Source organism: uncultured Clostridium sp. (assembly GCF_947039605.1).
GTDB lineage: Bacteria > Bacillota > Clostridia > Clostridiales > Clostridiaceae > Sarcina.
In genome coordinates, this window is the sequence record NZ_CAMQZG010000001.1 from 57,672 (window position 1) to 115,342 (window position 57,671).

The 57,671-nt window shown below is 29.3% G+C and carries 54 protein-coding genes, 1 riboswitch and 1 other annotated feature (1 of these 56 only partly in view); of the genes, 17 read left to right on the top strand and 37 right to left on the bottom strand.

The window, feature by feature from the left end; genetic code table 11:
• The 14 genes from ruvB to hflX form a co-directional block, all read right to left on the bottom strand.
• Positions 1-256, bottom strand: the 5' end (the start) of a protein-coding gene (gene ruvB / locus Q0V24_RS00270) for a Holliday junction branch migration DNA helicase RuvB (RefSeq protein WP_297517372.1). 782 nt of this gene lie to the left of the window's left edge; 256 of the gene's 1,038 nt are visible here — the first part of the coding sequence; it begins with the start codon at positions 254-256; its stop codon lies off the left edge, out of view.
• Positions 257-269: 13 nt separating this feature from the next.
• Positions 270-884 (bottom strand): Holliday junction branch migration protein RuvA, encoded by a 615-nt coding sequence (gene ruvA / locus Q0V24_RS00275; RefSeq protein WP_297517374.1) that lies wholly within the window; start codon positions 882-884, stop codon positions 270-272.
• Positions 885-1,010: 126 nt separating this feature from the next.
• Positions 1,011-1,610, bottom strand: coding sequence for a hypothetical protein (locus tag Q0V24_RS00280; protein ID WP_297517376.1), 600 nt, complete (start codon positions 1,608-1,610; stop codon positions 1,011-1,013).
• A gap of 66 nt (positions 1,611-1,676) precedes the next feature.
• Positions 1,677-2,264 (bottom strand): hypothetical protein, encoded by a 588-nt coding sequence (locus tag Q0V24_RS00285; RefSeq protein ID WP_297517378.1) that lies wholly within the window; start codon positions 2,262-2,264, stop codon positions 1,677-1,679.
• A 212-nt stretch (positions 2,265-2,476) separates the two neighbouring features.
• The gene (locus Q0V24_RS00290) at positions 2,477-2,929 is read right to left on the bottom strand and encodes a hypothetical protein (protein WP_297517380.1); all 453 of its coding nucleotides are present in this window, start codon (positions 2,927-2,929) and stop codon (positions 2,477-2,479) included.
• 108 nt (positions 2,930-3,037) lie between these two features.
• A complete protein-coding gene (locus tag Q0V24_RS00295; protein ID WP_297517382.1) occupies positions 3,038-6,775 on the bottom strand; it encodes a 5'-nucleotidase C-terminal domain-containing protein in 3,738 nt (1,245 codons plus the stop codon).
• Positions 6,776-7,230: 455 nt separating this feature from the next.
• Entirely contained in the window at positions 7,231-8,703 is a 1,473-nt protein-coding gene (locus tag Q0V24_RS00300; RefSeq protein ID WP_297517384.1) for a DUF4179 domain-containing protein, read from the bottom strand.
• Positions 8,704-8,705: 2 nt separating this feature from the next.
• Positions 8,706-9,230, bottom strand: coding sequence for a sigma-70 family RNA polymerase sigma factor (locus Q0V24_RS00305; RefSeq protein WP_297517386.1), 525 nt, complete (start codon positions 9,228-9,230; stop codon positions 8,706-8,708).
• Between the two features lie 255 nt (positions 9,231-9,485).
• Positions 9,486-10,223: a YebC/PmpR family DNA-binding transcriptional regulator gene (locus Q0V24_RS00310; protein WP_297517388.1), complete on the bottom strand. Its 738-nt coding sequence runs from the start codon at positions 10,221-10,223 to the stop codon at positions 9,486-9,488.
• Positions 10,224-10,374: 151 nt separating this feature from the next.
• The gene (locus tag Q0V24_RS00315; protein ID WP_297517389.1) at positions 10,375-11,034 is read right to left on the bottom strand and encodes a YigZ family protein; all 660 of its coding nucleotides are present in this window, start codon (positions 11,032-11,034) and stop codon (positions 10,375-10,377) included.
• Positions 11,034-12,461, bottom strand: a complete 1,428-nt coding sequence (locus tag Q0V24_RS00320) for a PLP-dependent aminotransferase family protein (RefSeq protein ID WP_297517391.1) — start codon at positions 12,459-12,461, stop codon at positions 11,034-11,036. The genes Q0V24_RS00315 and Q0V24_RS00320 overlap by 1 nt, the downstream gene beginning before the upstream one ends.
• On the bottom strand, positions 12,451-13,347 hold the full coding sequence (locus tag Q0V24_RS00325) for a nucleotidyltransferase domain-containing protein (protein WP_297517393.1): 897 nt from the start codon (positions 13,345-13,347) through the stop codon (positions 12,451-12,453). Before Q0V24_RS00325 ends, Q0V24_RS00320 begins: the two co-directional genes overlap by 11 nt.
• Positions 13,348-13,410: 63 nt before the next feature.
• Positions 13,411-13,854, bottom strand: coding sequence for a hypothetical protein (locus Q0V24_RS00330; RefSeq protein WP_297517395.1), 444 nt, complete (start codon positions 13,852-13,854; stop codon positions 13,411-13,413).
• A gap of 246 nt (positions 13,855-14,100) precedes the next feature.
• Complete coding sequence (gene hflX, locus Q0V24_RS00335) at positions 14,101-15,888, bottom strand: GTPase HflX (protein WP_297517397.1); 1,788 nt, start codon at positions 15,886-15,888, stop codon at positions 14,101-14,103.
• A 169-nt stretch (positions 15,889-16,057) separates the two neighbouring features.
• Here hflX and hpt point away from each other — a divergent pair, with 169 nt between their 5' ends.
• Both hpt and Q0V24_RS00345 read left to right on the top strand, forming a co-directional pair.
• Positions 16,058-16,582, top strand: a complete 525-nt coding sequence (gene hpt / locus Q0V24_RS00340; RefSeq protein WP_297517398.1) for a hypoxanthine phosphoribosyltransferase — start codon at positions 16,058-16,060, stop codon at positions 16,580-16,582.
• A gap of 193 nt (positions 16,583-16,775) precedes the next feature.
• Entirely contained in the window at positions 16,776-17,210 is a 435-nt protein-coding gene (locus Q0V24_RS00345) for a hypothetical protein (protein ID WP_297517400.1), read from the top strand.
• 22 nt (positions 17,211-17,232) lie between these two features.
• Here Q0V24_RS00345 and yunB read toward each other — a convergent pair whose 3' ends face one another.
• A complete protein-coding gene (gene yunB, locus Q0V24_RS00350; protein ID WP_297517402.1) occupies positions 17,233-18,072 on the bottom strand; it encodes a sporulation protein YunB in 840 nt (279 codons plus the stop codon).
• A 163-nt stretch (positions 18,073-18,235) separates the two neighbouring features.
• Here yunB and Q0V24_RS00355 point away from each other — a divergent pair, with 163 nt between their 5' ends.
• Both Q0V24_RS00355 and Q0V24_RS00360 read left to right on the top strand, forming a co-directional pair.
• Entirely contained in the window at positions 18,236-20,770 is a 2,535-nt protein-coding gene (locus Q0V24_RS00355; RefSeq protein WP_297517404.1) for a transglycosylase domain-containing protein, read from the top strand.
• 325 nt (positions 20,771-21,095) lie between these two features.
• Positions 21,096-22,529 (top strand): sodium:alanine symporter family protein, encoded by a 1,434-nt coding sequence (locus Q0V24_RS00360; protein WP_297517406.1) that lies wholly within the window; start codon positions 21,096-21,098, stop codon positions 22,527-22,529.
• A gap of 35 nt (positions 22,530-22,564) precedes the next feature.
• Here the strand turns inward: Q0V24_RS00360 and Q0V24_RS00365 are convergent, their stop codons facing one another.
• Positions 22,565-22,963, bottom strand: coding sequence for a hypothetical protein (locus Q0V24_RS00365; protein WP_297517408.1), 399 nt, complete (start codon positions 22,961-22,963; stop codon positions 22,565-22,567).
• A 265-nt stretch (positions 22,964-23,228) separates the two neighbouring features.
• Between Q0V24_RS00365 and Q0V24_RS00370 the strand changes: the two genes are divergently transcribed.
• Complete coding sequence (locus tag Q0V24_RS00370; protein ID WP_297517410.1) at positions 23,229-23,624, top strand: YtxH domain-containing protein; 396 nt, start codon at positions 23,229-23,231, stop codon at positions 23,622-23,624.
• A gap of 27 nt (positions 23,625-23,651) precedes the next feature.
• Positions 23,652-23,972: a hypothetical protein gene (locus Q0V24_RS00375; RefSeq protein ID WP_297517412.1), complete on the top strand. Its 321-nt coding sequence runs from the start codon at positions 23,652-23,654 to the stop codon at positions 23,970-23,972.
• A gap of 27 nt (positions 23,973-23,999) precedes the next feature.
• On the opposite strand, the gene Q0V24_RS00380 is transcribed toward Q0V24_RS00375, so the two are convergent.
• Both Q0V24_RS00380 and ndk read right to left on the bottom strand, forming a co-directional pair.
• Entirely contained in the window at positions 24,000-25,067 is a 1,068-nt protein-coding gene (locus Q0V24_RS00380) for a GNAT family N-acetyltransferase (RefSeq protein WP_297517414.1), read from the bottom strand.
• 256 nt (positions 25,068-25,323) lie between these two features.
• Complete coding sequence (ndk, locus tag Q0V24_RS00385) at positions 25,324-25,713, bottom strand: nucleoside-diphosphate kinase (protein ID WP_297517415.1); 390 nt, start codon at positions 25,711-25,713, stop codon at positions 25,324-25,326.
• Positions 25,714-25,883: 170 nt separating this feature from the next.
• On the opposite strand from ndk, the gene Q0V24_RS00390 reads away from it, so the two are divergent.
• Entirely contained in the window at positions 25,884-26,153 is a 270-nt protein-coding gene (locus Q0V24_RS00390; protein WP_297517417.1) for an acylphosphatase, read from the top strand.
• Between the two features lie 40 nt (positions 26,154-26,193).
• On the opposite strand, the gene Q0V24_RS00395 is transcribed toward Q0V24_RS00390, so the two are convergent.
• Positions 26,194-26,763: a hypothetical protein gene (locus Q0V24_RS00395; protein ID WP_297517419.1), complete on the bottom strand. Its 570-nt coding sequence runs from the start codon at positions 26,761-26,763 to the stop codon at positions 26,194-26,196.
• Positions 26,764-26,887: 124 nt separating this feature from the next.
• On the bottom strand, positions 26,888-27,238 hold the full coding sequence (locus Q0V24_RS00400; RefSeq protein ID WP_297517421.1) for a hypothetical protein: 351 nt from the start codon (positions 27,236-27,238) through the stop codon (positions 26,888-26,890).
• Between the two features lie 241 nt (positions 27,239-27,479).
• On the opposite strand from Q0V24_RS00400, the gene Q0V24_RS00405 reads away from it, so the two are divergent.
• From Q0V24_RS00405 to Q0V24_RS00425, 5 genes are all read left to right on the top strand, one after another.
• Positions 27,480-28,778 (top strand): D-alanyl-D-alanine carboxypeptidase family protein, encoded by a 1,299-nt coding sequence (locus Q0V24_RS00405; protein WP_297517423.1) that lies wholly within the window; start codon positions 27,480-27,482, stop codon positions 28,776-28,778.
• Between the two features lie 131 nt (positions 28,779-28,909).
• Positions 28,910-29,154: a binding site (T-box leader), on the top strand.
• Between the two features lie 81 nt (positions 29,155-29,235).
• Positions 29,236-30,255: an aspartate--ammonia ligase gene (gene asnA / locus Q0V24_RS00410; RefSeq protein ID WP_297517425.1), complete on the top strand. Its 1,020-nt coding sequence runs from the start codon at positions 29,236-29,238 to the stop codon at positions 30,253-30,255.
• A 334-nt stretch (positions 30,256-30,589) separates the two neighbouring features.
• The gene (locus tag Q0V24_RS00415) at positions 30,590-30,979 is read left to right on the top strand and encodes a CidA/LrgA family protein (protein WP_297517427.1); all 390 of its coding nucleotides are present in this window, start codon (positions 30,590-30,592) and stop codon (positions 30,977-30,979) included.
• Positions 30,972-31,691, top strand: a complete 720-nt coding sequence (locus Q0V24_RS00420) for an LrgB family protein (protein WP_297517429.1) — start codon at positions 30,972-30,974, stop codon at positions 31,689-31,691. The genes Q0V24_RS00415 and Q0V24_RS00420 overlap by 8 nt, the downstream gene beginning before the upstream one ends.
• A gap of 114 nt (positions 31,692-31,805) precedes the next feature.
• Positions 31,806-32,249 (top strand): hypothetical protein, encoded by a 444-nt coding sequence (locus tag Q0V24_RS00425; protein ID WP_297517431.1) that lies wholly within the window; start codon positions 31,806-31,808, stop codon positions 32,247-32,249.
• Positions 32,250-32,282: 33 nt separating this feature from the next.
• Here the strand turns inward: Q0V24_RS00425 and Q0V24_RS00430 are convergent, their stop codons facing one another.
• The 8 genes from Q0V24_RS00430 to glsA form a co-directional block, all read right to left on the bottom strand.
• Positions 32,283-34,523 carry a type IA DNA topoisomerase gene (locus Q0V24_RS00430; protein ID WP_297517433.1) on the bottom strand — a complete coding sequence of 747 codons (2,241 nt, stop codon included), beginning with the start codon at positions 34,521-34,523 and terminating at the stop codon, positions 32,283-32,285.
• A gap of 186 nt (positions 34,524-34,709) precedes the next feature.
• Positions 34,710-35,636: a tetratricopeptide repeat protein gene (locus Q0V24_RS00435; protein WP_297517434.1), complete on the bottom strand. Its 927-nt coding sequence runs from the start codon at positions 35,634-35,636 to the stop codon at positions 34,710-34,712.
• Between the two features lie 32 nt (positions 35,637-35,668).
• The gene (locus Q0V24_RS00440; protein ID WP_297517436.1) at positions 35,669-36,580 is read right to left on the bottom strand and encodes an alpha/beta hydrolase; all 912 of its coding nucleotides are present in this window, start codon (positions 36,578-36,580) and stop codon (positions 35,669-35,671) included.
• A gap of 72 nt (positions 36,581-36,652) precedes the next feature.
• The gene (locus tag Q0V24_RS00445; protein WP_297517438.1) at positions 36,653-37,246 is read right to left on the bottom strand and encodes a hypothetical protein; all 594 of its coding nucleotides are present in this window, start codon (positions 37,244-37,246) and stop codon (positions 36,653-36,655) included.
• A gap of 106 nt (positions 37,247-37,352) precedes the next feature.
• On the bottom strand, positions 37,353-37,916 hold the full coding sequence (locus Q0V24_RS00450) for a lytic transglycosylase domain-containing protein (RefSeq protein WP_297517440.1): 564 nt from the start codon (positions 37,914-37,916) through the stop codon (positions 37,353-37,355).
• 9 nt (positions 37,917-37,925) lie between these two features.
• Complete coding sequence (coaE, locus tag Q0V24_RS00455; protein ID WP_297517442.1) at positions 37,926-38,528, bottom strand: dephospho-CoA kinase; 603 nt, start codon at positions 38,526-38,528, stop codon at positions 37,926-37,928.
• A 15-nt stretch (positions 38,529-38,543) separates the two neighbouring features.
• On the bottom strand, positions 38,544-41,159 hold the full coding sequence (polA, locus tag Q0V24_RS00460) for a DNA polymerase I (protein ID WP_297517444.1): 2,616 nt from the start codon (positions 41,157-41,159) through the stop codon (positions 38,544-38,546).
• A gap of 69 nt (positions 41,160-41,228) precedes the next feature.
• On the bottom strand, positions 41,229-42,146 hold the full coding sequence (gene glsA, locus Q0V24_RS00465) for a glutaminase A (protein WP_297517446.1): 918 nt from the start codon (positions 42,144-42,146) through the stop codon (positions 41,229-41,231).
• Positions 42,147-42,310: 164 nt separating this feature from the next.
• On the opposite strand from glsA, the gene Q0V24_RS00470 reads away from it, so the two are divergent.
• Together Q0V24_RS00470 and Q0V24_RS00475 are read left to right on the top strand one after the other, a co-directional pair.
• Entirely contained in the window at positions 42,311-42,853 is a 543-nt protein-coding gene (locus tag Q0V24_RS00470; protein ID WP_297517448.1) for a hypothetical protein, read from the top strand.
• Between the two features lie 87 nt (positions 42,854-42,940).
• Positions 42,941-44,176: an aminopeptidase gene (locus tag Q0V24_RS00475; protein ID WP_297517882.1), complete on the top strand. Its 1,236-nt coding sequence runs from the start codon at positions 42,941-42,943 to the stop codon at positions 44,174-44,176.
• A gap of 55 nt (positions 44,177-44,231) precedes the next feature.
• Here the strand turns inward: Q0V24_RS00475 and Q0V24_RS00480 are convergent, their stop codons facing one another.
• Positions 44,232-45,440, bottom strand: coding sequence for a hypothetical protein (locus tag Q0V24_RS00480; RefSeq protein ID WP_297517450.1), 1,209 nt, complete (start codon positions 45,438-45,440; stop codon positions 44,232-44,234).
• A gap of 205 nt (positions 45,441-45,645) precedes the next feature.
• Between Q0V24_RS00480 and Q0V24_RS00485 the strand changes: the two genes are divergently transcribed.
• Positions 45,646-45,891, top strand: a complete 246-nt coding sequence (locus Q0V24_RS00485; protein WP_297517452.1) for a hypothetical protein — start codon at positions 45,646-45,648, stop codon at positions 45,889-45,891.
• A 109-nt stretch (positions 45,892-46,000) separates the two neighbouring features.
• Here Q0V24_RS00485 and Q0V24_RS00490 read toward each other — a convergent pair whose 3' ends face one another.
• The 5 genes from Q0V24_RS00490 to Q0V24_RS00510 form a co-directional block, all read right to left on the bottom strand.
• Positions 46,001-47,311: a methyl-accepting chemotaxis protein gene (locus Q0V24_RS00490; RefSeq protein ID WP_297517454.1), complete on the bottom strand. Its 1,311-nt coding sequence runs from the start codon at positions 47,309-47,311 to the stop codon at positions 46,001-46,003.
• 84 nt (positions 47,312-47,395) lie between these two features.
• Positions 47,396-49,390, bottom strand: coding sequence for a methyl-accepting chemotaxis protein (locus tag Q0V24_RS00495; protein WP_297517456.1), 1,995 nt, complete (start codon positions 49,388-49,390; stop codon positions 47,396-47,398).
• A 96-nt stretch (positions 49,391-49,486) separates the two neighbouring features.
• The gene (locus Q0V24_RS00500; protein ID WP_297517458.1) at positions 49,487-50,896 is read right to left on the bottom strand and encodes a sodium:alanine symporter family protein; all 1,410 of its coding nucleotides are present in this window, start codon (positions 50,894-50,896) and stop codon (positions 49,487-49,489) included.
• A 75-nt stretch (positions 50,897-50,971) separates the two neighbouring features.
• A riboswitch (glycine riboswitch) is annotated at positions 50,972-51,079 on the bottom strand.
• Positions 51,080-51,359: 280 nt separating this feature from the next.
• Positions 51,360-52,313 carry a D-2-hydroxyacid dehydrogenase gene (locus Q0V24_RS00505; RefSeq protein ID WP_297517460.1) on the bottom strand — a complete coding sequence of 318 codons (954 nt, stop codon included), beginning with the start codon at positions 52,311-52,313 and terminating at the stop codon, positions 51,360-51,362.
• A gap of 177 nt (positions 52,314-52,490) precedes the next feature.
• Positions 52,491-53,651 (bottom strand): SulP family inorganic anion transporter, encoded by a 1,161-nt coding sequence (locus tag Q0V24_RS00510; protein WP_297517462.1) that lies wholly within the window; start codon positions 53,649-53,651, stop codon positions 52,491-52,493.
• Between the two features lie 258 nt (positions 53,652-53,909).
• Here Q0V24_RS00510 and Q0V24_RS00515 point away from each other — a divergent pair, with 258 nt between their 5' ends.
• A complete protein-coding gene (locus Q0V24_RS00515; protein ID WP_297517463.1) occupies positions 53,910-54,626 on the top strand; it encodes a TrkA C-terminal domain-containing protein in 717 nt (238 codons plus the stop codon).
• A 16-nt stretch (positions 54,627-54,642) separates the two neighbouring features.
• Here the strand turns inward: Q0V24_RS00515 and Q0V24_RS00520 are convergent, their stop codons facing one another.
• The 3 genes from Q0V24_RS00520 to Q0V24_RS00530 form a co-directional block, all read right to left on the bottom strand.
• Complete coding sequence (locus tag Q0V24_RS00520) at positions 54,643-55,362, bottom strand: polymer-forming cytoskeletal protein (RefSeq protein WP_297517465.1); 720 nt, start codon at positions 55,360-55,362, stop codon at positions 54,643-54,645.
• A 73-nt stretch (positions 55,363-55,435) separates the two neighbouring features.
• Positions 55,436-56,305 (bottom strand): methionyl aminopeptidase, encoded by an 870-nt coding sequence (locus tag Q0V24_RS00525; protein ID WP_297517467.1) that lies wholly within the window; start codon positions 56,303-56,305, stop codon positions 55,436-55,438.
• Between the two features lie 105 nt (positions 56,306-56,410).
• Entirely contained in the window at positions 56,411-56,839 is a 429-nt protein-coding gene (locus tag Q0V24_RS00530; protein WP_297517469.1) for an N-acetyltransferase, read from the bottom strand.
• 303 nt (positions 56,840-57,142) lie between these two features.
• On the opposite strand from Q0V24_RS00530, the gene Q0V24_RS00535 reads away from it, so the two are divergent.
• Positions 57,143-57,655, top strand: coding sequence for a ferritin (locus Q0V24_RS00535; protein WP_297517471.1), 513 nt, complete (start codon positions 57,143-57,145; stop codon positions 57,653-57,655).
• Positions 57,656-57,671 lie beyond the last annotated feature (16 nt).

The following is a 57,671-nucleotide window of genomic DNA, read 5'->3' on the forward strand; positions in this document are numbered from 1 at the left end:
CTGATGTAATTTTTAAATTACCACCCATCTCATTTGCAATAATACTAGCAAGCGTAGTTTTTCCAAGACCTGGAGGACCATATAAAATAACATGATCTAGTGCTTCTTCTCTTCTTTTAGCAGCTTCAACAAATATGTTAAGTCTTTCCTTAACCTTATCCTGACCTATATATTCATTTATCTTCTCTGGTCTAAGACTATATTCATTATTAACATCTGCACCCATCTCTCTAGAACTTATTATTCTATCTTCCAATCTTTATCGCCCCTTAACTCATTAAAAGCCTTAAGCTTTCTTTAATAATATTTTCTATAGTCTGCGTAACATCAACTTTTTCTAGAACCTTTTTAGCCTCTTTATCTGTATATCCAAGAGCCATTAAAGCTTCCATTGCCTCTTCTTGTCTTGCTTCATTACCAGCAATAGCTTCAAGCATTGAAATATCCATACCTTCTGTATCTGCTGATATTGTTTTATCTTCTTTTTTAAGTTTATCTGTAAGCTCTAAAATAATTCTTTGAGCTGTCTTTTTTCCAATCCCTGGTGCTCTTGTAATATGTTTTTCATCACCAACAATTATTGCATATTTTAAATTTAAAACTGTACTAATTGATAATAATGATAATGCTGCTTTAGCCCCTACTCCATTTATAGAAAGTAATAAGTTAAACATGCTAAGTTCTTCCTTTGTCATAAACCCATAAAGACCTATGAAATCTTGTCTTACTATTTGCTCTATATAAAGTTTTACTTCATCTGAAACTTTTGGCATATTTGCAATAGTATTACCTGATGTAAAAACCTTATATCCAATTCCACCATTTTCTAAAATAATATAATCTTTATTAAGTCCTTTAAACTCACCTTTTATATATTCATACATTCTAATTCACTCCTAAAATTCAAGGTCTACATAATACTTTAACACGAACAAAGGATATTATCAATAATACAAAAAAAAGAGGTAAGTATAGTCATTTAGACCTTTATACTCACCACTTAAAAGACTTTAACCTTTATATGAATCTAATACTTCTTCACATTCTGCCCTTGTATCAAACACTCTTGCAAAACCTTTAATTCTTTCTACATCTGGTTCTGGAAAGTTATCAGTTTTTACAAAACTAATATCCGCTTCCTTTTCTATAAATGCTTTACCATTTTCATCTGTTTTATATATTGCAATATATCCATCTTTATCTCCAATATAATATTTATTTGGAGTAAGTCCCGAACCTATTGCCTTTGAGAATGAAAGACTATTTTCACCCTTTTTACTTTTCTCATATCCTCTTGAAGTTAATATCTTTATAAGTTCCTCTTCTTCAATAATTTCAACTTTTAAAGCTTTTTTAAGTTCTAATATTGTAATCTTACGATAAACTTCATCCTCGCCTTTTTCATTCTCCCTAGTGAACATTACAAGAATATCATCCTTTAATCCGGCAGCTTCTTCTTTTATAACTTCAACTTCTTTACTTGCACTCTCAACTTTATTTAAGTTATAGTAATATGACCCTAAATAAAACATTGTAAATACTAAAATTGCTAAAACAACCGCTATTATTGGTTTGTATTTTTCATATTTTGATTTATTGCTAAAATCCATCTAATCACCTCTTACAGTGATTATTGACATCTCATTATAACTTTATACATTTATTTAAGCATTTAATTATTTGCTATAGCAACATTCTACTATTACAAGTAGTTTCTCTTGGTCTATTTTCTTTAACATTCTTTTATAATGTATATAGAACCACTCATCTCTATCTTCTGACTCTTCTACACTCATCCACTTCCCATTATTTATAATTGCATAAGTTGCAAATTTTTCTCGTCTCTCTGGAATTATAATATCTTCTATCTTTGCATAATCAACCGCTTTTTTCTTTCTAATTGAACCTTTGACTTTTAACATTCCAGAAAATCTTCCACCAATTGTGAAACACATCATTTTCCCATTTTTATTTGTGTAATATCCAATATCACTATTATCTTCATTGTAATAATAACCATATTTAACATCTGCAAATCTTTCTATATCAAAATTGAATTTTTCTTTTTCTATAAGAGTAAGTGTTTCCCATTCTTGCTCTACCTCCTCGCTAAAATTATTAAACTTTAAATGTTTTTTTTCATCTTTATTTCTTTCATAGTATTCTTTTGGATAATATCCTATAAATTCATTATGAAACGGATATATCAAATCATTAACTTCATCTAAGCTATTACAAACTACCCCAAGACTAAAATACGCCATACTATCTCCCCCAAGTAATAAATTCTATAAATAATTATACAATTTACATTATTTGGTAATCAAGTGCATATACGCTATTTTACTAAGTTTATTAAAAGTTTTTTCCTCGTTTTTTCTCATTTTAACGATAAAATTTGTATAATTATAACATGAAAAAGCAGTATATATTTTATTACGACAAAATATATACTGCTTCAAACAAATTATTCATTTTAGGTTGTGCATATTATATCTATCCATGAATCTAAAATTTCACTAAGGATACTTTCATCCATATGCTTTCTTAAACTTTTACTCATTTTAGAATATTTATCGTTTGAATTTAAATCCATCTCTAAAATATCTAAAACTTCAATTATAAAATCTTTAAAGTCATCTACCTTCACACACGCTGTTATTTCATCTAAATCGTCATATAGATATATAGGTGAACTATCCTCATCTAAATCACAGAAAAACATCTCACCCGTTAATTCAAGAGAACCTATAATATATCTGTTATCTTCCCATTCATACTGATTAAACACCTCTTCATTTGCATCTTCTAATGTTTCTCTTGAAAAAATTCTTAAAGGACACTCTGAAAATACCCCTTTTGTTAATGGATATATTTCATCTAAGTTTCTTAAAAGAATTTCTAAATTTTCACTTCTTTTTTCATTCATAAAAATTCTCCCCCTAAATACTTCTATACAACAATTAATATTCAACAAAACTTAAAAAATCCCTTTAAAAAGGCACTTAGAAAAAAAAATTTTCTAAGTGCCTTAAAATCAACCTATTTTCTTTCTTTTATTTAATAATACCATTCCGCTAACTGCAATTATTGCTATAAGTGCATATGGTAACAATCCCATATCTCCTGTTTCTGGTAAAACATCTGGATTCTCAGGGTCTACCACTGGAGGAACTGGCTTTTCTGGATTAACTATAGGTGGCTCTGGTTTTTCTGGGTCTATTACTGGTGGAATTGTTGTATCCTCACCATCTATAGCTACCTGTTCATTGTAAACAAATTTAATATCTTTTACTTCTCTCATTTTTTCTATTATAGCATCTCTTACTGCAACTCCACTGTCCTTAACTTCAATTGCTCCACTAAAATCATAGTTATCACCTTTACCATACATAAAGTCAATTGTAACTACACTATAATGCTTGTCCATTTCTATTTTAGTACCATCTGCAAGTCTCATAGATGATATTCTACTTCCTACTTCTTTTGTACTATCATAGTAAACTTGTAGTCCATAATATTGAACCCAACCTATATTAGTATTCATAATACCATGCTCCATAACTCTTTTAAGGTCTGAACCTTTAAGTTTCATAGTTACAAGTGTATTATCAAAAGGCATTACATCCCACATATTACCTACCGTTATATCACCTTTATCTATTGATGTTCTAAGCCCCCCACTATTTGTAAGAGCTATATCAGCACCTGAAATTTCTGACATATACTGACTCATAAGTTGTCCAAGTTTTGTAACTCCATTATATTTTCTATCATGTGTTAAATCTGTATCAGTAGTTGCTATAACTTCATTTAATATTGGATTTAAGTCTTTTTCATACTTAGCTACAATTTCTTTTGTTACTGCATCTTCTGGTAATGTATCAACTCTCTCTGAAAGTTTATCATAGCTTGGTGTTATTGTTATTTTTCCATCAATAAGTTTATTTATTTCAAGCTTTCCAAGTGCTCTACCTTTATCATCAGCTTGAACTATTGGGACCCCATTAACTTTACCTGCAACGTACTCATGGCTATGGCCACAAATTATTGCATCCACATCTTTAGCATTTTTAGCTATCTCTGCTGCCTCACCTGTGATAGTTCCATCTTTAGCTTGCTCAGCTCCAAGATGACTTAAAACAATTACTAAATCAACATTTTCTTCTTCTCTTAAATGCTTTGACCATATATCTGTAGCTTCTGTTGGATCTTTAAACTCTAATGATTCAACATTCTCTGGCTTTGTTTTATAAGCACTCTCTGGTGTTGCAAGTCCAAGGAATCCTATTTTAATTCCATCAAACTCTTCTATAGCATAAGGTTTTGCCCATTCTACTGGCTTATTTGTAGCTTTTTCATAAATATTAGACGCAAGGAATTGAATATCTTTATTCCAAGTTTTTATTTTATCTATTCCCCAATCAAACTCATGGTTTCCAACTGCTGTATACTTCATCCCCATTTCTTTAAGAACTTTTGCTACCGGCTCTCCATATAATAAGTTTGAAATTGCACTTCCTTGATATAAATCTCCTCCACCCACAAATACTGTGTTAGGATTCTCTGCTTTAATTCTTTTAACCTCACCTGCAAGCTTTGCAGCTCCTATATTTTTACCACTTTCAGCTATACTTCCATGGAAGTCATTTACTGATAATATATTTATTGATGTTTCCACTGCAAATTCTTTTACATCATCCCATGTAACTGACTGTGCATTTGGAGTTCTTCCATCTTCTGATGTTGGAATATCAACTTTTCCTGAATTGATAGCTTCAACTGCAACTTCTCTTTGAGCATCATCCCAGTCATTCCCTACTATCTTCCAGTTATTATCTACTTCTCTTTTAAGCTCACCATTTTCAATGTTTTGAATATAATCTGCTATCATATCTCTTATATCTGATATTGCATCAGCACCAGTATCTTGTACTTTTTCATGCTCGCCTTCATCAAATACTTTAGCTGCTAAAACTGCATTATATCTATAGTCATTCACTGTTAAATAAACTATATCTTCATCTTCTACTTTTTTACCATCTTTCTCATATACAAAATTTTCTATTCTACTTCCAGCTTCTTTACTAATGTTAATATCATATTTAACACCATCAAGCATGTCATATAAGTAGAATCTAATTTCTGGATTAAATGAGATTGTTAAATCTCCATCTTTGTAAGTATTAAAGAAATTTGCTGTCCACTCTGCATATTTTTTAAGTTGTTTTCCTGTAGTTTTGATAGTGTAAAGTTTATTATCAAATTTATATATTCTAGCTAAATTAGCCTTTGTAACTTCACCTCCCTTTAAATTTGACTGTGGGTCAAGCAGTGCTGCCCCTGAAATATGATATGAGTTCTCATAATCATCAAATTTTGAAATAGCTGGCTCGCTATAATGTATTTGTACTTTATTTATTAAATCTGTTATTCCTTGGTCTTCTATTGCTGACTGTGGAATATCTTTAATTTCATTAGGCTCTGCTAAATCTTTATCAAGAGTTCCTATAACTCCATTAGCATCTGTAAGAGCTACTTGATGTTCTGTTGATAATGCCTTTTTCACATTTGAATCTTCAGCAATACCTTTTGTTTTAATTAATGATGATTTTTTATCTACAACTTCATATACATCATTTTTTTTCTCAAGTGTAAACTCAAATTTAGAAACACTATTCCCATTGCTTCCAGGTTGTGAAACTATAGCATTATTTACTGGCGCACTTTCTATTGTTGTATGACTATGTCCTGCTAAAACCCCTGAAACTTCAGGATTTTTAGTTGCTATATCAGTAGCACTATCTCCATCTCCATATTCATTATTAAGACCTACATGTGATGAAACAAAGTATAAATCTGCTCCGCCAACTTGTTTAATTTCCTCAATAACTTTAGTAACCTCTAGATCTGGGTTTGTAGCATTATATCCATCTAAATGAACTTTATCCCAGTTAATGATATTAGGTGCAACTACACCTATTATAGCTACTCTTACTCCATCAACTTCCTTAATCATATAAGGCTCATAAACTCTTTTTTTATCCTTATAAAGGTTAGAGCATAAGAAATTAAGTTTTTCATTTCCTTGTGACATAAAGTTATTCACTTCACTAATCCCTTGATTGAACTCATGATTTCCAAGTGAAAAAGCATCATATCCTATAACATTCATTGCTTTTACCATTGGATTTTCTTTGCCTATAAATAAATGATTATAATTTCCTTGAACTGTATCTCCATTATCAACAATTAAAAGATCTGCATCTTTAGCTCTCTCTTGATTTACAATTGTAGAAATTTGATCAAGTCCACCATCCACATCTGAATTTGCAGCATAATCATAACTTACAAATCTTCCATGTAAATCACTTGTTCCAAGAATTGTAACAGTCTTTTGCTCTGCTACTTTCTCTTCTTCAACTTCTTTTTTCTCTTCTATCTTTTCTACTTCCTCAGTTATTTCTTCAACAACCTCTTCTTTTTCTTCTTCTATCTCAGGTGTTACTACTACTTCTTCACCTTCAATATTTTCTTTATCTAAAACTTCATTATTTTCTTTTTGAACTTCTTTTTCACTTTCTTCCTGTTCTTCACTTGGAACTTCTAAATCTTCATTTACCTCTTTTACATCTTCTTGAAGAAGATTTTCTTCTACTGCAGTATCTATTTTATCCTCTGCAAATACATCAATACTAGGAACAAAAAGTCCTAACATCATAGTACATGCTAATAGAAACGATACTACTTTTTGCTTTTCACTTTTGCGCTTCATTTAATTTTCCCCCTTAATTTTATTAGTTTAATGTCTACTAAAACGGAAAGACATATAACGAATATAATCTTATTATAATCTATCTTTTGTTCGTTTTTGTATTTTTAATACTTCTTAACAAATTATTTCCATTTATCATTTGAAAATAAAATTGATTGATATTCTCATTAAATCATCTTAGCCTTTATTTAATGCAATTTCCATTTTAAATTACTTGTAAATAGATTAAATAATTTGTTTCTAAGTTCAAAGATATTTAACATATTTAAATATCTATCAATATAAAAATTTACAACTCAAAATAAATAATCTATTCTTATCTACAAAGAAAAACTATAATTAATTTTTAATATTCGTTACTTTTATTTCTACCCATAGTATTTTATTACTTTTTTCTTTCTTTTATTATAGAAAACAAAAAAAGTGAGAAATTTAATATTTCTCACTCTAAATCATTATTTTAAATTAACTTTCATAGTAAAACCTGGTTCTTGAAGTCCTGTAACTTTTGGAATTCCAACAGTATATTTCTTATTTCTATCTAACCCCTCAAGAGTCATACTATATATATGATTTTTTTCATCTTCAAAAACTCCATATCTTCTATAATCTTCACCAGTTATCATATCATTCATTTCTTCATCAAACACTTGAAGCTCACTTAAATTATTATAATCATAAACACCATCAGTTTTAAATGTAAACTTCGTTCCAAGGTCTGTATCCTCTATATTAGTTATCTCAATAAATTGACCTTTTGAAACTTCTATTTTATCATCAACAATATTATCTAAAGTTTTAAATCCATTTGAAATATTAACAAAGTGATTTACATTTTCCCCAAGATACCCTTGTTCTAACTCTTCAGTTGTTGGCTTTCTTGTTATAATTTTTTCTTCAAACTTTCCCTCTCCATTAAACTGAAGCAGTGCTGGGTAAATACCTTCTATTTCTTTATCAATTGTCTTTCCTCCAACCTTTTCTGAAATTTCTATATACTTAGCATTAGTTAAATCACCCTTGATACTAAAACTTCTCTCAAGAACTCCAGTTTTAGTGTTTAATCCATTATGCATATCCTCAATTGCATAAACATTTCCTTTATCATCTTTTACAATAAAGTTTATACTTTGAATATCTGACCCATTATTATCAAACTCTGATTTGCTAGGATTATCAGTATGTCCTCCCATAATAACGGTTGTGCTTATATCAGTCATTACAACTTCCTTTATATTTAAAGTATCATTATTATTTATTTTAACTTGCACATCTGAGTTTATTCTTTGTCCTTTTGTTTTTTCTCCATCAATTGCAAAATCCCACTTTCCTTTTAATGACTCTGAATTACTTTCCACACTTCTTATTTTTAATTTAATTTTAGAATTATCAGCTATATTTTTTTCTGCTATATGTGTTTCTAAAATTACCATAGCTGTAGTAGGATTAATCCTTTGAACTTTACTATTCCCCCTTATCTCTTTTCCATCTGCAAAGAATATCCCATCAAGACCTGTTATTCCATCTTTTAAATTTGCAACGTCTTCACCTGTTACCATAAATGTTGCCATAATATTATTTTCATCAAAAACGAATTCCTCAAATGTAATACTAATACCTTTATCAATAACTGTACTTCCTACAATTGTTGAAATATCTGAATACTTTTGTAAACTACCTCCAAATAACTCTTCATGGAAACTTTCCATAACTTTATTAAGCCCCGGCACTGCACTAACAAATTGTGGATTTACAACCCCAATCCCTGTAGTAATAACACAGGCAAGACCTGCTGCAATAAGTGCTTTTTTCATAAACTTATTATTCTTTACCTTCTTTTGTTTTCTTCCTCTTGAAATCCCCATTAAAACTGCATCATCTAACCCTTTTGGTATATCTATTAAATCCTTTAAATTCTTATCTTCCATAATTACACAACATCCTTTTCTACTATTTTTCTAAGTCTTATAAGTCCCTTATTTAAATAAGTTTTAACTGTCCCCACAGGATAATCTAAAACTCTTGCAATTTCTGTAATTGTCATATCATTAAAATACTTTAAAACAACTACTTCCTTATGCTTATCTTCTAATGAGTTAATTGCTTCCCACAAACAAATCTTTTCTTCACTTGTGATATCCTCACTTGCTGCTATGTTCTCAAAAAAACTACTATCATCTAGATAGATAACCTTATTATTTTTTTTCATAAAATCTAATGCATTATTTATTAAAATTCTTGTAATCCAAGTATTAAAATACTCTACATTTTTTAATTTCTCTATTGATATATAAGCCTTATAAACAGTTTCCTGAACTATATCAAGTGCTAACTGCTCTTCTTTTACATAAGCATAAGCCGTTCTATATAAATTTTCCTTACACTCATTCATTAAGAAAATGAAAGCTTGTTCATCCCCACATTTCGCTCTTTTCACCTTTTCATTAAAATCCATCTTCTGTCCCCTTATCTCTACGTAGAATTTTTATTTCTGTAATTGCTCTTACACTCATTAGACTATAGAAATATAGAAACGGTTTTGCTTTTTTATAAATTTTTATAAAAAAATAAAACCACCATTATATAAATGCTAGTTTTACTTACTTTACATGATTTTATTTTTCTTAATTTATTTTCTAAAAATAGAAACCCCTTAATTATAATAGAATATTTCTATCATAATTAAGGGGTAATAATAAACTAATTTAAATTAGTCTTCCCATCCTTCTGGGAATATTGCATTATGGTAAACATCTTGAACATCATCATCATCTTCAAGTAAGTCAAGCATCTTTTGGAACTTCTTAGCATCATCTTCATTGATTTCTGTTTCAACATCAGGAACCATTGTTACTGCTGCTTCTAAGAATACAAGACCTTTAGCTTCTAAAGCTTCTCTAACTGTACCAAAATCTTCTGGAGTTGTTGTTACTGTGAATACTTCTTCTTCAGCTGCAAAATCTTCTGCACCAGCTTCTAAAACCATCATCATTAACTCGTCTTCATCTTGGTCTTCTCTTTCAATAACTATTTGACCTTTCTTTTGGAACATGAATTCTACACAACCTGAAGTTCCCATGTTTCCGCCACCTTTAGTAAAGGCACTTCTAACTGAACCTGCTGATCTATTTTTGTTATCTGTTAAAGTTTCAACTATAGCAGCAACTCCTGATGGTCCATATCCTTCGTAAACTATTCTTTCATAGTTTACTGAGTTTCCTTCTCCAGCAGCTTTTTTAATCGCTCTATCAATTACTTCATTTGGCATATTTGCAGCCTTTGATTTAGCAACGATATCTCTAAGTTTCGCATTAGCATCAAGTTTTGGTCCGCCTTCTTTAGTTGCAACCGCAATCTCTTTACCAAGTTTTGTGAATATTTTACCTCTTTTTGCATCCATTCTACCTTTTTTACCAGCAATATTTTTCCATTTTGAATGTCCAGCCATTTGAACTCCTCCTAATTTATATATATATATATATTAACTTTTGTTTAATTCCATTTAAATCCTATTTAATTATATCATAATGCCTACATCTGTTCAACCAAGCCATTGATAAGGTTTAAAAAATATTTTAAATTCTAACTTTTATTAATATCTATTCATCAATTTCAAGATATAATCTATTGCCTTCTTTAAAATAAATATCTTCCATATCTTTAGTTATTTTAGCTTTTGCACTTGTAGCCTGTGTAACTTCTTTTTCAAGCTTTTCAAATTCTGAATTCTCTAAAAGAATATATATTTTAACACCATCAGTGAACTCAGTATCTTCTATATGCCAATTATTTTGACCACATAAATATTGAATTTTACCATATAAATCATATTCTATTTCAATTCCAACTCTTGTTCCATTAACTTTTTCTACAAGTCCCGCAGCATCAATCCCTATTGATGCCCCTTTAATATAAGCCCTTGTAAGTCCACCTGTCCCAAGAAGTATCCCTCCAAAATATCTAGTAACTACAACAGCACAATCTGTAATTCCTTGTTTTTTAATAACTTCAAGTATTGGAATACCTGCTGTCCCTTGTGGCTCTCCATCATCAGAATATCTTTGTATACCCATATTTTGACCTACTACATACGCAAAGCAATTATGTCTTGCTTGTTTGTGCATTCCTCTAATTTCTGCTACAAATGCCTTTGCCTCTTCCTCTGTACTTACTCTTTTTACGTATCCTATAAACTCGGATTTTTTTTCCTCAAAGCTATCTTCTGCTCTTTTTTTTACAGTTATATATTCTTTACTCATTAGCGCGTCCTTTCCCTTAGAATCTCATATATATTATTTATCCCTTGCTCAATTTTATTATAATCTATCTCAGAAAAACCTATTTTAAAACTTTTCTTTCCATCTCTAGGATTATGAAAATATATAATTCCTGGTGTTATAATAGTATTCTTCTCTATAAGTTTATAAAATAATTCTTTTCCTTCTATATCAACTTCTTTTTTTATATTAAGAAAAAGATTAAGTCCTCCTCTTGGTTCTACAAAATCAACATAATCCCCAAGTTTTTCATTTATAAGCTTTATAACATAATCATATCTTTTAGAATACTCTAAATTTAAAGTTTCTATATGTTTTTTCCAGTATCCCTTACTAATATAAAGTTCTAATGCTCTTTGCATAAGACTTGATGTTGAAATATCACTACTAGCCTTTGAATGTTCTAATATATCAGAAAATTTATCTGGTGCTATTAAATATCCAACTCTTACCCCTGGAAGAAACACCTTAGAAAAACTTTTTACATAAATAACTCTATCCTTATCTAAAGCTCTATAAGGTCTATGTTTTAACTCATCATCATATCTAAGTTCTGATAAATAATCATCCTCTAGTATATAAAAATCATATTTCTTTGCAAGTTCAATTATCTTTTTCTTCTTCTCTAAACTACAGCTAACCCCCGTTGGATTTTGAAAATAACTCATAGTATACAAACACTTAATTTTATACTTTTTTAATATCCGCTCAAGTGCTAAAACATCAATTCCATCATCCTCAACAGCTAGTTCAAAAATATTAGCTTTTCTAAGTTTAAAAACTGCAAGCGCCCCTGAATATGTAGGTTTTTCAACAACTACCCCATCATTAACATTTATAAGAGCTTTTGAAACTATATCAATCCCTTGCTGTGCCCCAGATGTTATAAGCATATTATTTATAGAATTCTCACCATTCCAAAATTCATTATTTATAACTTTTCTAAGCTTTTTATACCCTTGTGAATCATTATAACTAAGTGCTACTATACCATCTCTAGTCAAAACTTCATTAAATATCTCTTTAAGCTTGTCTACTTCAAAAAACTTTGCACTTGTAATCTCAGATGTTAAATCTATAAAATTATCATTCTTACCCGAACTTATACTTTGAAAAATTTCATTATACTCTTTCCTAAAACTTTTTATAGACTCTCTTTTTTTAGCATAACTTCCACTTCCCTGACTTTGGTATAAATACCCCTCTAAACTCAGTTTTTTATAAGCTGAAACTATCGTATCCTTATTTACCTCAAGAAATACTGATAAAGCCCTAATAGTTGGTAGTTTTTCACCATCAACTATTTGCCCACTATCAATAAGAGTTTTCACATGTTCTGCAATATCTATATACTTATGACTCTCTTCTTTAAACTCAAGCCTAAACTTATTATAAGAATTACTTTTCATAATAATATGTCAGCTCCTCTATAAGTTTATGCCCAGTTTGTGTAATACAATCTCTAGTTCCTTTTTTAATTATTTCTCTAGTTGCAAGTTCTTTTAAGATTTTATCCATCTCGATAGAAATTCCATCAAACTCTTTTTTTCCCTTTATCTCATGTATACTTAAAGGCTTATCCTCATTACTCAAAACTTTTAATAAAAGAGCTGCAATAACTCTAATATTTTTACTTAAAAACATTTGTGTAAATTCAATTAAATTCTCAACGGATTCACTATCACTACTATCCATTACCCTATCCATACAGATTTTAAAACTATCATCAAGATTAATAGCCATAGTAAGAGGATCACTACTTATTAGATAACCATTTACATTAAGATAAATCTTTGCAAGACTTTCACCAAGCTTCATCGCACTATAAATGGCATTATAATTCTTATTATTTTTTATTGCTTTTTCACAAAGCCCTATCGCTCTTATAAGGTCTCCAAGGTATGTAAGATTCCACCTATCTTTATCTATGTCATTTAAAAATTTATAATAATTATATCTATCAATAACATCTGGGTCTTTCCCAATAACTAGTTTTGATGATATAAGTTTTCTATGCAACTTACTTCCACCAGTAAAGTTTTCTCTAAAATCTAAAAACTCTTCTTTTGTAATAACCTTCATATGAACATCAATTCCACACTTCTCACCAAAAATATCCTTTAAATCTGTAGTTTTTTCATTTAAAATTATAAACATATCTATATCAGAATTTTTCCATATATCTCCTGTTATGATGCTACCAAATACAGTAACTCCAATTACATTGTCATTTTGCTTTAAATCGTCAATAAGTGTATTATATGCTAACTGATAACGCCTTATTGTTTCTCTCACATTTACCACTCCTATTATTTTATATAAATTCATTATAAGTTTTTTACTTCCTACTAACAAGATTTACTTCTTGCAAGGATTAACCGACGCATTAGATTCTAAAAGACATTTCATTTCTATATCAAATAAGTCTAATCCTTTTTCTACCTCATCTAATAATCTCTCAGACATCTTTAATGCCTTTTTAACTTCATGCTTCTTTGCATAAACATTATTAGCATACATATCCGCAACATGTGCAACATTACTAGCAGAACTAGATAGAAGCGCTATTATATCAATTGCTGGTTTTACTTTCCAATCATAAAAATTTTTATAAGTTTCATCTATTGTAAGATGAGCAAGACTAGAATTTATTCTTTGTAATCCTACTAACGTCGCCTCTAATTCCAAAATTCTAGTATTTAAATTCTTTTGCTCTTGAGAAGAAATAGTTTTTTCGCCATTTAAAGTATCTTGTTCTAGCTTTTTCATTAATTTTGCATTATCTTGATTGCTATTATTCATACTCTTCTCCCTTCAAAATAAATTATTATTGTTAATTATATAACTTAATAAATAAACATATTCTTATAAAAAACTCACTATAAAAAAAGCTATCTTACAATATATTAATAATAAGATAGCTTGTGTTTAATTTACCAACCGTGATTATTTTGTATTTTATCAGTAGCTCTATCAAGATTTCCTCTAAATTCACCTTAAAGCTCACAAAAAAGACTAGATATCTTAAAATATCTAGTCTTTTAAAAATTATTCTATTTCAAAGTTTGAACATTTATTTTTAACTTCTTCATCAACTTGTGCTTTTATATAAGTTCCTGCATCTCTATACTCTTCTTCTATAATATTCCCACCTCTATGAAGATAGGCAACTAATTGCTGGTCTGAATAAGGAATTAAATATTCTTTTACATAAAGACTAGTTGGAAGATGTCCTTCGATTTCAGCTAAAAGCTCATCAAGATTTATTTTCTGTGTTGTTGATATAGCAACAATTTTATATTTAGCTTTATAAAGTTCTTTAAGTTCTTCAAGTCTTTCCTCAGATATTAAATCTATCTTATTTAAAACTAAAATACTTGTTTTCTCTAAAGCTCCAAGTTCTGCTAAAACATTTTCAACAGCTTCAACCTGAAGTTCAACCTCATCTGAGCTTGAATCAACAACATGACAAAGAACATCAGAATCTATAACTTCTTCAAGTGTAGACTTAAACGCTTCTACAAGTTCATGTGGCAGTTTTTTAACAAATCCTACTGTATCTGTTAAAGTTATAGGTCTATTACTTGGAAGATTTACAGCTCTTGTAGTTGTATCAAGAGTGGCAAATAACATATCTGCCTCAAATACTTTTTCTTTTATCATTTTATCTTGTGCTGCAATATCACAAATTGTATTTCTAAGAGTTGATTTACCTGCATTTGTATATCCTACAAGTGAAACTTGAGGTATATTTTGCTTATTTCTCTTCTCTCTTTGAACTTCTCTTGTCTTTTTAATTTTCTTTAAAGCTTTTTGAAGTTCAAAAACTTCTTCTCTAATCTTTCTTCTATCAATTTCAAGTTTCTTCTCTCCTGGTCCTCTAGTACCAATTCCACCACCAGTTCTTGAAAGAACTGTGCCAAGACCTGTAAGTCTTGCAGAACGATATCTAAGCTGTGCAAGTTCTACTTGAATCTTAGCTTCTCTACTCTTAGCTCTTTTTGCAAATATTTCAAGTATTAAAGTAGTTCTATCAATTACCTTAACACCAGTAACATTTTCAAGATTTCTAACCTGTGAACCTGATAATTCATCATCAAATATTATAAGGTTAGCTCTAAGTTCTTGTCTTAGTCTTGCTATTTCAAAAGCTTTTCCTTTACCAACATAAAATGCTGTATCTATCTTGCTTCTATTTTGATAAACCACTTCAATAACTGGAACATCACAAGCTTTAGCAAGTTCTTTAAGCTCTACAAGACTATCTTGTGAGTCAGTACCAACTAAAATAGCTTTTTCACTATCATCTTCTTTTGCATCACTTGTCTTAATTAGTTCTTCAATATGATTAATCTTATCAAGTATATTTACACCTAGAGCCTGTTCTACTGTTAAATAAGGATATTCCTCACATAGAAGAACATCATTTTGAACTGCACATAATCCTATTGAAATATCTTTAATATTCCCTTCATCTATTGCAATAGCTGCAATTGCATCCAGTTTTAATTTTAAAAGTGCTGATGCATCTAAAGCAGAAAGTCTACATATTCCGTTAGGATGTGTATGTATAATTCTTACTCCTGATAATTTCTTTTCATTAATATCAATAAGTGGTATTTCAACACTTGTTGAATCTCCTATCGCAACACTAATTACTTTACCTTTTCTAGTAATAGCAACACTTATTTCTCTTTCAATGTTAGCTGTTACTTTTGATATTATATCTACTATTTCCTGTGCACAAATACTATGCTTTGGAACTGTTATGTCATATATAGCTTCTAGTTCATCTAATACCGTATTTCTAATTCCCTCGACTTTTCCATAAATCATTCTAAATCACTCCTTTACTGTGTTTAAAGCTCTCTAGATATATTCTTGACAATATTCTATTAATTTTATAATATAAATACAATATTGTAAATAGAATATGTATAGCTAATGTGCTACTCTATTTAACCATAAATACTATTTTATAAAAACTCTTGGAGGGAATTTAGACATGGAAAATAAAGAAAGAAATATTCTTCTTACAGAAGATCAAATTACAGAAAGAATTAAAATTGTTGGAGAAGTTATCAAAAACGATTATATAGACAAGCCAATATATGTACTTTCATTATTAAGAGGAAGTTTTATATTTGCAGCTGACCTTGTTAGGGCTATTGATGGGAAAGTTCAAGTAGGATTTATGACTACTTCAAGTTATGGGCATGGTGAGGAAAGTACAGGAATTGTTAATGTTGTTAATGATATCCCTGATAATATTGAAGGTCTTGATGTACTTATAGTTGATGACATAATAGATACTGGAATCACAATGGACTTTGTTATAAACCATGTTAAATCACTTGGAGCAAAGTCAGTTAAAATATGTACACTTCTTGATAAACCTTCAAGACGAACAAAATCTTTAAAACCAGATTATTGTTGTTTTGAAATAGAAGATCTGTTTGTTGTTGGATATGGATTAAATTATGGAGATTTCTACAGAAATGTTCCTTACATCTTCAACTGGGAAGATTAATATTTAATGAGAAAGTAGAAAATTTCTACTTTCTCATTTTTTTACTTATACTCAAATCTATATATTTATTTTTAAAACTTCTTAACAATAATTAACTTCCACTCAAAATTTCTCTTCGAAACTTTTAATCAATTCTCAACTTGCTCTATATTTATGGTAAAATGTAATTAAAAAACTAACAGGGGGTACCCTAATGAAATTTGTTATGATTGCTTCTTCTATTTTTGCATTAATTGTACTAAATGTAGTTATGCTAACATTTGTAAGACATAGTGCTAATCTATTAATCTCTAAAATATTAATGTTAACTGGTTCTTTTGTTTATGTTATTGCATCAATCTTTTCATATAAAATAACATATATCGTCGGACAAAATGCTATTCTCATAGGAATTGTTTTTGGAGTATATGGATTATATAAACATAGAATTTCTAATTTACCAGTTATAATTTTTTCTATTACTTTTATATCAACAGAATTCTTAGCACATCTATTTAACATAAAAATACTAATGTTTTCAACTAAACTAAGTGGATCTACTATTTCTACTATTTTAAGTATTTTACTTCCACTATCTTTAGCTATCATAACTCATTTATTTATACACAAAAAGGCAGAGCATATCTAAATAATATGTTCTATTTTTTTAGTTACTCACCAAATTCAACTCCAAGTTCTGGCACATCTGGAAGAGTAATTTCTCCAGCCTCATCTAATGGATTTATATCTTCTATTGATTCAGATTCTATTCCATTTTTTTCATAATCATCATTTAATGCATCTTTTATAGCATCTACCCCTATACTCGTTCTTGGTACCTCTCCTAAAATTATGTTCTCTGCTATCGGTATTTGATGTTTAACTATAACTTCTCTGCTTTGAAGTGGTAAGACTATTTTTAAATTTGTTTCAAGATTTATATAAATTTTATGTCTAGTCTGATTTATCCCTGCACTTTCAAATGATGATTCATAACTTGTTTTAACCCGCCCTATTGGCTCCATTCTAACTGTTATAGATGGTCCAAAATAAGCTAAAATATTATTTTGAAGTGCATAACCTATCGGAACTTTCACCCCAACGCTTCCAACCTCCTCAATATCTTTTTGTGCTTCTATCGCTACTTTAGTTGCAAGTTCATTAAGTTTCATTGTATCTGCACTTATAAAGTTTATTTTTCCAAGTTCATCTTTATCAACTTCCATAATTTCCTCATAAACAAATCCTCCACCATATATCTCTCCTATATTCTTATTTATTATGTCCATTGCTTTTGCTCTCATCTCAGCATCTGCAACTAAAAGAACTGTTGGTGCAATAATCTTATCAAAATAATAAATAAAACTAGTAAAAAGTATACTAAGTGATATTACTGAAATCACACCATAAAATCTAATCTTATGTTCAATCATATAGCCATTTTCAACCGTCGAACATTGTCTATTTTTATAGGATATTGTCTGCCTTCTAGGCTTCTGTTTTAGATACAAATTGTTCACCTACTTTTCGCTTTCTATTTCTTCCTTCTCATATTATTAATATGCTATAATGAAATGGAATATTTTGAATAATTCAAATCTAGGGGGAGATTTTCATATAAAATTTCTCATAAAATTAAGGGAAAATTAAATAAATTGATATTAGGAGGAAATTATGACTGAAAACAGAAATAAAAAGACGCCTAAAAAAAGAAGTGTTAGGAATACATCTAAAGCAAAAAAAGCTTTTAAAGTATTTTCTTTTACTTTAATGTTTTTAGTGCTTACAGCTATAGTTACAGTTGCAGGGTTTGCATTTGCAGTTATTAAAAGTACAGATGACATAAATCTTGCCGACATTCAAAATCTTGCTCAACCAGCACAATTTTATAGTTCTTCTGGTGAAAAAGTAGATACTCTACGTACTACTGAGCAAAGATTTAAAATAAAATCAGAAGCTATTCCAAAATCACTTAAAGATGCATATGTATCTATTGAGGATGAAAGATTCTATAACCACCAAGGTATTGATGTAAAAAGAATACTTGGGGCAGCAGTTTTTAATGTAAAGTCAAAATTGTCAGGTAATAGTGCTCTTCAAGGGGGATCTACTCTTACACAACAGCTTATAAAAAATACGATTCTTACAAATGAGCGTAAGATTCAAAGAAAAATTAAAGAAGCCTATTTAGCTATTGAACTTGAAAAAATTCAATCTAAAGATGAAATTTTAACTGCATATTTAAATACTATTCCTTTAGGAGGAACTACTCATGGAGTTCAAGCAGCCGCTCAAAGATACTTTTCTAAAGATGCAAAAGATTTAAATTTAATTGAATCAGCTTATATTGCTGGAATTACTCAAGCTCCTGGACTTTATGATGCTTTCACAGAAAAAAATCTTGAAGATCCACAGAGATATATTAAAAGAGTTAAAACAGTTCTTGGAAAAATGCTAGAACTTGGAAAAATAACTCAAACTGAATATGACCAATCAACTAAAGATTTAGATGATGGAAAACTTAAGTTCTATGCTAAAGAAGTAAGTGATTCACTTAACTACGAATCATTTAATAGAGCTGTTATTGATCAAATTATGGAAGATTTCGTAGATGATCTTGGTTACTCAAAAGAAGAAGCTGAAAGCCTTATAGAAAAAGGTGGTCTTCATATTCATACAACAATGGATAAAACTCTTCAAGATAGTACTCAAGCTATTTTAAATGAAAAATCAAATCTTGGAGTTCCAGGTGCTGATACTTTTAATGAATTTGGTACACCAAGCCTTCAAGCCTCAGCTGTTATAACTGATTATAAGGCTGGGCAAGTTAAAGTAATGATTGGTGGTAGAGGAACTCAGCCTGCTAGAGGTCATAATAGAGCTTTTGATTTATTAAAACCAACAGGTTCATCAACAAAACCATTACTTGCATATGCCCCCGCTATGGATTTAAAACTTATAAATCCCGGAAGTGTATTTGATGATGCACCACTAGAACCTGCTCTTTATTCAAAGTATAATAGTTGGAACCTTCATAATTATACTGTTGGTTCATATAAAGGTTATGCAACTGTAATGGATGCAATGACTACTTCACTTAATACTGTTGCAGTAAAAGCAGCTGATAAAGCTGGTGTTAAAAACATTATTTCTTATGGTCAAAAGTTCGGATTAACAGTTGATGCTACAAATGGAATGTCATCACTTGCGCTTGGACAATTTGATGGTGGCTATACAGATGATGAAACTGCTACTGGTAGTAATTCTTATCAAATGGCAAATGCTTTTGGTTCTTTTGGTAATAGTGGAATTGTTACCGAAGCTAAATTATATACTGAAATCAAAGATTCTAATGGTAAAGTTATTTTAAAAGCAGAACCAAATAAGACCCAAGCAATAACACCTCAAACAGCTTATGTTATGTATAATACAATAACAGGTTCAGCAGGACCTGCTGCATATGCTATCCCTGGAATTCAAACAGTTGGTAAAACTGGTACATCAAATGATAATAAAGATTTTTGGTTTGCTGGTCTTACACCTTACTATTCTACTGCTGTTTGGATTGGACACGATAGTCCTACTCCAATGAGTGGTAACAGCTCCTCAACTGCCGCAACTCTTGCAGGTAAAATAATGAAAGTTGCTCATGTTGGTAAAGAATCTAAAAATGGAATTACTCGACCTAACGGCGTAGTTGGTATCACAGTGTGTAAAGATTCTGGTTTAATCCCAACTGGTTTATGCTCTAAAGATCAAAGAGGTAGTAGAGTTTTCAGTACCGTTGCTATAAGTGGCTCTCAACCTAAATCTTATTGTGATTCACATGTAAGTGTTAAAGTAAATAAATTAAATAACAAACTTGCTAATGCAAATACACCTGCTAGTTTAATAGCAGAAAGAGTATTTATTAAGAAAAAACATATCCATAATGGTGTTAATGTAGCTGATTATAAATATATGGTTCCATCTGGTACTGATGATATGATAACTATCCCAGATGTTGAGAACGAGGATGCAGAAGATGATGACGAGGATGTTGATCCGGAAACTCCTGACATAGAAGAACCTGATGAAGGTGGTGAAACTACTCCACCAGAGCCTCCAATTCCTCCGGTGCCACCAGAGCCTCCAACACCTCCGACTCCTCCAGTACCACCAACACCACCACCAGTAACCGAACCTGATGTTGGTGGAATAACAGAATAATAAAAGAAGATGAAAAACAAAAGTTTTTCATCTTTTTTTCTGCTATAAAACTTTTTTGCTAATACTATTATTAACATCTTTTTCTATTTTTGACTGTTCTTCTTTTATAAATTTCATTTATTATTACATTAATATTTTTTACTCATTAAACTACCCTCTCTATATGGCTATTTATAGGTTTTTCTTTCTTTTATCGATAAAAAATATTTTTTGAATAATGAAACCTTTTTGTTATGTTCTTGCAATTTTTATTAAAATACATTACAATTTTAATATATTAACCGGAATATTTTTATTTAAGATGTATTTTGAAAGGGGTTATGTTATGAATTTATTAAATAAATTAGTAGGTGAAATTAATGGTTTGCTTTGGGGGTATATATTAATTTTCGCCTTACTTGGTCTTGGAATTTACTTTACTTTTAAAACTAAATTTGTACAATTTAGATATATAAAAGAAATGTTTAGATTACTTGGAGAGGGATTTGGTGATTCTAAAGATAAAGAAAAAAAGGGGATTTCATCATTCCAAGCATTTTGTATAAGTACAGCTTCAAGGGTTGGTACTGGTAATATTGCTGGGGTTGCAATTGCTGTATCAATTGGAGGTGCTGGTTCTGTATTTTGGATGTGGGTTATAGCACTTATTGGATCTGCTTCAAGTTTTGTAGAGAGCACACTTGCTCAAATTTACAAAGTTAAAGATGGCGATAGCTTTAGAGGTGGACCTGCTTATTATATGGAAAGAGCCTTAAATAAAAGGTGGATGGGAATTATTTTCTCAGTTTTAATTACAATCTGTTTTGGATTTATATTTAATGCGGTTCAATCAAATACAGTTTCACAATCTTTTAGTGCTGCTTTTGGATTTAATGAATTATATGTAGGTCTTGGACTTGCTGTTCTTACTGCCTTTGTTATATTTGGTGGTGTTAATAGAATCGCTAAAGTTTCAGAAATTATTGTACCTATTTTTGCGGTTGCTTATATTTTAGTTGCTATACTTGTTGTATTAATGAACATAACTCACTTACCATCTGTATTTAGACAAATATTTAGTGGTGCTTTTAACATTGAAGCTGCTGGTGGTGGCCTTTTAGGTGCTGCTATTATGCAAGGTGTTAAAAGAGGTCTTTTCTCTAACGAGGCTGGTATGGGTAGTGCACCAAATGCGGCAGCAACTGCTGAAGTATCTCACCCTGTTAAGCAAGGCCTTATTCAAACACTTGGAGTTTTTACTGATACTCTTGTAATTTGCACTTGTACAGCTTTCATAATCTTAATAAAAGATAATGTTACTTTTAATTCTATACTAGCTAGTAATGGTGTTACTAATCCTACAGGGGTTCAACTTACTCAATATTCACTTGAATCACATCTTGGAATATTTGGAGGTTACTTTATAGCAATATGTATATTATTATTTGCTTTTAGTTCAGTTGTTGGTAATTACTATTATGGACAGTCAAATATAGAATTTATCTATGGTGAAAATAAAGTTATTTTAAATATTTATAGAGTTTTAGTTGTTGGAATGGTTATATTTGGTGCAGTTGCAAGAGTTGAACTTGTTTGGAGTCTTGCAGATCTGTTTATGGGTCTTATGGCAATTCTGAATATGATAGCCATTGCTCTACTTGGTAAAATAGCCTTTGCTGCACTTGAGGATTATAGAAAACAAAAACAAAATGGAATTAAAGAACCTATATTTAAAGCTTCTTCAATTCCAGAAGTTAAAAATACAGACCATTGGAATTAAAAAATAGCCAAAAGCAATAATGCTTTTGGCTATTTTTATATTAATCTTTCAAATGCAAAATCTTTTTCAATTTTGAGAGTATCTTTATGTATTTTAATTTTATAAATTTTAGGACACCCTTCTTCTCTCCATTTCTTCATATATCTAACAGTTGCTTTTGCTGCATAGAAAAACTTTTCTTCATACTCATCTGAAAATTCAAAAAAAATATCTATAGACTCTTCATCACATTTAATTAAATCACTTTCTATATTTCTTACTATTGGTATAAAATATTTTATTGGAATTAAATATGGATATTCTTTACTGCTTTTTACTATTTTGCTTTCAAATAAAGCTCTTTTTATTATGCGATTTTCTTTCATTTCCTCGCTAATAAAAGCTCTAAATTTAATTTCACCTGTTCCACTACTCTCTATTTTAAATTTCAACATTTTTCTTCTTACCTTTCACTTTCTCTAAGATTATTATAAAATTTAAAACAAAATTTTTCAATCTAATCTCTTTTTATCCAATTAAATCTGTTTTTATTTTATTAAAATTGATTTTCATTAAATTTTTTGTTACAAATTTCTTAACTTTCCAATTTTATCATCATTTTTCTTATTTTTGAGTTTTCAATGTTTATTATTAGCATAAATTGGTCTATAATATATGTATAGTATATTATATTATTTTAATTTTAAGGAGGAACAAATTATGAGATTATCACAATTATTAGAAGAAAAAAGAAAAGCAAAAAAGAGACAGGCTATGGCAAAAACAGCTAAAACTGTTGGAATAACAGCTATCGTTGGTGCTTCAGTTGGTGCACTAGGTGGTATATTATTTGCTCCTAAATCTGGTAAAGAAACAAGAGAAGATTTAAAAAATACTGCTATAGATACAAATGAAAAATTTAAAGTTAAAGCAACAGATGCTAAAGTAAAATTAAATGAGAAAATCCAAGATGGAAAAGGAAACCTTTCAGAGGCTAACTTGAAAATCAAAGATTATCTTAAATCTAAAAAAAACAAATTAGAAGTTGTAGAATCTAATGAAGAAGTTGCAGAACTTAGTGAAACAGCAACTACAGAAGAAGAAGTACAAGCTTAATTCTTTATGAGTTAAGAGGAGGATTTTATGCAATTTACAATTAATATGGAAGATTTATTATGGGGCGCATTAGGAATAATAGCTGCAATCGCGCTTATATACATAATTATCACTTTAATAAATTTAATAAAGGTTCTTAAAAATGTTAATGCACTACTTGTAGAAAACAAAAAGAATCTTGATACTACACTTGATAATGTCGCTCATATATCAGAAAATGCAAAGGATATTAGTGATGTAGCAACTGAAACTACAGCTGATATTTTAGTTGCTAAAGAAAACCTTACAGGTCAGCTTGATACTGTAAAAGATATTGTTAACATAATTGTCGGTGTATTCAAAAAATAAGCTAGGACACATGTCCTAGCTTATTTTTTATATATAATTTTTTATCTTATCTAATTTGTTTTTCCCGTATAACTTTTCAACTAAATGAAGGCTTCCTTCCATTACACCTTTAATACCCTTAAACAATAAAAATTTACCATTATCTATAAGATCACTTTCAACATAATTATAACCCCATATACTACTTCTATAACTTGCTCTTTGTTCTTCTATTAATGTTGCATTCATTCCTCTAAGGTATTCAAGTTCTAATAATACTGGTATTGATGAATCCATTGCTACTACACTATTAGCATTATTTATAATTTGCTTAAATATTTTTTTTATAGTTTCAGTTTCTTTTGTTATGTTAATCCCATCTAAAAATATAACCATATCATATTTCTTTCTTGTTGATATAACTTCATCAACTTTAAATTTTATGCCTATGCTGCTTTTTACAACTTCTGACTTTGAAAGAATATCTATATTTAAAGGTCCTAAATTTTCTTTTTCGCATTTATTTAAACACTCACTTATAAATCCAAGCCTTGAAAGACTTACACCATTAAAAGCAATCATAGCAACTTCTATTTTTTCTATACTTCTTATCTCAATAAATTCTTTTTTTCTTAATCTATATGATTTTGGTGTTGTTTCACTAAACCCTAATTTTTTAAGTGTATTCTCACCTATTTTATTTTCTTTAGACACAGTATCTACTATAACTTCTCCACCAAATTCATAAAAATAGTATTCTAATATTAGCTTAATAGCCTCACTACCATACCCATTTCCTCTGTATTGATTTTGGATTTTAATGTTAAGTCTTGCTATTTTGTTAGCTGAATCATACCCATGAAAACTAACTTCCCCAATTGGAGTTCCATCATTTCTATAAACTAAACAATAAAAGTTTTTTCCATCTGTTGGACTTACCATCTTTTTATAAAAAGTAGTTTTATGTCTTTCAGTAAAATCATATACTCCACCAATATCTCTCATGGTATTATAATCGCCCCATAAAGTTCTTGTGTATTCAAGTTCTTCAAACTCTGGCTTTTTTATATATAATAAACTCCCACTTCTTTTATACCCTTCATTCTTTAACCCCATAAAATCACTTCCAATCAAAGCTTACATACTTTATAAGTAAAATTATACCATACATCTTGCCATTTAAGAAAATTTTGTGCTAATATCTGTAAATTTTTTTATACAAATATAATTCTTTTATCTATTTATTTTTTGACTCTAAAAATTAACTTTATAGTTTTCAGAGATGAGCTTATGGATATTGATAAAAAATTAAAGCTGCTAGAAAATAATAAAAACTACTCAAACTATTTAACATTTGAGTAGTTTTTTAGGTTTAAAACCAAATTTTAATTTCTCTTGTTGCATTCTCTTCACTATCTGATGCATGAACTGAATTTTCCCTTCCTGATAATGAATACATTTCTCTTATTGTACCTTTATCCGGATTTTTTGTAGCTCCATTTAGTTCTCTTATTTTTGAAATTGCATCCGCGCCTTCTAAAACTAAGGCAACAAGTGGGCTTCTTTGAATATATTCAATTAAAGGTTTAAAATACTCTCTACCTTCATGTTCTTTATAATGTTCTACTGCTCTCTCATATGATACTGTTTCCATTCTCATATTTATAACTTTAAGACCTGCTTTTTCATATATGCTTGTTATTTCACCTATAAGATTTCTCTCTACTGCATCTGGTTTTATTAAAACTAAACTTTTTTCCATCTTTTGTACGCTCCTATCTAAATATCTAGGTTATTATACTCTGAATTTGATTATTCTTCAATTTCTTTTGGTTACTCATTTCTTATTACTGTAACGATTTGTATTATAATATCACCTTTTATTTGATATTATAAAAATGTATATAAAAATAAAGAGGGTGAATATTTGATATGATTAGAAAAAGTTTTATAGCTAAAGGAAAGGTTCAAGGTGTGGGTTTTAGATTTTTTGTAAAACTCTCATCACTTCCCCTTAAATTAACTGGTAAAGCTGAAAATCTTGATGATGGTTCAGTTTTAATTGAAGTTCAAGGAAGTGGCTCTAACATTAAAGTTTTAACAAAGAAATTATTTAAAGGCAATGGTTTTTGTAAACTTGAATCACTAGATGAAGCACCTTTAGATATTATCGAAAATGAAAAAGATTTTAGTATGTATTAAAAAAACGTCTTAGCAAATATATTATCTGCTAAGACATTTTTTATTCTAAATCACTCCAAAGATCTTCTATAGTCTCATATGATTCAAACATGTTTTCTAATAAATCTGTTGCAACTTCTATATCCCAAGTTTCATATCTTGGTCTTTTTACAAGACTTATAATATTATCATCTTTAAGGCCTTTACTTACAACACTTTCATTACACTTATCTATATATTCTTGTGTAACATTTGAAACTGTATTTTCCATTTCAATACTTTTAATTCTCTCATTGTTTTCATCTCTAAAATCAATTATTATTCTATCTGATTTTTTTAATGTATCTAAAAATTCCTGATGCCAAAGTTCTCCATAATTAAACCAAACATCATAAGTTGTCTCAAAACTTTGAGCAAACTTAAACATAAGTAAAAACAATATGCAATCATCCGTTCCTATTATAGAATTTTTTAATGCAATAAGTTCATTTTCTTTAATTATATCTAATACTTCTTTGTAGTCTTTCACAAAAAATATAGGTATATCTTCACCTTGAATTTCTACTAAAAGCGGTACTATACTCCCCACTTCTCTTTCATCTAATATATCATTAACCGTTAAATCATTCATACTTTCACCTCAACTTTGTACTAATGCGTACAGTTAAAAATTATAAATTATTTTTCCTTTTTTTTCAATAAAAAAAATAAAATAGCACAGATATTTTAAACTGTGCTATTTTTTATTATTTATTTTATTTTTTCAAAAAATTTTTTTTACTTTTAAAATAGTCTTGGACCTCTTTATCACTACTTAAATTTGGTGAGTTATAATTTATAAGATATCCTTTTAAACTATCATATAGCGGTAAGTTTATATATCTAAGCTTTACAACCTTTTCGTCCATAGTATTAAAAGATATACTGCCCTGTGTATGTTTTATATCTCCTTCTATAGCAAAAATAAGTTCTTCATCTTCTAATATTGTTTTAAATGAATTTGTATTTTTATCATAGTCTATACCATAACAAATATCGCTGCTTTTAATCCCCTTTTTATCATTTATCATTGTGTAAAAATAAATATTTTCTTTTTTGCCTTCCATATAATCACCTACTTATAAAATTTAAACCATTTCATAAATGACTCTTTATATTATATAAATTTTTTTTAACAAGTAGACCTTTTTTATAAATAAACTATTTAATTAATCTTAATTTAAGAAATCCCCTTTAATTGTGTGAATTTTTTGCTAGATTAATTTTACTTTTACATTCTGTTAATTTTTTGCATTTATTTGATTGTTATACTTATATTAAGAAATTTTATACATAGGAGAGATAATAATGAAAAAAAATAAGGGTATTCTACTAGGAATTATGACAAGTCTTCTTGTTGGTTTATTTACTACTTTTCCCACGACACAAGTTCTTGCACAAACTAATAATGAAAAACCTTCTATTGTTGGAAAATCAGCAATAACTATGGACCTTGCAACCGGAGAAATTATCTATGCAAAAGATATTGATACAAAAAGATATCCTGCAAGTATAACAAAACTTATGACAGCATTAGTATTTGCTGAAAATGCGGATAAAGACTCTATAATACCATTTACAAAGAGTGCTAGTGTACAACCTGCCTACTCTTTAGCTGCTAACTATGCACCTATTGCAATAGGTGATTCTTTAAGTGGTTCTGATACTATGGATGCTCTACTACTTTTCTCAGCTAATGATTCTGCATATATGATTGGTGATTATGTAGCAGGTAGTAATGAAGAATTTATAAAACTTATGAATACTCGTGCTAAAGAGCTTGGACTTAAAAACACTAATTTTACAAACCCAAATGGTTTACATAATCCTGAGCATTATACAACAGCTTATGACCTTTCTTTACTAGCAAAGGTAATGCTTCAAAATCCTTGGATTAAAGAAACTATGGCTACTAAAGATGCTCAAATAGAATTTAATGATAGTGGTAAAAGAATAGATATTGAAAATAGAAATAAATTACTTGGAAAAGATGGCAATATTGGTGGTAAGACTGGATTTACAGACCCTGCTGGAAGATGTCTTTTAGCTTTCTATCAAAGAGGCGGCAGAAGCCTTGTTGGTATAGTTCTAAATTCTGAATATGGTGCTACTGATACTCAAGTATTTGATGATATGGATACGATAATGGATTATAGTTTTGCTGCTAAAAAATCACCTTATAGAAAAGTTGGTGATATAGTAACAGAAATTGAAGCTAAATATAAAACTTTTGGATTCTTTGGTAAAGAAAAAACTATAAAAATACCTGTAAGCATAAATAAAGAAATTCAAAAATATGATAATTTACTTGATGAAAAAAATATTAATTTATCAGTTAATACAACAGATATGGATGCATGGAATATAGCTGGCAACACAGAACTTACTACTATTTTTAGTGAAAAAGGTAGCAAAATCGAATTAACTGCTAGTGCTCAAATTTCTAATTTCACTATAATTAAAGAAAATCTAGTTTACTATATTACTAGAATTGGTGGGGTACTTGGTATTATTATACTACTTGTACTAGCTTTCTTTAGTCTTATGAAAAGAAAAAGCAGACGAAATAGCTTCTATACACGTAGAAGAAAAAACATATTCAAATAACTTTTTAAAGTAGGGATTTCCCTACTTTATTTTTTTGGAACTTTTCTTATATATTTTTACTATTATATTTATATAAATTTATTTTTTAATTGACATTATAATTTTCTTTTGATAAAATCTTTATTAATTAAGATATGGCTAAGATAGGAAGAAGTATTTTAAGTATTTTCTTTTATAGCGAGTAAGTGATGGTGGAAGTCTTACAAGAAAACTTTTATGAATAACATCCTTGAGCTTCTAACCGAAAGATTTATTTAAGTAGGCTTAGACGGTCCCTTACCGTTAAAAAAGGCGAGTATCGATTTTTCTGTACTTTTAGAGATGGCTTGTTTTACAAGCAATTTAGGTGGCACCGCGGAAACCTTTCGCCCTAATTTTTTAGGGTGAGGGGTCTTTTTTTATTTAAAAATAATGACATGAAATATGAGCATAAAATATATTTTTAGGAGGATTTATTATGACTACACAAGAAAGTTTAATATTACCAAAAGGATACAAATCACAATTATCATTAAAAGAAACAGCTATTGCTATAAAAAAAGTTAAGGATTTCTTTGAAAATGCACTAGCAACACAGCTTGATTTAACTAGAGTGTCAGCACCTTTATTTGTGTTAAGAAGTACAGGCCTTAATGATGACCTAAACGGAAGTGAAAGAGCTGTTAGCTTTGATATGAAATCTATCCCTGATTCAAGAATTGATATAGTACACTCTCTTGCTAAATGGAAAAGAAGTGCACTTAAAAGATATGGTTTTGAATACGGCGAAGGTCTTTATACTGATATGAATGCTATAAGAAGAGATGAAGACCTTGATAACCTTCACTCTATTTATGTAGATCAATGGGACTGGGAGAAAATCATAAAAAAAGAAGAAAGAACACAGGCTACTTTAGAAACTATAGTAAAAAAAATCTTTAGTGCCTTTAAAAAAACTGAGGATTATATTTGTTCATTATACCCTACTATGCCAAAACAACTTCCTGATGAAATATTCTTTATTACATCACAAGAACTTGAAACAATGTATCCTGATTTTACTGGAAAAGAAAGAGAAGATGCAATTTGTAGAGATAAAAAAGCTGTCTTTATTAGTAAAATAGGTTACCCTCTACTTTCTGGTGAAAAACATGATGGAAGAAGCCCAGATTATGATGATTGGAACTTAAATGGAGATATCTTATTCTACTACCCTATCTTTGATAAAGCTGTAGAACTTTCATCAATGGGCATTAGAGTAGATGAAAAATCTCTTTTAGAGCAACTTACTTTTGCTGATTGTCTTGACAGAAAAAGCTTCCCATTCCATAAGCAACTTCTTAATGGAGAACTTCCCTATACTATAGGTGGGGGAATTGGACAATCTAGGATTTGTATGTTCTTCCTACAAAAAGCTCATATCGGAGAAGTACAGTGTTCTATATGGGATGATAAAATGATTGAAACTTGTGCTAAAAATAACATAGATTTATTATAATATCTACTAAGGTAAATAGCTATTCATTAGTTGTTTACCTTTTTATATTACAAAAAGGTAAAAATAAAGTTATTTTTTGTTAATTTATCATCATTAACCTATTTTATTATCAAAGTCATATATTTTAATTTAATTCCCAAAATTAGAGCATTTGACATGATTATTAGTTCTAATGCATTTAAACATATCTAACTCTCTTTCTTTCATTTATTCATCTTTTTTTACCACTCTGCACCCCCTACTGATACTATACAATTCCCTCTAATCATAATAGAATATATAAGGGAAATATTTTAAAACGGACTAAAATTAAAAATAATATGGAGGTTTTTCTATGAAACTTTTAAGAGAGATGTTACTAATCTTAGTAATATATTTCGTAGGAGATTTTCTTTCTAAAGGACTACACTTACCAATACCTGGTAATATACTTGGAATGATAATTCTTCTAATTTTACTTTGCACAAAAATTGTTAAAGTTGAAAACGTTGATAATGTTTCAACATTTTTACTTGACCACCTTGCTTTTCTATTTATACCAGCAGGTGTTGGAGTTCTAAATGCAATGAATGTACTAGATGGATATATAATACAACTTTTAATAATTGTTATTACATCTACTATGGTCATTATGGCAGTAACAGGTACTATTGTACAATCAGTAATGAAATTAATGGATAAAAAGAAAAACAAAAAACAAGAAGGCGGTGCTATAAATGAATAATATATATCATATAATGCAGAGCTCTTTATTCAGTATAATGATATGCCTACTTGCTTTTGAAATAGGGATTTTAATAAATAAAAAAACAAGAATCGCACTATTAAATCCTCTACTTATCGCAATTGCGTTAGTTATAGGTTATCTACTATTCTTTAAAATTAGCTATAATCAATTTAATAAAGGTGGGCAGTTTATAAGTGACTTATTACAACCTGCAACGGTTGTTCTTGCAGTTCCACTTTATAAGCAAATCGGCTTATTAAAGAAACACCTTATACCTATACTTTCTGGAATATTCTTTGGTAGTGGAATTGGTATTATTTATATATTCTTCCTAAGTTACTTCTTGAAACTTAGCCCAGAACTTATAAAATCTCTTATGCCAAAATCAATTACAACACCTATTGGAATGCAGGTTTCTCAATCTCTTGGTGGGGTTGTCCCTGTAACTGTTGTTGCAATTATTGTCACTGGTATAACAGGTGCTATAGTATATCCATTTATACTAAAAATCTTTAAAATAAAAAATCCAGTAGCTGTTGGGGTTGCCCTTGGAACATGTTCTCATGCTGTAGGAACTTCTAAAGCTCTTACTATGGGAGATACTCAAGGAGCCATGAGTTCTCTTTCTATAGGAGTCGCAGGACTTTCTGTAGTAGTACTTGCACCAACACTTTATGCGTTGCTTTCACATCTAGTTGGATTACACTAAAAGAATTTAAACTATCTCTTTTTAAGAGGTAGCTTTTTTATCTTAATACTGCATAATTTTTCATAATTATTGGCAAACTAATTCCTAGAATTACAATTAGGAGGCTCCAATATTATGAAAAAACTTAATAATCTTTTTATAGCTCTTTTAGTAGCGATTGCAATATTCTTATCTCTCAATATAACTAATGTTCATGCTACGCAGACATCACATCAAGTTCTTTACACAACAAATAATTTCAACATACATGGTGAACATATGAACTTTATTATAAACTCAATAAGCTCATCAACTGATAACCTTATAATAGATGGCTATCTTTTAAATCTTGATAAAATAAATCTAAAAGAAATTAAAGATTTTCATCTTAAAATAACAGATGCTAAAAATGCTAAAATTATTGATGAAGTATTTTTAGACCTACAACTTGAAACACCACTCTCTGGTCAAAGTGGTGTAAGAATAGTTTTAACTTCACCTCTTAAAGGTAAAAAGCTTGATAAAAAAGATTTTAGTAAAATTAATTATAATTTTAGTTACAACTATCTTGAAAGCTAAAAAAAGTTGGATTCAAATTGAATCCAACTTTTTTTATTTATTATCTATAAAGTCCATTTCCCAGTTATAGTATCCAGACTTTTCATTTTTAACATATCTTAAATAAGCTGCAAAAGTATTACCTTTTTTACTTTTAAGATTTCTAAATCCTACTCTTCCCTTTTCAAGTAAAATTCTAACCATAGGTTCATTTACTTCTTTTCCAAGCATTGTTATGAACTTATCATTTTTCCAAAGAGTAAATTTGCATCCACTCTTCCAGTTACTACATCCATAGCCTTTATCACCTTCAACTATCGGATTTCCACATACAGGACACTTTCCAAGACTCTCAACACCTTTTTCAAGTTGTACTTTTACTTTGCAAAGTGCTGATTCATCTTTTTTAATAAGGTCTACTGCATTTTTTGTGAAATCTTTTATAAGGTTTAAAAACTCTTCTTTTGTAACTATACCTTTTTCTATATCAGAAAGTGTCTTTTCTAGTCTTCCTGTATACTCAAGGTCTAAAAGTTCTTTTGCTGGGAATATCTCTACAATAGTCTTTCCAAGTTCTGTTGTTGTAAGGTTTTTACCTTTACTCTCAACATACCCTATATCTTTTAATTTTTTTATAGTCTCAGCTCTTGTAGCTGGAGTTCCTATACTAAACCCACTAAGAATAGCAGCCATCATTTCATCTGATGTATCCTCTGTATTTTCTTCATTCTCATTTTCTGAATCAGTAGATTCTACCTCATCTTTTTTAGCTTTCTTCTTAAAACTCTTTCCACAAGTTTCCATAAGTCTTAGAAGTGTTTTTTCTGTATGTAGTTTTGGTGGTTTTTTAGTAACTTTAGCTACTTTAACTTCTGCTACATCAACCATTTCTTTTTCTACAACCATAGGAAGAATAGTATCTTTACTTTCCTGCTTCTCTACTTTCTTCCACCCTTCTACAAGTTGTACTTTCCCTCTTGATACAAATATACCTTTTGCCTCTTCCTTATGAACCTTTGATGTTATCTTAGTTTCTTCAAATTCAGCAACTGGCATGAACTGCATTAAAAATCTATTTTTTATAGATGAATAAACTATCATTTCTTCTTTAGTAAGATTATTTGGCTTCATATATGTAGGAACAATAGCACTATGGCTCTCTACCTTTGAATTATCAAATATTCTTTTACTTTTAGTAAACTTAATTTCAGATTCATATGACAATCCCATTTTAAGTGTATTAAGAACCTTTTGAGTTCTATCAAATAGACTCTCCTCAAGGCATATACTACCTGTTCTAGGATATGTTATAAACTTCTTCTCATAAAGTGCTTGTGCAGTCTTTAAAACCTTGTCAGAAGTCCATCCTTTGTATTTACTAGTTACATGACCCTGTAGATTTGATAAGTTGAATAAAAATGGTGGATATTCTTTCTTCTTTTCTGTCTGCTTTTCTATAACTTCAGCTTTTTCATCCTTAATAGCTTTAGCAATAACATCAAGATACGCTTTATCCTCAAATTTCTCATCAAGTTTATCCTCTTTATTCTTTTCATAATAAAGACCTTCAAACTCTTTATTTTCTGCTGTTTTAAAATTAGAAGTCATTTTATAATAACTTGTAGCATTAAAGTTTTCTATTTCCTTATCTCTATCATAAATAATCTTAAGTGTTGGAAGCAACACTCTTCCTATGTTAAGTATCTTATTATCATTTAAATTATATTTAATAGTAGCAACAGATGTTAGGTTAATCCCTATAATCCAATCTGCCCACTGTCTTCCTATACCAGCATCTTGAAGTGTTTGCATCTCTTTATTAGACTTTAGATTTTGCATACCTTTCTCTACTTCTTTTTCTGTCCATTCATTTAAAAGTATTCTGTAAACTGGTTTTTTTTCATTGAAATACATAAATATCTCATCTGAAATTACCTGTCCCTCTCTATCATAATCAGTTGCAGATATAATTCCATCAACATCATCTCTATCTATAAGAGATTTTATAGTGTTAATTTGCTTTTCTGCTCCTTTATCTGTCATAGTTCTATTCATAGAATCAACTTTTACTTTATACTGAAAATTTTCTGGTATGAATGGGAACTTTTCAAGCTTCCATGACTTCATACTCTCCTCATAATCTTTAGCATCAAAAAGTTGTAATAGATGTCCAAATGCCCAAGTAACTAAATAATCATTTCCCTCAAAGTATCCATCTTTTCGACTTGTTATTTTAAGCGCCTCTGCTATATTCTTAGCAACTGACGGTTTCTCTGCTATAATAACCTTTTTCAAAAAACCACTCTCCTAAGTATCCCTCTATTTCATCTCTACTCACACTTTAATTACTTGCCCTTTTTAGAACTTTTAAAACATTAAGTAAGAAAACCTACAATATTTTTTCTATATTGTAGGTCTTATAGTATATCTAATTATAATATAAAATTTCAAAATTTCAAAATTATAAAAGTAAAATTTAGACTAATTACTTGTAATTCTCACAAGAAATTCTTTAAAAGCATCTGTTTCTCTAACTTTCACTAAATCATCATCTTTTATAATATACTCCATAAAACCATTATAAAGTTCATATGCCTTTATTATGTCATCTGTTGCTTTTTCTACTTCTTCATTTAAAGACCTAAAACAAGCTCTATTATAATATAAAAACTCTGAAACTGGATTAAAGCTAATACCTTGTGTAAGCATACTTATACCTTTTTCAATATCGCCCTCTTCTTTATATATAACTGCTAAATTCAAAAAGCTACTATCATGTCCTGGGTTCTTTTTTATAGCACGAACATACATAGCTTTGCTTTTATCTACAAGATTTAACTTTTTATATATTACCCCCATATTATAAAGCCCCATATAATTATCTCCATCTATCTCTACAGCTTTATTAAACATTCTATATGCTTTATTAAGTTCATTTCTTTCCTCATATATAGAACCAAGATTTAAATGTCCCCAAAAATCCTTTGGGCATATCTCTAAAAGCTTCTTATACCACTCAATAGCCTCTTCCTTTTCTCCATATATATCAAGTGCATTAGCAAGGAAGAATATACCTCTATCATAGATAGGATTAATCTCAACTGCTTTTCTATAATAATCTATTGCATTCTCATAGTCTTCACACTCATCATATATAACTGCTAATCCATAATAAGCCCTAGCCTCTGAATCATTTATTTCTATAGCTCTTATATAATACTCTTTAGCCTTTTGAACCTCTAAAAGTTGGTCATATAAAAGAGCTATATTAATAGTTAGCTCTATATCATTAACTTCTTCTAAAAGCCCCTCAGCCCTTAAATAGTAATTTAAAGCCTTAAGGTATTCCCCCTTATCATGTGATTTTTCACCTTTCTCTATATAAATATTAATAAGTTTATTATCCATTCTTCACCTGTCACTTTCTTTTCACTATAAAGTTATGTTCTATCTAAAAACTCTATAACATCATTCATAACTTCATCCTTGTTCTTCTCATTTAACATCTCGTGTCTACCATCTTTATATAACTTATACTCTGTATTATTCACACCGTATTTTTTAAGTTTATTTGCTAAAGATACAAGTCCCTTTCCCTGTTCTCCAACTGGGTCCATATCTCCTGAAAATATAAAGAATTTAGTAGACTTATTTATTTTATCAAATTCTACATTTCTATGTAATTTATTTACCCCTCTAATTAAATCATAATAAAAAGAGACAGAACACACAAATCCACAATCAGGATTTTTTATATACTCATCAACTGAATTCTCATTAGAACATATCCAATCATAATTTGTTCTAGCAGGCTTAAACTTATTATTATGCGCCCCAAATATAAGTTTATCCATAAGTTTACTTGTGTGTCTTCTCCCTAACAACCCAATTTCTATTCTTGCAATTATTGCCCCAATACTTGCAATAGGTTTAAGCTCTCCATTAGTTCCTGATAAAATAACTCTATTTATTTTCTCACTATATAACTCAAGGAACCTAAGACTAACAAATGAACCCATGCTATGTGCAAATAAAATAACCTCTAAGCCTTCATTTTCACTTTTAGCATTATCTATAAGCTCTGAAATATTTTCTGCTAAAACCTCAAACCCTTCACTATCAGCAATATATCCTCTATTTGCATTCTCATCTGTTTTTCCATGTCCCCTGTGGTCATGTGAATAAACACTATATCCTTCCCTATTTAATCTACTTGCAAATTCATCATATCTTATACAATTTTCTGCCATGCCATGTGATATATATATAATAGCCCTAGGATTTTCAATAGTCCATTTATAGCACTGTATAGTCTTTGAGTATTTATCAATAAATTTAAAGCTTTTCCTCATATCCGTAATTCCCCCATCAATACATTTTATTTATAATTTAAGCTTATCATAAAATTACTTTCAATAGGGTGTTTACTTTTTATTTGACTTTAAATAGCCCTCTATCTTAATTTCCCATGTAGAACCTTTTTTAACATTCACAGACTTCACAAAATTTAAAAATATTTTTAAAGCATCTTTTTTATAAAGTCCTTTCATTAAATGTCTTGGGTATGATACTTTTTTACTATAATTTTTCTTAGGATCAATTATCTTAACTTTTCCTTTTTCAATATTATAAAATATATCTTTACACCTTATATCAAGTCTTCTAAATTTTAATTTTTCAAACTCAATAGTCATTTCATAAAGAGCACCTGCTAAACGTTCATCCATTTTATGAGTTCTAAGATACTTATCTAGTCTTTCACCATCTACATAGTCTCTAACTATATAATTATCTCCAACTTCTTTAATCTTTGGAAAAAATTTTGAACCATCCACTTTTTTAAGTATATATGACTCATCCTGCCATGCATCATGTCTTCTAAAGAATTTAACTGTTCTTCCATCTTCAAATAAGAAAACAACCCCATTATGTCCTTCTCCTATTTTTTTAGCTGTTTGTAATCCATCTTCTATGTTTTTAGAAACTTCTTTTGAACTGTAATCAAAATTTTTACTCATCTGCTTCCTCTCATATAATATTACTTTATTAATTATATGAATCTAAATGATAAAAGGATACAGCCTATACCTTAAAATATAGACTATATCCTTCTTAATTATTTGATTATCTAAATTTGCTACCTTTTACATATAAAGATGTATATATATTCTTATAAGCATTTACTTTTTTCACATACTTATCAGTTTCTTTAAAAGGTATATAATTAAGATTTTTCCCATCTTTTGAATACTTATTATCATTAAGCCACTTTTTCACATTTCCTCTACCTGCATTATATGCAGCTATAACAAGATTCTCATTTTTAAATTCTTTATCTAAATTGTTAAGATACCAACAAGCAAACTTTATGCTAACCTCTGGCTCTTTTAGCATATCAACATTAAAATCTTTTACCCCTAATTGTTCTGCAATCCAAGTTCCTGTACTTCCTGTAATTTGCATAAGCCCTCTAGCATCTTTTTTTGACTGTGCATCTTCATTAAAATTACTTTCAGCCTTCATAACAGACATAACAAGCATTGGATTCACATCATATTCTTTACTATATTTCACAACATAATTACTATATTTAGCTGGAAATAATGCACCTTTTAACAGAAGCATTCCACCTTGAAAAATCAAATATATTACTGCTACGAAAAATAACACCCTAAAGGCTTTTTTCAATTGCAACCCCTACTTTTTATATATTTTTAAAAATTTAACTAAATCATCAACTTGCTCTTTAGTCTTAATAAGATTCCCATTATTATCAATAATGAGATTTGATTGTTCCTTTTTCTTTTCCATACTCCACTGAGAGTTTATTCTATTAACTGCCTCATTTTGAGTAAGCTTATCACGTTCTTTTATTCTTTGTATCTGGATTGTTTGTTTTACAAAAACAAGAATCATCATATCAAGTTCTTCATTATAACCATTTTCTATAAGAGTTGCACCATCTAAGATAACAAGTTTCTCTTTGTTTTTTTTATGAAACTCAAACTCAGCCTCTATTGCTTTTCTTATATAAGGCATTATAAGTGACTCATACTTAATTCTTTCTTTAGCAAATCTAAATATATGATTACCAAATTCTTTTCTTCTAAAATCCCCTCTCCAATCAAAGAAATTCTCTCCAAAATGAAGTTTTATTTCATTTAAAAGATATGGATTTTCTTCTAAAACCTCTCTAGCAATAACATCTGCATCTATAACTTTAAACCCTACATTTTGTAGCATTAAAGATATAGTACTCTTACCTGAACATATTCCTCCAGTAAGACCTATTTTTATCACTTTCTCTCACCCTTTCTATTTTGCTTCATACCACGTCTTACCTATATTCATATCTATATCAAGAGGAACATCAAGTTTTACAACATTCTCCATCTCATCCTTAATAAGAGCTTTAATTTCTTCTAACTCATCATTATAAACATTTAGTATAAGTTCATCATGCACCTGTAATATAAGCTTACTTTTTAATTTTCTTTTCTCTAGTTCATTCCATACATTAACCATAGCTATTTTTATAATATCTGCTGCTGTCCCCTGTATAGGAGCATTCATTGCAAGTCTTTCACCCATTGCTTTTACCATCTTATTAGATGCAGCTATTTCTGGTATAAATCTTCTTCTATTATAAATAGTTTTTACATAGCCATTTGTCTGTGCTTCATTTATAACATTTTCTATAAATACTTTTATATTAGGGTATCTATCAAAATAAATATCCATGTACTCTTTAGCTTCATTTCTTGTAATATTAAGGTCCTTTGCAAGACTAAAATCACTCATTCCATAAACAATTCCAAAGTTAACAGCTTTCGCTCTTCCTCTCATTGTTGATGTAACATCCTCTATTGGCACATTAAATACCTCTGAAGCTGTTTTTGTATGGATATCTGAATGATGATTAAATGCATCTATCATATTTTTATCTTCTGATATATGTGCAAGTATTCTAAGTTCAACCTGTGAATAATCGGCTGAAAGTATACATTGCTCCTCACCTCTAGCTGTAAATACCTTTCTTATCTCTCTACCCATTTCATACTTAATAGGTATATTCTGAAGATTTGGCTCTGTTGATGAAAGTCTTCCTGTTGTTGTTATAGTTTGATTGAAGTTTGAGTGAATTGCACCATCTTCATCTATAACTGCTTTTAAGCCCTCAACATAAGTTGAATATATTTTTGCAAGTTGTCTATAATAAACTACTTTCTCTATTATCGGATGTTTATCATTTAGCTTTTCAAGAACTTCTGCATTAGTTGAATATCCTGTCTTAGTTTTCTTTATAACTGGAAGATCTAACTTCTCAAATAAAATTTTTCCAAGCTGTTTTGGAGAATTTATATTAAATTCTTCCTCTGACAATTCATATATTTCCTTTTGAGTTCTATCAAGTTCACCTCTAAACCTTACTGAAAGCTCATCAAGCATAGTTCTATCAACAGTAAAACCTATTTCCTCCATTGCTGCTAAAACCCTTGTAAGCGGTAATTCTATATCATATAGAAGCTCTTCCATTTCTGTTTCTTTTATTTTTTCTTTAAGAACTGCTGCAAGCTTTGCTAAATAAGTAATCTCAACTATATCTTTTTGATCCTCTTCAAAATTAGGATATTCCTCAAGATAAATCTCAATAAGGTTTATCATAGGATATTTACCTTTTGATGAATCTAAAAGATAAGCTGCAAGTTCTATATCAAACTCTAACCCTTTTACCTCAATATCATCTCTTGATAAAATTCTCATAGCTACTTTTGCATTATAAAATGTTTTTTTGATATCTTCTGATTCAAATAACTCTTTTAATAAACTTTTAGCCTCTAAATCTACAAGTGACTCCATTAAAAGAACATAATTTTTCTCATTACTATTTATAAATATTTTTTCAAATGCTATTGTAGAATATAATTCTTCATTTTTAGCCGTAAACTTTATAAATATCTCTTTATCTAGAGAATTTATTAATTCTTTTAAGTCATTAGTCGTTACTATTTCTATAATATCTGATTTAAACTCTTCAGCTTTTAAATCCTCAACACTAACACCTGCAAACTTTGCAATATTAGCATCTGCTATCTTTATTTCAAGTTTTGTAAACATTCTTTTAAGTCCATCTAAATCATAATTACCTACAGAGCGTATTTCATCTAAATCAAACTCTATTGGAACATCAACATTTATAGTCGCAAGTTTTTTTGAGAATATTGCTTGTTCTGTATACTCAATTAAGTTCTCTCTTATTTTTTTACCACTTATATTTTCTGCATTCATAATTGTATTTTCTATTGAACCATACTCTTGTATAAGTTTATAAGCATTTACCTCACCAATTCCTGGTACTCCTGGGATATTATCTGATTTATCTCCCATAAGCCCCTTAACATCTATAAATTGTGTTGGTGTAACACCAAAATCTTCTATCATTCTTGCTTTATCAAAGCAATCTATTTCACTTACACCTTTTTTAGTAATACAAACATTTGTATTATCAGTTGCAAGTTGAAGTGCATCATGGTCCCCTGTCATTATAAAGACTTCCATACCTTCACTCTCAGCATATTTTGCAAGACTTCCTATAAGGTCATCAGCTTCAAAACCATCCATTTCATATATAGTCACAGATAATTTTTCTAATATTTCTTTAACTATTGGAAATTGACCTCTAAGTTCATCTGGCATTTTTTTTCTACCAGCTTTATACTCGCTATATTCAAGGTGTCTAAAAGTAGGTGCTTTTCTATCAAATGTACAAACTATGTGATCTGGTGCTATATCATTTTTCATTTTAAATAGCATATTTGTAAAACCAAATACTGCATTAGTATATACTCCATTTTTATTGCTTAAAAGAGGTATTCCATAGAACGCTCTATTAAGCAAACTGTTACCATCTAGTATAAGTAATCTTTCCATATTCTACGCCTCCATTTTCTCAGTCATAATTATTTATTCTTGCCACTTTGTAAACATATTATAAGTATCTTAGAAAATACTTAAATCTAATTCTTCTGAAAGATCTCTTAATATATTTTTTCCACCAATGCTATTTCCTTTATCATCAAGTGCAGGTCCATAAACTCCAATCCCCATTCTTCTTGGGACAGAAGCCATAATACCTCCACCAACTCCGCTCTTTGCTGGTATTCCAATATGTACTGCAAACTTACCTGAATCATCATACATTCCGCATGTAACCATTATAGTTTTTACTATTCTACACACATCTCTTGATATAACTCGCTCTCCACTCCAAGGTAAAACCCCTTCATTAGCAAGCATTGCTCCAAACTTAGCTAAATCTTCTGTTGTCACTTCAATAGAACATTGTTTGAAATATACATCTAAAACTTCATCAACATTCCCCCTTAAAAAGTTATTGCTCTTTAAGAAATATGCAAGTGCTCTATTTCTATTTCCTGTCTCACACTCTGATTTATAAACTTCCTCATTAACAGTAATATCTTCATTTCCTGTTACTCTTTTAGTAAACTCTAAAATCCTTTCAAACTTTTCCTCTTTTGAGTCACCCTCAATAAGAGAAGTTGTTACTATAGCACCTGAGTTAACCATTGGGTTATAAGGTCTGTCACTATGTCTTATTTCTAAATTTATTATACTATTGAAACTATCTCCTGTTGGTTCAACACCAACTCTTTCAAAAACATTATCTTTTCCATTATCTAAAATTGCAAGCATAAGAGATATTACTTTTGAAATACTTTGTATTGTAAACTTCTTATCTGCAAGTCCTGACTTATAAACTTCACCTTTAAGTGTAACCACACATATACCAAGGTCATTTTTATCTGCTTTTGCAAGTTCTGGTATGTATGTTGCAACATTACCTTCCTTTACAAGTTCTCTATTCTTTTCCAAAAAACTATCTAATAATTTTTTCAAAATTCATCCCCCTCTTTAACATTGTAAATTTTAAAACGTCTACTATTAAGCCATTTTTACAATACTTATATTATAAACGTAATCTTCATTATTATCTACTATTTAGGTTCCCATATCCCCTCTCTATCATATTTTAAAGTATAACATTTTACATGGAGAACAAAATGGAACTTAACTTAGATTTTATAAATAAATTAAATAATTGCCCAATAAAAAAATTAAAGAAAAACTATAAATTTCTTGGTGAGGGCATTGCTAGAAAAGTCTTCTCTCTTGATGATAAATATGTCATAAAAGTTGCTAAAAATGATGATGGCTATCACCAAAACTTTGTAGAAAGATACATCTATGGAAACTGTCCACCACACCTAAAAAAATATCTTTGCCCAATTTATTACTCAAATGACAGAATAATAATTATGGCAAAAGCTGTCCCTTATAATAAAATCCTTGGAAAGCATGCTTTTGTTAATCCTCGTGACTTTAGACCAGAAACAACTGCTGTAGAAGACTTAAAACAATTAATTAGTAGCTTCCACCTATACACAGAAGATATTTTTGCATCTCGCTCTTGGGGGGTTATTAATGGTGAATTCTTTTTAATTGATTTTGGATGTACCTCTGATTTTGGTGATATGTTTTATGATGGAATCAAAAATATTTATTACATGAATAAAAACACTAATGATTTGCCAAAAAATAATTAGTAAGTAATATAAACATATATTTGTTATTATCTATATATTTTATTATAATAAGCTTAAATATAATTTAAGAAAGGTGTGTAACGCATGATAAAAGATTTAGATTTATTATTAGAAAAATATGCAAGACTTGCAGTTCAAATCGGTATTAATATACAAAAAGATCAAGTTCTTGTTATAAAATCACCAATAGAATGTGCAGATTTCACAAGAAAATTAGTAAAAGAAGCTTACGAAGTTGGGGCTAAAGAAGTTGTAGTTCATTGGAATGATGAGCAAACAGGAAAACTTAAATTTGATTACTCTCCTATGGAAGTGTTTGAAGAGTTCCCACAATGGATTGTAGACTCAAACCTTTCATATGCTGAAAAAGGTGCTGCTTTCCTTAGTATCTCAGCTTCTGATCCTGAGCTTTTAAAAAATGTTGATCCCAAAAAAATATCAACATTTAGAAAAGCATCAAGTATCGCTACAAGAGATTTTAGCGAAAGACTTATGTCAAATGTAAACTCATGGTCAATAGTTTCTATACCTACAGTTGGATGGGCTACAAAAGTCTTCCCAAATGTAAGCACAGAGGAAGCTATAGATAAACTTTGGGAACAAATCTTTAAAATCGTAAGAGTTGATAAAGAAGACCCTATCGCGGCTTGGACAGAGCATAAAAATAACTTAAAAGAAAAAATGGATTTCTTAAATTCAAAAAGAATAAAATCACTTCACTACACAAATAGTATCGGAACTGATATAGTTCTTGAACTTCCTGAAAAACATTTATGGCTTGGTGGAGCTGAAGAAAATAAAGCTGGACATGATTTTATAGCTAACATACCAACAGAAGAAGTATTCTCACTTCCAAAACTTGATGGTGTTAATGGTATTGTACACAGTTCAAAACCACTTAACTATGGTGGAAACTTAATTGATAATTTCTCACTAACATTTAAAGATGGTTTAGTTGTAGATTTTACAGCAGAAAAAGGTTATGATACACTTGCTCATCTTTTAGACACTGATGACGGTGCTAAAAGACTTGGTGAAGTTGCTCTAGTTCCTTTTGACTCACCAATATCAAACTCAGGTGTTATATTCTATAACACATTATATGATGAAAATGCATCATGTCACTTTGCCCTTGGTAGAGCATACTCAGTATGTATAGAAAAAGGTGAAGATATGACAACACAGGAACTTGCAAAAGAAGGAGCTAATGATTCATTAACTCACGTTGACTTTATGCTTGGTACAAAAGATTTATCAATCATTGCAACACTTCAAAATGGAGAAACTCTTCAAATATTCAAAAATGGTAACTGGGCTTTTTAAGCTTAATATAAAAATATCCTTAGAACATATATGTTCTAAGGATATTTTCTTTACACTATTCAAAAATTTTAAGAAGTTGTTTAAATAAATCTACTATTGAGTCATTATAAACTATTTTTTTATCTTCACCTCTATAAATACACCCGCCATTTTTAAATCCATTCTCTACATCTGATTTTATTTCACTTAAAATCCTTTCATAGTGCTCTTTTTTTTCTTTAATAAACCCTATTTTTTTCTCATCTATTTTCCACTCATTTTGCAAAGCATTTATTGTTCTTCCCTCAGCAATCACATACTTTATTCTATCTTCTAAATCTAAAATTCTTTTACCATACCAAAATAAAATATTTTTGTATTGCTTTGTATTTAAAACATAATATCCTCTTCTTATATCTCTATTCTCTTTTGTATAATTATCTATTTTCAGTATAAACTCACTATTAGCCTGATATATCTTATTCCCATCTATATCTATATTAATATTTAAATTATCATCACCTATATACTCAATTATCATCTGTAATTTTTCTTTTATAATATCAGAAATATATATATTTCTTTCCTCTACAGTAACTTCCTTATACTTCATATCTAAGACTTTTGAAAATCTCTTTTTAGCTTCACTAATAATAGAATAACTTCCAGCCCAATCTATATGTATCATTTCTTTCTTTTCTAGTTCCACAAGCGTTTTAGCTATACTCTCTGTTGAAAAATAATCATCCATATTTACTATAGAAAACTTAATGAAATCCTCTATATCCTTCTTCCTTGTATTTTCTCTTTCTGAATTTGCAAAAAGATATAATAACTTCAATGTTTTTTTCACTAAATTTTTATTTTCAGTAAATTCTAGTGCAGTACTTTTTATATTTTCAACTTCACTCTCCTCCAAAATATTTTCACAATACTCAAAATAAATATCTATATTTTCAAAAACTATTGTCTTAACATAGTTAAAAATATATTCGTTATATTGTGCATTACTTCTAATACCTTTTTCTAAATCTATTCTACTATCTATATACATTCTATCATTTGCAACATACGATATTCGTCTATCAGAAATTCCATTATCACTAATTCCTTTAGCCTCTAAAATATCACGAAGATCTTCTCTATTATTTAAATACTCTTCTAAAGCACCTTTTATTCTAAGGGCTGCAACAATGCTTTCACTTTCATTAAAACTTTCTTTATTATTTATCAATTTATAAAATCTGTACCATTTTTCAAATGCTTTTTCAATTAAATTTCCCATATCTAGCCTAAATCCTCCCAAATCTTGAAACAAATCTCTATAAAATTATGTTTTCCTTTTAAATTATATACTAAATTATATATTTAAATAAAATAATCATAAAATCATTAGCTATAATCTTTTTTTTACATATATTATAATATAATAGCAGATGTATGCTATAAATATTGCGAACTTAAAAAAATTTTAAAATAAGGTGATACTAATGAATGATTACAACTCTAATGAGTTACTTACAGTAAAAGAACTCTCATTTATTTGCAAATATAAATTTAATTCAAAATTATCTGAAATAACTATCCGCAGTTATATATATAAAAATATAAAAGATGGTCATATAAAATCTATTTTAAATGATAATAAAACATTTGTACATTTTGGTGAATTTATAGAATTTCTTTCTAAGAATTACTCAAAATTGGGGTTTAGTTATAATCCAACAATAAATTAAGAACTATCAGTAATTAAAATTAACTAATAGCCTACTTCTTAAAATAACAAAAAGAACCTATAATATCGATTTTTTTAAGTATCTACATTATAGGTTCTATCTTTTTATGTTAAATTTTAAATTGAGATAAATTATCTTTAAGCTCTTTTGCCTTCTCTTCAATCCCCTCAGTAGCAGCTGTTAGTGTTTCCATAGTAGCACTTACTTCCTGTGTTGAGGCCGTAACTTCTTCTGTTGCTGCTGCAACTTGCTGTGATATCGAAGCTATTTGCTCCATTTCACTTACAACTGATTCTTTATTTACATTTATAAACTCAACAAAGTTTTTAATCTCAAATGAATTTTTATTTATGCCTTCCATATCAACTAAAATTTTATCAAATATTTCTTTAGTTTTTGTAACAGCCTCTTCTTGCTCTTTCATAACTAAATTACTCTCTTCAATTGCCCCTGTAGCTTTTTGTGACTTATTATTTATCTCATCAACAATTCTTTTTATTTCCTCTGTAGAATTTTTTGATTGTTCTGCAAGTTTTCTAATTTCATCGGCTACTACTGCAAAACCTCTTCCAGCTTCCCCTGCTCTTGCTGCTTCTATACTCGCATTAAGTGCTAAAAGGTTAGTTTGTTCTGTAATTTGTGAAATACTATTTGAAATTACATTAATTTTATTTGTACTCTTTGATACATCTAAAACAACACTATGGAACTCTAATGAGTTCTTTTTGCTTCTTTCATATTTATCTAAAAGTCCTTTTATTATTCTTTGACCATCTTCCTCTATAAGCTTATTTGATGACTCTGAGGCATTACTCATATTCTCACTAATATACATAATATCATTAAGTTGTGCTGATAAAGCTTCCATTGATGTAACACTCTCATGTACATTATTAGCCTGTTCTATAGCCCCTTTAGAGATTGATTCAATAGCTTTTGCAACATCTAAAGTAGATGCTGTTGTGCCCTCTGCCATTAAACTTATATTTTTTGATGCTGTTAAAAGAACTTCTGAACTATTATTTATATTACTTATAAGCGAATGCATTGTATCTATATTTATATTTAAGTCAGTTGCTAATTCTTCAAAATCATCATTTGTTCTTAACTCAACCTTATTCTTTAAATCACCTTTTGTTACATTAGCTAGAGAGCTCTTTAAAACTTTAAAACTTGACCCTATATCAGAACTTAATGATTTAGCAACCACAATAGATAAAATTAAACTTATAACCATTGATATCGCAACAGTTACTCTTATATCATTAAGATTTCCATTTGCTATGCCATGTTCATTTAATATACTCTTAGACTGAAAATATATAGTTAATCCTGTTATTAATTGAGTAGCTAAGCACACCTTTAAAATTGAAAAACTTATCTTACTTCCAATTGTCTTTTTAATCTTTTTTTCACTCATCTTTTTCCTCCAATAGTGTATATAAAATCTTCATATTACTATGCTTATCGTCATAATACAAATTTTATTTAGCCCTTTTATCAATTAAATTTTAAATTTACTCATTTCAGTAGAGAACTCATTTGAAATCTTTCCTAAATTATCAGTATATCCACTTAAGTCCTCCATACTAACACTCACTTCTTCTGATCCTGCTGTAACCTCTTGTGAACTAGCTGCAAACTCTTCTGCAATCTTTGATATTTCTTCTATATCTCTTACCACAGCTACCTTAGTTTTATTTATAGAATCAACTGAATTTTTTATCTCATTAGAGTTTCTATTTACTATATTCATGTCTAATAAAATCTCCTTAAATATTTCACTTGTTTTATCTACAACAGTTTCTTGTCTACCTATAATCTGAGTATTATCATCCATAGCATTTGTAAGTCTTTCAAACTTTTGAATAACTTCATCTACAATAGCTCTAATTTCATTTGTAGAAGTTTTTGATTGTTCTGCAAGTTTTCTTATCTCGTCTGCTACAACTGCGAACCCTCTTCCATATTCACCAGCTCTTGCTGCCTCTATACTTGCATTAAGTGCTAAAAGATTAGTCTGTTCAGTTATTTGTGAAATACTATTTGATATAGTATTTATTTTTGTTGCACTACTTGAAACATCTAATACTATATTAGAAAATTCCTTATAGCTCTCCTGTGTTAATTTAAAACTTGTATTTAAATCTCCAATTACTTTATTCCCATCTGCTTCTATCCTTTTATTTGTTACCTCAGATAAGTCACTCATACCATTACTTTTCTCTGAAATAGCTACTAATGAAATGGATAATATTTCTATTTGCTCGCTACATTCTTTGATTTTTCCAACCTGACTAATGCTTCCTCTAGCTATAACTTCAATAGCCTTAGAAATTTCTTGTGAAGATATTTTAGTCTCATCAGCCTTGTTATTTATACTATAGCTTGATTCAAGTAATATATCTTTGTTATTATCTATATTTTGTATAAGTCCTCGCATATTTTCTGTTGCCTTATTTAAAAGACTTGCAAGTTCTCCAAATTCATCACTACTATTTAAATCTATTCTATCTTTTAAATTACCAATTGAAATATTTTCAATCCCCTCTGATAATACCTTTAAACCTTTATTAATTCTCTTATTTAATGTTATTGATATAATGATAGTTCCTATTATCATTATTATCATAGACATTGCTGTATGTCTTCTTAAAGGATTTAAATCACTACCCATATCTTTTTTAGGTATAAAGCCTATAACACTTCCACCTGTTACTAGCGTATTATCATAAACTAAAATATTTTTATTCATTCCACTTCCTAAAATTTCAACACCTTGCTTCTCATCCATAAAGGCTACCGCTTCACCATACTTTTCAATACCACCTAATTCATTTGCTTCATTTGATGCTGCAATAAAATTATTTTCATGGTCTAATATTCCTATATAACCACTTTGATTTAAATTTATTCCTTCAACTTTTTCTCTTATTTTATCTATTCCTACTATAACTCCTATAATTCCAACAACTTCTTTATTACTATTAACCACTTTTCTTGAAATTCTTATAGTATCTTTCTTCATCTTCTCATGGTAGCTAACTGGTAAAACTAATCCATTATGCTCTGTTTTAATTAAATCGCTATACCATTCTTCTTTTTTATAATTTCTTTTTGTTGTATCAAAAGGTCCTCTATCACTATATAATCTACCATCTTCTGTCCCAAACATTATTCCATCTATATACGGAGTGTTATTCTTATATGTAGCAAGCAAATCTGAAATATCACTATCGCTCTTTGCAAACTTCATTACTTTATTAGCCCCTAATATATCTATAGAACCCATTATATTATCAAAATAGTGATTTAATCCTCTTGTAACTTCTTTTACAAGTGATAAACCACTTTTATTCATATTATCTAAATATAAGTCTTTACTTTGATAATATGTAAATATAGCTAACCCTTGTATTACTATACCAACTATAAGCATACTTACTGTAATTCTTGATGAAATACTTCTTGTTTTTTTTTCTTTTACTGTCTTTTGCATTTCTGCCTCCTAATAATATTATTCTAACTTCATACTATTATCGAGAAAAAAAAAGCTAAATTTAGATATATTAATCTAAATTTAGCTTTTTTTATTTTATTTATTTTTTAAAATTGCTTGCTTATTACTAAGTTCGATAAAGAAGTTATTAGTTTCTTCAACTACTACCTTCCTCAAACCTACTATTCCAACTAGGTTTGGAAATGCCATTAATCCATTTACTATATCTGCAACAATAAATATAGTCCCAAGTGGCAAGAATGCCCCAATTCCAACCAACGCTATATAAATTATTCTATAATACTTAATAGATTTAACACCCATTAGATATTCTGCACATCTTTCCCCATAATAATTCCATCCAAGAATTGTAGTGAAAGCAAAAAACATTAGCCCAATGTTTACTATATATGTCCCTACAATTTCTATTGGAAGTCCTTCATTAAATGCTGCTGTTGTCAGCGCTGCCCCTTCAAGTAAAGGGTTAGCATATGCCCCTGTGACAACAATAACTATCCCAGTCATTGTGCAGATTATTATTGTATCAAAAAAAGTTCCCGTCATTGATATAAGCCCTTGTCTTACTGCTGATTTAGTTTTCGCAGCTGCCGCAGCTATTGGTGCACTACCAAGACCTGCTTCATTTGAAAAAACTCCTCTTCCAACTCCGGCTTGTATAGCCATTGTTATTGTTATACCCATTACACCACCCATTGCGGCTTGTGGGTTAAAAGCACTTTCTATAATAAGTGAAATTGCCCCTGGTACTGCTTCATAATTTAAAGCTAAAACTAATAATACTGCAAGTATATATAGCCCAGCCATAAGAGGCACTACCATTTCAGATACCTTAGAAATTCTTTTTATCCCTCCAAAAGTTACAAGTGCCACAAGAATTGTAACCACAATTGCTGTAACCCACAAAGGAATATTAAAACTTATTTGAGCTGCATCTGCAATAGATTTAACTTGCCCAAAAGTTCCTATTCCAAAAAATGCAACTCCTATTCCTAAAAGAGCGAATATCTTCGCTAACCATTTAAGTCCTAGTCCTTTTTCAATATAGTACATAGGACCCCCAGCCATATTTCCATTTTCATCAACTTCTCTGTACTTTATTGCAAGAACACCCTCTGCATATTTAGTTGCCATACCAAAAAATGCGGCTACCCACATCCAAAATAAAGCTCCTGGTCCCCCAGCCTTAATAGCAGTTGCTACCCCTACAATATTCCCCGTACCAATAGTTGCCGATAATGCTGTACATAAGGCTCCAAAGCTTGATACATCACCCTTTGCATCATCATCTTCTAGTTCCTCATCCTTAGAAAAAATATACTTTATCGCAAGTGGAAGTCTAAAAATCTGTAAAAGTTTTAACCTAAAAGTTAAATAGACACCTGTACCAACTAAAAGTATTAAAAGTGGTGGTCCCCAAATAAATGAGCTCACCTGACTTAGCACATCATTTATTGATGTTGCCGTTAACGTAGTAAAATTAAACATAAAAAATACCCCCTTAAATTTCTTTAGGAGGGATTACGAAATAGACTACCCCAATTTTTAAAATTAGTTTAGTATTTCCTATCCCCTGTCCTTTTACCTGAGAGTTTCAACAAATTAAATTCTTAAATTAGAATTTGCCTTGCTCCTTCGGTGCTCATAATGAGTCTCTCCAGAGGCTCGTCCAGCATGGGTCCACTTTACCTGAAAGATTCCCATCTTCGGTGTATTATTTTCAAAATAATATCTCTCCCCATGCCTTCATCCGAACTCTATTCTTTTTTTCTTTACAACTAAATTTTATACTTTGTTTTTCAAAAAATCAATAGTTTTATTTACTTGAATTAATACTTTTTTCAAACAAGTTAATTTATAGATATATTTTTTATCTATTCCGTAATTGTAACCATTTTATTTTATTAATTTATTAAAAATAAAATATTTGAAAATTTCAGAATTCATTTTTCTATAATCTATTTCTTACCTCTCCATTATAAAAAGCACTAATATTTTCCATCATATCTTCAAACAATCTAGTTCTTGCTTCTAAACTTGCCCAAGCTACATGTGGTGTAAATAATAATTTATTTTTGTTTTTAACAGTTAAAAGTATATTATCTACCTTCATAGGTTCTGCTTCAAAAACATCAAGACCTGCCCCACCAATTAAATTCTCATCAATTGCTTTTGCTAAATCTTTTTCTACAACTATTGGACCTCTTCCAACATTAATAATAATTGATGTCTTTTTCATTCTCTTAAAACTCTCATAATTCATAATCCCATTTGTTTTATCATTTAGTGGTGCATGTATTGATATTATATCCGATTTTTCTAAAAGTTCATCAAAACTTACTCTTTCATAGTCATTGCTTGAATTTTTTCCTGAAGTTGAGTAATATATCACTTTTGCTCCAAAAGCCTCTGCAAGCATAGCTACTCTTCTACCAATTTTACCAAGACCTACTATCCCAAAAGTTTTACCTTCTACATCCATTATTGTTTGATCTAAATGTGTAAAAGTATCTGATTTTGTATAGTTTCCTTCTTTTATATAATTATCATAATACCCTAGCTTATTAGTCAAACTAAAAAGCATTGCAAATGTATGCTGTGCAACTGTATTCGTTGAATAACCTGCAACATTTGTAACCGCTATCTCTCTTGATTTAGCATACTCAACATCTATATTATTATACCCTGTTGCCATCTCACAAATTAATTCTAAATTTTTTGCTTCTTTTAAAGACCCCTCATCTAAAATTACTTTATTAGTTATTACTACATGAGCATCTTTTATTCTATCTCTTACCTCTTCATATGTAGTAAGCTCATATGATTTAAAGTTTCCTAAACTATTTAATCTATCAAAATCAAATTTCCCCATTGTCTTTCCATCTAAAAGAACTATGTTCTTCATTTTTCATCACCCCAATATATTTTTTTATCTCTACCTTTATATTACGAGCATTTAGTATACATTTGCAAGATATTTATTAATATTCATTGCCTCATAATTTAATAATCATCAAAAAAAAGTGAGCCTCCTTACTCTGGATGCTCACTTTATCATTTTTTAAATTTTTTTTAATTTAAGCTATGCTTTTCTAGCCTTAAAATATTTTATTACATAATATAAAATCATTCCTACTATAACACCTATAGCAAGGTCTGATGTTACTAAAACTACTATTACCGTAATAATCATAACTATTGTATCTGTAATTGGTCTTTTTGCTGCGGTAGTTATAGATGTCCAATCAAAAGTTGTTATTGCTATCATTATCATTACTGCTACAACAGCTGCAATCGGAATAAGTTTAACTATATTACTAAATAGAACTACATATAAAACAAGAAATATTCCTACTGCTAGTGTTGAAAGTCTAGTTTTTCCACCTGATTTTGTATTTATAAATGATTGTCCAACAAGTGCACAACCAGCCATTCCTCCTATTAATCCTGTGACAATATTACCAATTCCCTGACCAAAACATTCTCTACTTTTATTACTATCTGTTCCTGTCATATCATCTAATGCTTTTGCTGTAAGTAAACTTTCTACAGAACCAACTATTGCAAGTGATATTGCATATAAAATTATTATTCCTATATTTTTAGCTGTAAAAGCAATTTGCGGTAAATGTATTGTTGGGAATGTAAGTTCTATCCCTTTTAAATCTCCAAGATCTGACACATTTAATTTAAATATTAATACTACTATTGTGACAATAATTATTCCTATAATAGCAGCGGGTATTTTTTTTGTTAGTAATGGGAATGTATATATAACTAAAAGTCCTATCCCAACTAATATGTACATTACTAGTCCTTGTCCCTTAAAATAATGTATTTGATCTATAAAAATAAGTATTCCAAGTGCATTTACAAATCCATGCATAACTGCATCTGGTATGTATTTTACTATTCTTCCAGCCTTAAAAAGAGCAAATAATAATTGTATTATTCCTGTTGCTACAGTTACTGGCATTATAAATTCCACGCCATATTTTCTAACTACAATAGCTAAGACAAGAGCCATAGAACCAGCTGATGCTGATATCATACCTTTTCTTGCTCCAAATAAAGCTACCATAACTGACATAGCTAAAACTGCTAAAAATGAAACTGATGGTTCAACCCCTGCAATAAATGCAAACCCTATAGTTTCAGGTATTAGTACTAAGCCTATTACTGCAGCAGAAATTAAATCTGGACCTATGTTAGAAAACCAATCTTCTTTGATAGCTTTTAACAAAAATACCACCTCATCTTTCGTATATTTCTTTTAGTTCATATTTTGTATCATTTAAGTTACAAATTTAGACACATAATTTAAATTCTATATAAAAAAATATTTTATGTCAATAAACTAACTTCTTCTTTTTTATAATATTTCTTAGTTTTAATATAAATATTACTTTTTATTCATTACTCATATTAAGTCTTTTATTTTAATAATTTGTATAATTATTGTATACTAATGAAGTAGCTACTCAATAAAGGAGTGTATTTTTTGATTTTAGTATTAACATTTTTAATATTTTTAACTATCTTTCTAATAATAATAAACTTTTTTGCTATTTTATTTAGATTAACTGGAATTCCTATGCACAAAGCAAAATTTCAAGTTATCTCATTATTAACTAGTACAGGTTATACCACTAAAGAAAGCGAAATAATTGCACAACATCCTGTTAGAAGAAAAATTGCTAGTTGGCTTATGATATTTAGTTATCTTAGTACAGCTATCTTTATCTCATTTATCATACGAATAATTTCTCATGGTCTTGATGATGTAAAGTCTATGTCAATAACTGCTGGGTTTGTAGTTGGTTTTGCTCTTTTAGTTTTTTTAGTTATGAGAAGTTCAATTCCTGAAAAAATTGAATTAATTATTGAGCGACTTATTCTTAAATCAAAACGCTGGCATAATCTTCATGAAGATAAATTGATAAGTGTCTTTCAAAAAAAAGGTTATGGTATTTATGAAATTTATATAGGTAAAAGTAATTATCTTATTGGCAAAAGTATAATAGATAGTGGACTTAAAGATTTAGAAATACAAGTTTTAAGTATTGATAGAGGCGATAAACTTATTAATTTCCCATCACCTCATTATATTTTTGAAGTCACAGATAGAATTACAGTCTATGGGAATATGACAAATATACATAACAAATTTAATTACATAAAAGTATCTGATAAAATCAAAAAAACTCCATCTGTTTAATAGATGGAGTTTTTTATTACTTTTTACAAACTGTTTCTTTTACTTCACTTGATTTCGCAAATTCAAATTTTTCTAGGTACTCAACTTTCTCAACTTTGCAGTTTTCACCTATAATAACTTCATCTGCAACAATAAGCTTACACTCTGTATTTTCTACAAATACTTTTTCAGCTCTTATCTCATTACATTTAAATACAGTTTTTTTAAGTTTACTAAATAATCCTTTCTTGCCTTCCATTGTCTCTATATAGACTTCATCTGCAAGAATATCATTTACACTACTTTTTTCACTAAAACTTATATTAACATAATTGACTCTTAAGTCACTTGACATATCAACTCCACCAGCAACTTCAACTTTATCTCCTGTAAGAATACCTCTTGAAATTAATGCTCCACTTATACTTGCATCTGTAAACTTTATATCACCTTTTACACTTAGACTACCAGCCACTATTATCTCTTCACATATAAGTGTTTTAGAAAAACTTGCTGTTCCTTTAATATTTAGCATACCCTCTAGTACAACTTCTTTGTCAGCAGTAAAACTTCCTGCAACCATAAGACTTTCAGATTTTATATCACCTGTTATTTCTCCAACTCCATTTACTTCAACAACCGTTGCTTCAATATTTCCTTTTATTTTCCCCATACCAGACATTATGACATCATTGTAACTTCCACCATCAACAGTTTCAAATGCTTTTACTTCTAAACTTCCACTTAATTCTTTCATACTCTAACGCTCCTTATCTTTTCTTTTGTTTATAAATAAAAAAGTATCAAGGATAACCCTTGATACCTTTATTTTACCATGCTAAAATTTCCACACCATTTTCTGTAACTACGATTGTATGCTCAAATTGCGCTGATAATTTACCATCTGCTGTTCTTGCTATCCAACCATTGTCTTCATCAACTTTAACTTTATAAGTTCCTATATTTATCATAGGTTCTATTGTAAATACCATTCCTGGTACAAGTATCATACCTTCACCTTTTTTACCTACATGAGCTACAAAAGGCTCTTCATGAAACTCATTACCAACTCCATGTCCACCAAAGTCTGTTACTACAGAATATCCTTTAGCTTCAACATATGATTGTATAGCATGACCTATATCATCTATATGTCCCCAAGGTTTAACAGCCTTAACACCTAGTCTTAAAGCTTCTTTAGTTGCTTCAACAAGATTTCTAGCTTCTTCTGAAACTTCACCTATCATAAACATTCTTGAAGCATCTGAGAAATATCCATTTTTAATTGTAGATACATCTACATTAATAATATCTCCATCTTTAAGGATTATATCCTTTGAAGGTATTCCATGACATACTTCAGAATTTATTGAAGTACAAACACTCTTTGGGAATCCCATATAGTTAAGAGGTGCTGGAATTGCATCATGAGCTACTGTATAATCATAAACTAATTTATCTATATCCTCTGTGCTCATTCCTGCCTTAATCTCTTTTGCTACAAGATCAAGAACTCCATTATTAACCTCTGCTGATATTTTAATTCCTTCAATATCTTCAGCTGTTTTTAAGACTTCTCTTGGAGGCATTTCTTCATATGCTCTTCTTAAACTTTCGAACTTTTCATCAAATTCGAAGTGACATTTTTTATATTTTTTACCGCTTCCACACCAGCAAGCATCATTTCTACTTAATTTCATTTATCTCACTCTTTCTTTTTTAAAATTATTTATTACTTTAATTATACTCCTATATGTCTATTTTGTGAACCATCTTATTGATTTCGCTTATCAAACAATTTCTATTTACTTTTTATATTCCATAACATACTCAATTTTATTTGTTTCTTCACTGAAGTTCTCTTCTATTATTTTAAAATTTTGTTTTTTATAGAATTTCACAGAACTATTGTTATCTTTATAAACTTCCAAAGCTAAATAATCATATTTTCCCTTTGCATGGTTCATAAGTTTTGTTCCTATTCCTTTCCCTCTATCTTTATTATCAATAAAAATAGCACCAATAAAACCTTTTTTTAAAATAGCAATAAAGCCTTTTACTATTCCCTCATCTTCATAAACATAAGTTTCACATATTGGTATATACTCATTTTTTACAACTTCACAATTATCTATCCAATAATTTTTACTGATAAAATCATGTGCTATTATTGATGTTTCAAGCCAAATTTCCATAATTCTATCTATATCTTTATTTTCTAAAATTCTAATCATACTACGCCCCTACTTTTATATTAATTCTTTACGTGAACTACTCACCACTTAGCTAAAGCTTGAAGTGGGAGAATTCTCTCAAATTAAGTTAAAAGTTCTTTCATTTAAATTCTTCAGTTATCTTCAGCTAATTTTATATAAATTTTACCATAACCTAAAAAACTAGGCTACTCATAATTCTCTCATTAGATAGATATTTAATATTATTGCCAATATTTATTTGAAAAATCCCTTTAAAAACTGTACTATCTTATATAAGAGGATACTTTTAGTTTCCTCATTTTAACTAAGGAGGAGATTTTTATGTTAAGTAAAAAATTATTAGATGCTCTTACAGAGCAAGTAAATTTTGAATTCTATTCATCATATACTTATTTAGCTATGTCAGCTTACGCTGAATCAATAGATTTTATGGGGGTTGCTAACTACTTTAGAGTTCAAGCTAAAGAAGAATTAGACCATGCAATGAAATTCTACGGTTATTTATTTCAAAAAGGTGGATTTGTTGAGCTTGGTAAAATAGATGCTCCAACTATCAAATATGATAATGTGAAATCTTTATTTGATGCAGCTTATCACCACGAGCAACTTGTAACAGAAAAAATATATCACCTTGCAGATATTGCAACTGAAGAAAGAGAACATGCTACACTTAGCCTGCTTCAATGGTTTATAGATGAGCAAGTTGAAGAAGAAAATAACTTTATAACTATCTTAAAGAAAGTTAAAAGATTTGAAGATAACTTAACAGGAATGTATATGTTAGATGACGAACTAGCTACTAGAGTTTATGTTCCAATTCCAACACAAGCTTAGTATATAAATAAGGTGT

Excerpts from the sequence above, each read along its gene's own strand:
- ruvA (WP_297517374.1), bottom strand. The coding sequence starts at position 884 with ATGTATGAATATATAAAAGGTGAGTTTAAAGGACTTAATAAAGATTAT.
- Q0V24_RS00280 (WP_297517376.1), bottom strand. The coding sequence starts at position 1,610 with ATGGATTTTAGCAATAAATCAAAATATGAAAAATACAAACCAATAATA.
- Q0V24_RS00285 (WP_297517378.1), bottom strand. The coding sequence starts at position 2,264 with ATGGCGTATTTTAGTCTTGGGGTAGTTTGTAATAGCTTAGATGAAGTT.
- Q0V24_RS00290 (WP_297517380.1), bottom strand. The coding sequence starts at position 2,929 with ATGAATGAAAAAAGAAGTGAAAATTTAGAAATTCTTTTAAGAAACTTA.
- Q0V24_RS00295 (WP_297517382.1), bottom strand. The coding sequence starts at position 6,775 with ATGAAGCGCAAAAGTGAAAAGCAAAAAGTAGTATCGTTTCTATTAGCA.
- Q0V24_RS00300 (WP_297517384.1), bottom strand. The coding sequence starts at position 8,703 with ATGGAAGATAAGAATTTAAAGGATTTAATAGATATACCAAAAGGGTTA.
- Q0V24_RS00305 (WP_297517386.1), bottom strand. The coding sequence starts at position 9,230 with ATGGATTTTAATGAAAAGGTGAAAAGAGCGAAATGTGGGGATGAACAA.
- Q0V24_RS00310 (WP_297517388.1), bottom strand. The coding sequence starts at position 10,223 with ATGGCTGGACATTCAAAATGGAAAAATATTGCTGGTAAAAAAGGTAGA.
- Q0V24_RS00315 (WP_297517389.1), bottom strand. The coding sequence starts at position 11,034 with ATGAGTAAAGAATATATAACTGTAAAAAAAAGAGCAGAAGATAGCTTT.
- Q0V24_RS00320 (WP_297517391.1), bottom strand. The coding sequence starts at position 12,461 with ATGAAAAGTAATTCTTATAATAAGTTTAGGCTTGAGTTTAAAGAAGAG.
- Q0V24_RS00330 (WP_297517395.1), bottom strand. The coding sequence starts at position 13,854 with ATGAATAATAGCAATCAAGATAATGCAAAATTAATGAAAAAGCTAGAA.
- hflX (WP_297517397.1), bottom strand. The coding sequence starts at position 15,888 with ATGATTTATGGAAAAGTCGAGGGAATTAGAAATACGGTATTAGATGAA.
- hpt (WP_297517398.1), top strand. The coding sequence starts at position 16,058 with ATGGAAAATAAAGAAAGAAATATTCTTCTTACAGAAGATCAAATTACA.
- Q0V24_RS00345 (WP_297517400.1), top strand. The coding sequence starts at position 16,776 with ATGAAATTTGTTATGATTGCTTCTTCTATTTTTGCATTAATTGTACTA.
- Q0V24_RS00355 (WP_297517404.1), top strand. The coding sequence starts at position 18,236 with ATGACTGAAAACAGAAATAAAAAGACGCCTAAAAAAAGAAGTGTTAGG.
- Q0V24_RS00360 (WP_297517406.1), top strand. The coding sequence starts at position 21,096 with ATGAATTTATTAAATAAATTAGTAGGTGAAATTAATGGTTTGCTTTGG.
- Q0V24_RS00365 (WP_297517408.1), bottom strand. The coding sequence starts at position 22,963 with ATGTTGAAATTTAAAATAGAGAGTAGTGGAACAGGTGAAATTAAATTT.
- Q0V24_RS00370 (WP_297517410.1), top strand. The coding sequence starts at position 23,229 with ATGAGATTATCACAATTATTAGAAGAAAAAAGAAAAGCAAAAAAGAGA.
- Q0V24_RS00375 (WP_297517412.1), top strand. The coding sequence starts at position 23,652 with ATGCAATTTACAATTAATATGGAAGATTTATTATGGGGCGCATTAGGA.
- Q0V24_RS00380 (WP_297517414.1), bottom strand. The coding sequence starts at position 25,067 with ATGGGGTTAAAGAATGAAGGGTATAAAAGAAGTGGGAGTTTATTATAT.
- ndk (WP_297517415.1), bottom strand. The coding sequence starts at position 25,713 with ATGGAAAAAAGTTTAGTTTTAATAAAACCAGATGCAGTAGAGAGAAAT.
- Q0V24_RS00390 (WP_297517417.1), top strand. The coding sequence starts at position 25,884 with ATGATTAGAAAAAGTTTTATAGCTAAAGGAAAGGTTCAAGGTGTGGGT.
- Q0V24_RS00395 (WP_297517419.1), bottom strand. The coding sequence starts at position 26,763 with ATGAATGATTTAACGGTTAATGATATATTAGATGAAAGAGAAGTGGGG.
- Q0V24_RS00400 (WP_297517421.1), bottom strand. The coding sequence starts at position 27,238 with ATGGAAGGCAAAAAAGAAAATATTTATTTTTACACAATGATAAATGAT.
- Q0V24_RS00405 (WP_297517423.1), top strand. The coding sequence starts at position 27,480 with ATGAAAAAAAATAAGGGTATTCTACTAGGAATTATGACAAGTCTTCTT.
- asnA (WP_297517425.1), top strand. The coding sequence starts at position 29,236 with ATGACTACACAAGAAAGTTTAATATTACCAAAAGGATACAAATCACAA.
- Q0V24_RS00415 (WP_297517427.1), top strand. The coding sequence starts at position 30,590 with ATGAAACTTTTAAGAGAGATGTTACTAATCTTAGTAATATATTTCGTA.
- Q0V24_RS00420 (WP_297517429.1), top strand. The coding sequence starts at position 30,972 with ATGAATAATATATATCATATAATGCAGAGCTCTTTATTCAGTATAATG.
- Q0V24_RS00425 (WP_297517431.1), top strand. The coding sequence starts at position 31,806 with ATGAAAAAACTTAATAATCTTTTTATAGCTCTTTTAGTAGCGATTGCA.
- Q0V24_RS00435 (WP_297517434.1), bottom strand. The coding sequence starts at position 35,636 with ATGGATAATAAACTTATTAATATTTATATAGAGAAAGGTGAAAAATCA.
- Q0V24_RS00440 (WP_297517436.1), bottom strand. The coding sequence starts at position 36,580 with ATGAGGAAAAGCTTTAAATTTATTGATAAATACTCAAAGACTATACAG.
- Q0V24_RS00445 (WP_297517438.1), bottom strand. The coding sequence starts at position 37,246 with ATGAGTAAAAATTTTGATTACAGTTCAAAAGAAGTTTCTAAAAACATA.
- polA (WP_297517444.1), bottom strand. The coding sequence starts at position 41,159 with ATGGAAAGATTACTTATACTAGATGGTAACAGTTTGCTTAATAGAGCG.
- Q0V24_RS00470 (WP_297517448.1), top strand. The coding sequence starts at position 42,311 with ATGGAACTTAACTTAGATTTTATAAATAAATTAAATAATTGCCCAATA.
- Q0V24_RS00480 (WP_297517450.1), bottom strand. The coding sequence starts at position 45,440 with ATGGGAAATTTAATTGAAAAAGCATTTGAAAAATGGTACAGATTTTAT.
- Q0V24_RS00485 (WP_297517452.1), top strand. The coding sequence starts at position 45,646 with ATGAATGATTACAACTCTAATGAGTTACTTACAGTAAAAGAACTCTCA.
- Q0V24_RS00490 (WP_297517454.1), bottom strand. The coding sequence starts at position 47,311 with ATGAGTGAAAAAAAGATTAAAAAGACAATTGGAAGTAAGATAAGTTTT.
- Q0V24_RS00495 (WP_297517456.1), bottom strand. The coding sequence starts at position 49,390 with ATGCAAAAGACAGTAAAAGAAAAAAAAACAAGAAGTATTTCATCAAGA.
- Q0V24_RS00500 (WP_297517458.1), bottom strand. The coding sequence starts at position 50,896 with ATGTTTAATTTTACTACGTTAACGGCAACATCAATAAATGATGTGCTA.
- Q0V24_RS00505 (WP_297517460.1), bottom strand. The coding sequence starts at position 52,313 with ATGAAGAACATAGTTCTTTTAGATGGAAAGACAATGGGGAAATTTGAT.
- Q0V24_RS00520 (WP_297517465.1), bottom strand. The coding sequence starts at position 55,362 with ATGAAAGAATTAAGTGGAAGTTTAGAAGTAAAAGCATTTGAAACTGTT.
- Q0V24_RS00525 (WP_297517467.1), bottom strand. The coding sequence starts at position 56,305 with ATGAAATTAAGTAGAAATGATGCTTGCTGGTGTGGAAGCGGTAAAAAA.
- Q0V24_RS00530 (WP_297517469.1), bottom strand. The coding sequence starts at position 56,839 with ATGATTAGAATTTTAGAAAATAAAGATATAGATAGAATTATGGAAATT.
- Q0V24_RS00535 (WP_297517471.1), top strand. The coding sequence starts at position 57,143 with ATGTTAAGTAAAAAATTATTAGATGCTCTTACAGAGCAAGTAAATTTT.